At 74.4% G+C, this 40,687-nt stretch carries 41 protein-coding genes (1 of these 41 cut by a window edge); 8 read left to right on the top strand and 33 right to left on the bottom strand.

Annotated elements, in window-relative coordinates; translation table 11 throughout:
• Window positions 1-100: 100 nt before the first annotated feature.
• Window positions 101-718, bottom strand: a complete 618-nt coding sequence (locus tag AB0F68_RS23760; RefSeq protein WP_357341778.1) for a disulfide bond formation protein DsbA — start codon at window positions 716-718, stop codon at window positions 101-103.
• A gap of 235 nt (window positions 719-953) precedes the next feature.
• On the opposite strand from AB0F68_RS23760, the gene AB0F68_RS23755 reads away from it, so the two are divergent.
• A complete protein-coding gene (locus tag AB0F68_RS23755; RefSeq protein WP_357341776.1) occupies window positions 954-1,538 on the top strand; it encodes a histone H1 in 585 nt (194 codons plus the stop codon).
• A gap of 21 nt (window positions 1,539-1,559) precedes the next feature.
• On the top strand, window positions 1,560-1,979 hold the full coding sequence (locus tag AB0F68_RS23750) for a YchJ family protein (RefSeq protein WP_357341774.1): 420 nt from the start codon (window positions 1,560-1,562) through the stop codon (window positions 1,977-1,979).
• Window positions 1,980-1,986: 7 nt separating this feature from the next.
• Here AB0F68_RS23750 and AB0F68_RS23745 read toward each other — a convergent pair whose 3' ends face one another.
• From AB0F68_RS23745 to AB0F68_RS23710, 8 genes are all read right to left on the bottom strand, one after another.
• Complete coding sequence (locus tag AB0F68_RS23745) at window positions 1,987-2,532, bottom strand: gluconokinase (protein ID WP_357341772.1); 546 nt, start codon at window positions 2,530-2,532, stop codon at window positions 1,987-1,989.
• Window positions 2,522-3,751 (bottom strand): D-mannonate dehydratase ManD, encoded by a 1,230-nt coding sequence (gene manD, locus AB0F68_RS23740; protein ID WP_357341770.1) that lies wholly within the window; start codon window positions 3,749-3,751, stop codon window positions 2,522-2,524. Before manD ends, AB0F68_RS23745 begins: the two co-directional genes overlap by 11 nt.
• Before the next feature lie 24 nt (window positions 3,752-3,775).
• A complete protein-coding gene (locus AB0F68_RS23735) occupies window positions 3,776-4,726 on the bottom strand; it encodes a sugar kinase (protein WP_357341765.1) in 951 nt (316 codons plus the stop codon).
• Window positions 4,723-5,346 carry a bifunctional 4-hydroxy-2-oxoglutarate aldolase/2-dehydro-3-deoxy-phosphogluconate aldolase gene (locus AB0F68_RS23730; protein WP_357341763.1) on the bottom strand — a complete coding sequence of 208 codons (624 nt, stop codon included), beginning with the start codon at window positions 5,344-5,346 and terminating at the stop codon, window positions 4,723-4,725. Before AB0F68_RS23730 ends, AB0F68_RS23735 begins: the two co-directional genes overlap by 4 nt.
• Window positions 5,347-5,350: 4 nt before the next feature.
• Window positions 5,351-6,499, bottom strand: coding sequence for a galactonate dehydratase (gene dgoD, locus AB0F68_RS23725; protein ID WP_357341761.1), 1,149 nt, complete (start codon window positions 6,497-6,499; stop codon window positions 5,351-5,353).
• A gap of 5 nt (window positions 6,500-6,504) precedes the next feature.
• Complete coding sequence (locus tag AB0F68_RS23720; protein WP_357341759.1) at window positions 6,505-7,320, bottom strand: carbohydrate ABC transporter permease; 816 nt, start codon at window positions 7,318-7,320, stop codon at window positions 6,505-6,507.
• A complete protein-coding gene (locus AB0F68_RS23715) occupies window positions 7,317-8,264 on the bottom strand; it encodes a sugar ABC transporter permease (protein WP_357341757.1) in 948 nt (315 codons plus the stop codon). Before AB0F68_RS23715 ends, AB0F68_RS23720 begins: the two co-directional genes overlap by 4 nt.
• A 73-nt stretch (window positions 8,265-8,337) precedes the next feature.
• On the bottom strand, window positions 8,338-9,627 hold the full coding sequence (locus tag AB0F68_RS23710; protein WP_357341755.1) for a sugar ABC transporter substrate-binding protein: 1,290 nt from the start codon (window positions 9,625-9,627) through the stop codon (window positions 8,338-8,340).
• Between the two features lie 137 nt (window positions 9,628-9,764).
• Between AB0F68_RS23710 and AB0F68_RS23705 the strand changes: the two genes are divergently transcribed.
• On the top strand, window positions 9,765-10,505 hold the full coding sequence (locus tag AB0F68_RS23705) for a FadR/GntR family transcriptional regulator (protein ID WP_357341753.1): 741 nt from the start codon (window positions 9,765-9,767) through the stop codon (window positions 10,503-10,505).
• A 34-nt stretch (window positions 10,506-10,539) separates the two neighbouring features.
• Here the strand turns inward: AB0F68_RS23705 and AB0F68_RS23700 are convergent, their stop codons facing one another.
• A complete protein-coding gene (locus AB0F68_RS23700) occupies window positions 10,540-11,334 on the bottom strand; it encodes a maleylpyruvate isomerase family mycothiol-dependent enzyme (protein ID WP_357341751.1) in 795 nt (264 codons plus the stop codon).
• Between the two features lie 74 nt (window positions 11,335-11,408).
• Complete coding sequence (locus tag AB0F68_RS23695) at window positions 11,409-11,798, bottom strand: DUF2267 domain-containing protein (RefSeq protein ID WP_357341749.1); 390 nt, start codon at window positions 11,796-11,798, stop codon at window positions 11,409-11,411.
• A gap of 144 nt (window positions 11,799-11,942) precedes the next feature.
• Between AB0F68_RS23695 and ligD the strand changes: the two genes are divergently transcribed.
• The gene (ligD, locus tag AB0F68_RS23690) at window positions 11,943-12,896 is read left to right on the top strand and encodes a non-homologous end-joining DNA ligase (protein ID WP_357341786.1); all 954 of its coding nucleotides are present in this window, start codon (window positions 11,943-11,945) and stop codon (window positions 12,894-12,896) included.
• Window positions 12,897-12,929: 33 nt separating this feature from the next.
• On the opposite strand, the gene AB0F68_RS23685 is transcribed toward ligD, so the two are convergent.
• The 14 genes from AB0F68_RS23685 to AB0F68_RS23620 form a co-directional block, all read right to left on the bottom strand.
• A complete protein-coding gene (locus AB0F68_RS23685; RefSeq protein ID WP_357341784.1) occupies window positions 12,930-14,783 on the bottom strand; it encodes a transketolase in 1,854 nt (617 codons plus the stop codon).
• Between the two features lie 131 nt (window positions 14,784-14,914).
• A complete protein-coding gene (locus tag AB0F68_RS23680) occupies window positions 14,915-16,186 on the bottom strand; it encodes an MFS transporter (protein ID WP_357341747.1) in 1,272 nt (423 codons plus the stop codon).
• A 196-nt stretch (window positions 16,187-16,382) separates the two neighbouring features.
• Complete coding sequence (locus tag AB0F68_RS23675) at window positions 16,383-17,348, bottom strand: hypothetical protein (protein ID WP_357341745.1); 966 nt, start codon at window positions 17,346-17,348, stop codon at window positions 16,383-16,385.
• Window positions 17,349-17,662: 314 nt separating this feature from the next.
• On the bottom strand, window positions 17,663-18,163 hold the full coding sequence (locus AB0F68_RS23670; protein WP_357341743.1) for a hypothetical protein: 501 nt from the start codon (window positions 18,161-18,163) through the stop codon (window positions 17,663-17,665).
• A gap of 17 nt (window positions 18,164-18,180) precedes the next feature.
• Complete coding sequence (locus tag AB0F68_RS23665; RefSeq protein ID WP_357341741.1) at window positions 18,181-18,981, bottom strand: hypothetical protein; 801 nt, start codon at window positions 18,979-18,981, stop codon at window positions 18,181-18,183.
• Window positions 18,978-20,216 (bottom strand): MlaD family protein, encoded by a 1,239-nt coding sequence (locus AB0F68_RS23660; RefSeq protein WP_357341739.1) that lies wholly within the window; start codon window positions 20,214-20,216, stop codon window positions 18,978-18,980. Before AB0F68_RS23660 ends, AB0F68_RS23665 begins: the two co-directional genes overlap by 4 nt.
• On the bottom strand, window positions 20,213-21,643 hold the full coding sequence (locus tag AB0F68_RS23655) for an MCE family protein (protein ID WP_357341737.1): 1,431 nt from the start codon (window positions 21,641-21,643) through the stop codon (window positions 20,213-20,215). The genes AB0F68_RS23660 and AB0F68_RS23655 overlap by 4 nt, the downstream gene beginning before the upstream one ends.
• Complete coding sequence (locus AB0F68_RS23650) at window positions 21,640-22,884, bottom strand: MCE family protein (RefSeq protein ID WP_357341735.1); 1,245 nt, start codon at window positions 22,882-22,884, stop codon at window positions 21,640-21,642. The genes AB0F68_RS23655 and AB0F68_RS23650 overlap by 4 nt, the downstream gene beginning before the upstream one ends.
• A complete protein-coding gene (locus AB0F68_RS23645) occupies window positions 22,884-23,870 on the bottom strand; it encodes an MlaD family protein (protein WP_357341733.1) in 987 nt (328 codons plus the stop codon). The genes AB0F68_RS23650 and AB0F68_RS23645 overlap by 1 nt, the downstream gene beginning before the upstream one ends.
• Complete coding sequence (locus AB0F68_RS23640; protein ID WP_357341731.1) at window positions 23,867-24,901, bottom strand: MCE family protein; 1,035 nt, start codon at window positions 24,899-24,901, stop codon at window positions 23,867-23,869. The genes AB0F68_RS23645 and AB0F68_RS23640 overlap by 4 nt, the downstream gene beginning before the upstream one ends.
• On the bottom strand, window positions 24,898-26,187 hold the full coding sequence (locus AB0F68_RS23635) for an MCE family protein (protein WP_357341729.1): 1,290 nt from the start codon (window positions 26,185-26,187) through the stop codon (window positions 24,898-24,900). The genes AB0F68_RS23640 and AB0F68_RS23635 overlap by 4 nt, the downstream gene beginning before the upstream one ends.
• 2 nt (window positions 26,188-26,189) lie before the next feature.
• Window positions 26,190-26,993 carry an ABC transporter permease gene (locus AB0F68_RS23630; RefSeq protein ID WP_357341727.1) on the bottom strand — a complete coding sequence of 268 codons (804 nt, stop codon included), beginning with the start codon at window positions 26,991-26,993 and terminating at the stop codon, window positions 26,190-26,192.
• A gap of 1 nt (window position 26,994) precedes the next feature.
• Window positions 26,995-27,765 (bottom strand): ABC transporter permease, encoded by a 771-nt coding sequence (locus AB0F68_RS23625; RefSeq protein WP_357341725.1) that lies wholly within the window; start codon window positions 27,763-27,765, stop codon window positions 26,995-26,997.
• A complete protein-coding gene (locus AB0F68_RS23620; protein WP_357341723.1) occupies window positions 27,762-28,730 on the bottom strand; it encodes an ABC transporter ATP-binding protein in 969 nt (322 codons plus the stop codon). Before AB0F68_RS23620 ends, AB0F68_RS23625 begins: the two co-directional genes overlap by 4 nt.
• A 165-nt stretch (window positions 28,731-28,895) precedes the next feature.
• Between AB0F68_RS23620 and shbA the strand changes: the two genes are divergently transcribed.
• The 4 genes from shbA to AB0F68_RS23600 are packed head-to-tail and all read left to right on the top strand — an operon-like array spanning window position 28,896 to window position 32,000.
• Entirely contained in the window at window positions 28,896-29,474 is a 579-nt protein-coding gene (gene shbA / locus AB0F68_RS23615; RefSeq protein WP_357341721.1) for an RNA polymerase sigma factor ShbA, read from the top strand.
• Window positions 29,471-30,337, top strand: coding sequence for an anti-sigma-D factor RsdA (locus tag AB0F68_RS23610; protein ID WP_357341720.1), 867 nt, complete (start codon window positions 29,471-29,473; stop codon window positions 30,335-30,337). The genes shbA and AB0F68_RS23610 overlap by 4 nt, the downstream gene beginning before the upstream one ends.
• 52 nt (window positions 30,338-30,389) lie before the next feature.
• Window positions 30,390-31,286: a CHASE3 domain-containing protein gene (locus AB0F68_RS23605; protein WP_357341718.1), complete on the top strand. Its 897-nt coding sequence runs from the start codon at window positions 30,390-30,392 to the stop codon at window positions 31,284-31,286.
• A gap of 12 nt (window positions 31,287-31,298) precedes the next feature.
• Window positions 31,299-32,000, top strand: a complete 702-nt coding sequence (locus AB0F68_RS23600) for an ATP-binding protein (protein ID WP_357341716.1) — start codon at window positions 31,299-31,301, stop codon at window positions 31,998-32,000.
• A 22-nt stretch (window positions 32,001-32,022) separates the two neighbouring features.
• On the opposite strand, the gene AB0F68_RS23595 is transcribed toward AB0F68_RS23600, so the two are convergent.
• The 8 genes from AB0F68_RS23595 to AB0F68_RS23560 form a co-directional block, all read right to left on the bottom strand.
• Window positions 32,023-33,099: a hypothetical protein gene (locus tag AB0F68_RS23595; RefSeq protein WP_357341714.1), complete on the bottom strand. Its 1,077-nt coding sequence runs from the start codon at window positions 33,097-33,099 to the stop codon at window positions 32,023-32,025.
• Complete coding sequence (locus AB0F68_RS23590; RefSeq protein ID WP_357341712.1) at window positions 33,096-33,443, bottom strand: PadR family transcriptional regulator; 348 nt, start codon at window positions 33,441-33,443, stop codon at window positions 33,096-33,098. Before AB0F68_RS23590 ends, AB0F68_RS23595 begins: the two co-directional genes overlap by 4 nt.
• A gap of 42 nt (window positions 33,444-33,485) precedes the next feature.
• Entirely contained in the window at window positions 33,486-34,403 is a 918-nt protein-coding gene (locus tag AB0F68_RS23585; protein WP_357341710.1) for an SPFH domain-containing protein, read from the bottom strand.
• A gap of 201 nt (window positions 34,404-34,604) precedes the next feature.
• The gene (locus tag AB0F68_RS23580; protein WP_357341709.1) at window positions 34,605-36,389 is read right to left on the bottom strand and encodes a hypothetical protein; all 1,785 of its coding nucleotides are present in this window, start codon (window positions 36,387-36,389) and stop codon (window positions 34,605-34,607) included.
• Between the two features lie 107 nt (window positions 36,390-36,496).
• Complete coding sequence (locus AB0F68_RS23575) at window positions 36,497-37,318, bottom strand: aldolase/citrate lyase family protein (protein WP_357341708.1); 822 nt, start codon at window positions 37,316-37,318, stop codon at window positions 36,497-36,499.
• A complete protein-coding gene (locus AB0F68_RS23570; RefSeq protein ID WP_357341707.1) occupies window positions 37,318-38,505 on the bottom strand; it encodes a CoA transferase in 1,188 nt (395 codons plus the stop codon). Before AB0F68_RS23570 ends, AB0F68_RS23575 begins: the two co-directional genes overlap by 1 nt.
• Entirely contained in the window at window positions 38,505-40,448 is a 1,944-nt protein-coding gene (locus AB0F68_RS23565; protein ID WP_357341706.1) for an SUMF1/EgtB/PvdO family nonheme iron enzyme, read from the bottom strand. The genes AB0F68_RS23570 and AB0F68_RS23565 overlap by 1 nt, the downstream gene beginning before the upstream one ends.
• On the bottom strand, window positions 40,445-40,687 hold the 3' end of the coding sequence (locus AB0F68_RS23560) for a ribokinase (RefSeq protein WP_357341705.1). 714 nt of this gene lie beyond the right edge of the window; only the last 243 of its 957 coding nucleotides appear in the window; the start codon falls outside the window, past its right edge; the stop codon is at window positions 40,445-40,447. The genes AB0F68_RS23565 and AB0F68_RS23560 overlap by 4 nt, the downstream gene beginning before the upstream one ends.

Raw genomic sequence — 40,687 nt, 5'->3', positions numbered from 1 at the left:
GGGGGGGCCGGGGGGGGGGGGGGGCGGGGCCCCCCCCCCCCCCCCCGCCGCGGCCGGGTCAGGCGGATCCGGGCGCGGGGAGCAGACGACCGGACACGGCTCAGTGCTCGATCGGCCGGCGGGTACGCGCCCGCTTCAGCTCGAAGAACCCGTCGGTGCCGGAGACCAGCAGCACCCCGTCCCAGAGCCGGCCGGCCTCCTCGCCGCGCGGGATCGGGGCCAGCACCGGCCCGAAGAACGCGTGCACCCGCCCGTCGGCGTGGGTGACGTGGATGGTCGGCGTGCCGAGGTCCTCGCCGACCGGCGCCAGCCCGGCGTGGTGGCTGGCCCGCAGCGCCTCGTCGTGGTCGGTGGTGTCGGCGGCGTCGGCCAGTTCGGCGGGCAGGCCGACCTCGGTCAGCGCCGCCACGTACAACTTCCGGCCGATCGGGGCGCGCTCGTGGTGGATCCGCTCGCCGAGCGCCGTGTAGAGGTCGCGCAGCACTTCGGGGCCGTACTTCTGTTCGGCGGCCACACAGACCCGGACCGGGCCCAGGCCGGGCTTCAGCCACTCCCGGTACCACTCCTCCAGCCCCTCGCGCCCCTCATTGAGCAGGGACAGGCTCATCACGTGGAAGCGGATCGGCACGCTGCGCACCCGCTCCACCTCCAGCAGCCAGCGGGAGGCGTTCCAGGCCCACGGGCAGCGCGGGTCGAACCACATGTCGGCGGTGGGCATCGTCGTCTCGGTCCCTTCGGAGGTGTCGGTTGCCTTGTCGACGGTAGGCCGCCAAGTGGCCCATCAGCAGAGCCAATCCACGCGCCGATGACTGAGCCAATCGACGGATCGTCCGCGCCGGGTTTGACCACCCGGCGCGGTGGGAAGACACGCGCGCCGCGCGGGCCGGCCGGCCCGACGTCGCCGGACGCGCCCCACCACCCGTCCAGGCCGCGGCGGACCGCGAGGAGGAACGATGGCCCAGGCGGCCACCAGACCGAGCAGCGCCAGGAAAGCCACCGGGGCGCGCAAGGCCCCGATGCCGAACAAGGCCGCGGCGAAGAAGGTCGCCACCGCCACCAAGCGGGCGACCGGGACGACCGCGGCCAAGGCCCCCGGGCAGAAGCCGACGGCGACCACCGCGCGGGTGGCGCGGAAGAAGGACACCTCGGCCACCACCGCGACGCCCACCCGGCGGCCCACCGCGAAGGCGGTCGCCGCGAAGAAGACCACCACCGCGGCGAAGAAGGCCCCCGCCACGAAGGCCACGGCCAAGAAGGCTCCCGCCACGAAGGCCACGACGAAGAAGGCCACCGCCGCGAAGGCCCCCGCCAAGAGGGCGCCCGGCACCAGGTCGACGGTGAAGAAGGCCCCGGCCACGCGGACCACGGCCAAGCGGACCCCGGCCCCCAAGGGCACGGCCCACGCCGCCACCGTCAAGAAGGCCGCCGACCGCGCCGCCAAGGCCCGCCGGGTCGCCGAGACGCGTACGCCGGCGAAGAAGGCAACCACCATGGAGTCGTTCGGCACCCGGCGGACGGCCCGGACGGGCGCCCGGTGAGCCGTCGGCGAGAATGACCGGGTGGCGAAACGTGGTGCCCGCCGGAGCGCGGCCGACCCGACTGGCGGGCCCTGCCCGTGCGGCTCCGGCCTGCCGTACCCGGACTGCTGCGGCCCGATCCACCGGGGCGTCTCGGCGGCGGCCACCGCCGAGGCGCTGATGCGCTCCCGGTACAGCGCCTTCGCCGTGGGCGACACCGACCACCTGCTGCGCAGCTGGCACTCCCGCACCCGGCCGGCCCGCCTGCGGCCGGACCCGGCCACCCGGTGGACCCGGCTGGAGGTGCTCGACACCGACCGGGGCGGCCTGTTCGACGCCGAGGGCACCGTCCGGTTCCGCGCGCACTACCGGGAAGCCGGCCGGCCCGGCACGCTGGAGGAGCGGAGCCGGTTCGTCCGGGAGGACGGCCGCTGGGTCTACCTGGACGCCCTCCCGGACTGACCGCCCGTCAGCGGCCGGCGACCGCGGCGCGCAACGGCAGGCCCAGTCGCCCGACGGCCGCCCGGACCAGCTCGTCCGGCGGCGCCGCCACCTCCAGTACCACGCCGGACTCGTCCGGTCCCAGCGGCTCCAGGATCGCTCGCTGCGAGTCGAACAGGCTCGCCGGCATGTAGTGCCCGACCCGCCGATCCAACCGGTCCCGGATCAGCTCGGCCGCCCCGTCCAGGTGCAGGAACTCCACGACCGCCGGCCCCTGCCGCAGCACGTCCCGGTACGCCCGCTTCAGCGCCGAGCAGGTCAGCACGGTGGACACCCCCTCGGCGTGCCGGTCCGCCATCCACCCGGCCAGGGCGCGCAACCAGGGCCAGCGGTCCTCGTCGTCCAGCGGGACGCCGGCGCGCATCCGGGCCACGTTGGCCGCCGAGTGGAACTCGTCGGCCTCGGCGAAGCGCAGGCCGGTCAGCTCGCTGATCCCCCGGGCCACCGTCGTCTTGCCCGCCCCGGACACGCCCATCACCACGACGTGTCGGGTGGACGGCCGCTCACCAGTCATGGACGGTGCCGTCCTTGAGCCGGTTGAACGGCAGGTACGCCGGCTGGTACGGGTACCGGGCCGCCGCCTCCTCGTCCAGCTCCACGCCGAGGCCGGGCTGCTCGCCCGGGTGCAGGTAGCCGTCGGTGAAGGTGAACGACTGGCGGAACACCTCGTTGGTGAGCGGGCCGTGCTGCATGTACTCCTGGATGCCGAAGTTGTGGATGGCCAGGTCCAGGTGGAGCGCGGCGGCCATGCCGACCGGCGAGATGTCGGTCGGGCCGTGGATGCCGGACTTGATCTGGTACTGGGCGGCGTAGTCGAGCAGCTTGCGCATCGCGGTGATGCCCCCGGTGTGGGTGACGGCGGACCGGACGTAGTCGATCAGCTGTTCCCGGATCAACGTCTGGTAGTCCCACACGGTGTTGAAGACCTCGCCGATGGCCAGCGGGGTGGTGGTGTGCTGCCGGACCAGCCGCAACGCCTCCTGGTTCTCCGCCGGGGTGCAGTCCTCCAGCCAGAACAGGTCGTACGGTTCGAGCGCCTTGCCGAGCTTCGCGGCCTGGATCGGGGTCATCCGGTGGTGGCCGTCGTGCAGCAGCGGCAGCTCGGGGCCGAACTCGTTGCGGACCGCCTCGAACACGGCCGGCAGGTGGCGCAGGTACGCGCGGGTGTCCCAGTCCTCCTCGGCGGGCAGCGGGATGCGCTGGGCGGGCTCGTAGTCGTACCGCTTGCCGTCGATGCTGGGCTGGGCGGCGACGCCGTAGACGGCGTTGATGCCGGGCACCGCGGTCTGCACCCGGATCGACCGGTACCCCAGCTCGAGGTGGGCGCGGATGGAGTCGAACAGCTCGGGCAGGTCCCGTCCGGAGGCGTGCCCGTACGCCATGATCCCCGTCCGGGACGCGCCGCCGAGGAGCTGGTAGAGCGGCATCCCGGCGGCCTTGGCCTTGATGTCCCAGAGCGCGACGTCGACGGCGGCGATGGCCGCCATCGTGACCGGTCCGCGCCGCCAGTAGGCCGACCGGTACAGGAACTGCCAGGTGTCCTCGATGCCGTGCGGGTCCCGCCCGATCAGCAGGGGGACGACGTGGTCGGCCAGGTAGGACGCGACGGCCAGCTCCCGGCCGTTGAGGGTGGCGTCGCCCAGCCCGGTGAGCCCCTCATCAGTGGTGATCTTGAGGGTGACGAAGTTGCGGTCCGGGCTGGTGACGACGACGTCCGCTGCGACGATCTTCACGCGGGTGCCTTTCTTCGGGGTGGGTCAGCGAAGGGTGCTGCCGGGTTGCCGGTCGTCCAGGAGGGACAGCTCATCCCGGCGCGGCAGGGTCTCCCAGTCGCCGGATCCGGCGACGGCGAAGGCGCCGAGGGTGACCGCGCGGCGCAGCCGCCCGGCCAGGTCGAGGCCGTCCAGGTGGCCGGAGAGGTAGCCGGCCGTGAAGGCGTCCCCCGCGCCGACGGTGTCGACCGCCGTCACGGGCAGCGCCGCCGCGTCCCGGCGGCCCTCCCGGGTGTACGCGCGGGCCCCGTCGCCGCCGAGCTTCACCAGCACGGTCGACACGCCCCGGGCCAGCAGCCCGGCCACCAGCGTCTCCTCGTCGGCGCCGGCCGCGCCAACCAGGTCCAGCTCGTCGGCGGAGGCGACCACCACCGAGGCGTGCCCGGCGAGCGGGGTGAGCACGGCCCGCGCCGCGTCCCGGGACCAGAGCTTCGCCCGGTGGTTGACGTCGAGGCAGACCAGCGTGCCGGCCCGGGCGGCGGTCTCGGCCGCCCACGCGGTGGCCGCCCGGGCGGAGTCGGAGAGCGCCGGGGTGATCCCGGTCAGGTGCAGCACCCGGGCGCCGGCCGCCAGGGCAGGCTGCAGGTCGTCGACGCCCAGCGCCGACCCGGCCGAGCCGGCGCGCTGGTAGAGCACCCGGGTCAGGTCGGCGGTGCGCCGTTCCAGGAACATCAGCCCGGCGGGGCGCTCGGGGTCGCGGACCACGTGCGTCACGTCGACGCCCTCGGCGCGGAGCTGGCGCAGCAGGAAGCCGCCGAGCTCGTCGTCGCTGACCCGGCCGGCGAAGGCCGCCCGGTGGCCGAGCCGGGCCAGCCCGACGGCCACGTTGGACTCCGCCCCGGCCAGGTGCGGAGTGAGCGCGCCACCGGCCGTGAGCGGCCCGGCCGAGCGCAGCGAGACCAGCGCCTCGCCGAAGGTGAGCAGGTCGACGGTCATGCGACGGCGGCGACGTAGGCGCGGGCCCGGGCGCGCAGGGCGTCGAGGTCCCCGCCGGAGGCCGCGTCGCCGACCAGCGGCCCGCCGACGCCCACGGCGATCGCCCCGGCGGCGAGGTAGCCGGGCAGCTCGGCCAGCCCCACCCCACCGACGGCGACGAACGGGATGTCCGGGAACGGGTCGCGCAGCGCCTTCAGGTACGCGGGCCCGCCCAGCGAGGCCGGAAAGAGCTTCACGGCCGCGGCTCCCGCCCGGACCGCCGCGTACGCCTCGGTGGGGGTGAGCGCGCCGGCGGCCACCGGCAGCCCGCGGCGGGCCGCCTCCCCGATGGAGTCGACGACGGCCGGGGTGACGACGAACTGCGCGCCGGCCGCGGCCACGTCGGCGACGGCGGCCGGGGTGAGCACGGTGCCCGCGCCGACCAGGGAGCCGGGCGGGGCGGCGGCCCGGATCGCGGCGATGGCGTCGAGCGCGCCGGGCGTGGTCAGCGCCACCTCGATCACGCGGACGCCCTCGGCGAGCAGTGTGGTGCCGGTGGCGATGGCGGCGGCGGGGTCGGTGCCGCGGATGACCGCAAGCAGGCGGGTGGCGGTGAGTTCGGCGGTGAGGTCGAGGGTCATCTGGTCACCATTCCGCGTAGGAGCCGTCCCGGTGCCGCCACATGGGGCTGCGCCAGGCGTGGCCGCGCTTGTCGGCGGCGCGCACCGCCGCCTCGTCGATCTCGATGCCCAGGCCGGGCCCGGTGAGCCGCTCGACGTATCCGTCCACGAAGGTCAGCGGCGTCTTGTCGAGGCAGTAGTCGAGCACCTCGGCGCCGAGGTTGTAGTGGATGCCGATGCTCTGTTCCTGAATCAGGTAGTTCGGCGTGGCGAAGCCGACCTGGAGGCAGGCCGCGAGGGCGATCGGGCCGAGCGGGCAGTGCGGGGCGAGCTGGACGTCGTACACCTCGGCGAGCGCGGCGATCTTGCGGACCTCGGTGATGCCGCCGGCGTGCGAGAGGTCCGGCTGGGCGACCGCGATGCCGGCCTGGAGGACGGGCAGGAACTCCTGCCGGCTGTAGAGCCGCTCGCCCGTGGACACCGGCGTGGTGGTGGAGCGGACGAACTCGCCGATCAGGTGCGAGTTCTCCGGCACCACCGGCTCCTCAAGGAAGAACGGCCGGTAGGGCTCGAGCAGCGGGGCGACCCGGCGGGCGCTGGCCAGGCTGAACCGGCCGTGGAAGTCGACCGCCACGTCCCGGTGTTCACCGAGCACCTCGCGGGCGGCGGCCACCCGCTGGACCACCCCGTCGAGTTCGGCCACCGAGGCCACCGCGCTCATCCGGCCGGAGGCGTTCATCTTGACGGCGGTGAGGCCGGTCTCGACGGCGGCGCTGATCTGGTCGCGGACCTCGCCGGGCTCGTCGCCACCGACCCAGCCGTACACCCGGATCCGGTCCCGGACCGGGCCGCCGAGCAGCTGGTGCACGGGCGCGCCCCAGTGCTTGCCGGCGATGTCCCAGAGCGCCTGGTCGAGGCCGGCCACGGCGCTGGCCAGGATCGGCCCGCCCCGGTAGAACGACCCCTTGGTCAGCACCTGCCAGTGGTCCTCGATGCGCAACGCGTCCCGGCCGATCAGCATCTCGGCGAGCTGGTCGACCGCGGCGCGGACGGTCTCGGAGCGCCCCTCGCAGGTGGCCTCGCCCCAGCCGACGATGCCGGACTCGGTCTCCACCCGGACGAAGAGCCAGCGGGGCGCGACCAGGAAGGTCTCGATGCGCGCGATGGTGGTCACGGTGCTCAGCCCTTCGTCGCGCCGGCGGTGAGGCCGGAGACCACGTACTTCTGCACGAACAGGGCGATCACCATGATCGGCAGGGTGACCACGGTGGCCGCGGCCATCAGGCCGCCCCAGTCGATGCTGGCGTAGCCGACGAAGTCGAAGATCGCCACCGGCAGGGTCTTGGTGTCCGCGCCGGAGAGGACCAGGGCGAACATGAAGTTGTTCCAGGAGAAGATGAAGGACAGGATGCCGGCGGTGGCGATGCCCGGCACCGACAACGGCAGGGTGACCCGGCGGAACGCGCCGATGTGGGTGAGCCCGTCGACCAGCGCCGCCTCCTCCAGTTCCTCGGGAAGGCCGTCGAAGAAGCCCATCATGATGTAGACGATCAGCGGCAGCGAGACGAACATGTGGCTGAGGATCAGCACGGTGAAGCCGCCGACCAGCTGCAGGTTGGAGAAGACGTAGTACCAGGGCACCAGCAGCGAGACACCGGGGATGACCCGGGCCATCAGCACCACCAGGGCCGACTTCTTCATGTTGAAGCGGCTCATCGAGTAGGCGGCCGGCACGCCGAGGATCAGCGACAGCACGGTGGCGGCGAACGCCACCCACAGGCTGTTGCCGATGAACTGGACGTAGTGCGACTGCTTGAGCACGGTCGCGTAGTTGTCCAGGGTGGGCGAGAAGACCAGCGCCTTGCCGGTGTCGTAGATGTCGACGTTGGTCTTGAAGGACGCGGCGATCATCCACAGCAGCGGCGTGACCAGCGACAGCACCACGACGACGAGGGCCACCACCCGGAACACCCGGTACGCGGGACTGGCCTTCATCGCTTGGCCTCCTTGCGCCGGGCGGTCAGGGCCCACATCGACCCGATGATGATCAGGAAGAAGAGGATGAGGACGGTGGACGAGACGCCGTACTCGTTGTAGTCGAAGCTCAGCCCGTAGGCGTACACGTTGAGGGTCTCCACCTCGTGGAAGGAGCCGCCGCCGCGGCCCTTGGTGGCGTAGAGGATGTCGAAGGTCTTCAGCGCGTCGATGCCACGCAGCAGGATCGCGACGATCACCGTGGGCATCAGCAGCGGCAGGGTGACGTGGCGGAACCGCTGCCAGGTGCTGGCGCCGTCGATCCGCGCCGCCTCCTGGGGCTCCTCGGACAGCGAGCTCAACCCGGCGAGCAGGATCAGCACCACCATCGGCGTCCACTGCCACACGTCGATGAAGATCGTGGTGGGCAGGGCGGAGTGCTGGCCGGCGAGCCACGGCTGCGGGCCGATCCCGAACCAGCCGAGCACCTGGTTGGCCAGGCCGATGTTCGGGTCGAAGATGAGCCGCCACATCATGCCGACGGCCACCGGGGTGGCGACCAGCGGCATGAGGATGGCGACCCGGACCCACTTCTGGCCCTTGAACGGCCGCCACAGCAGCAGCGCGATGGCCATGCCGAGGACCACCTCGAACAGCAGCGCCACGAGGGTGAAGCCGGCGGTACGGCCGACCGCCGGCCAGAACCGGTCGGTGTCCGACAGCACGTCGAGGTAGTTCTGGAAGCCCACGAACTCGCTCTCGGCGCGGACGGACCCCTCGGCGTCGGTGAGGCTGAGCCAGGCGGTCCAGCCCAGCGGGATCACGATCAGGGCGCCGACGAAGGCCATCGCGGGCGCGGCGAAGAGCCACTTGCGGTGGTCGTTGGCCCAGCGCGCCCAGCCGGGCGTGTCGGGCATGACGCCGGCGCCGCCGGGCGCGCGGCTGGGGGTGGTGACGGTTGCCATGGGATCTCCGGGGTGGGCGGACCGACAGGGGTACGCGGGTGGCGGGGCGAACGCCCCACCACCCGCGCGCGTGTTACTTGGCCTCGTCGTCCAGGAACTTCTGGAAGGCGTCGTTGGCGGTGTCGGCCGCGGCCGCCGGGTCCTTGCCGGTGATCGCGTCGACGATCGGCTGGCCGACGAGCTCGCGGGCCTGGCCCACCTTCACCACGACGGGCCGGTCATGGGCGACGCCGCCCTTGGTGCTCGCGTTGATGGCCTCGACCAGGTCCTTCGGGTAGTTCGCGGTGCCCTCCGGGTTGGCCCAGACCGAGGTACGCGCGCTCGGCACGCCCGCCTTCTGCTGAGCGAGGGTCTGCTCCTTGCTCGTGGCCCACTCGACGAACTTCCAGGCGTTGCTCTTGTTCTTCGAGGCGTCGTTGATGCCCAGCGCCCACGACGGGATGTTGTACGGCTTGGAGCCGGCCGGGCCGGCCGGGAACGGCGCGAAGCCGACGGTGTCGGACACCTTGGACTTGGCCGGGTCGGTGGCGTTCTTGTAGAGCGAGTTGGCCTCGGTGTAGAAGGCGGCCTTGCCCTGGGTGAAGATGGCCATCGCCTCGGGCCAGCTCATGTCGGTGCTGACGTTGGCCGGGCCGGAGTCCTTGATCAGGCCGCCGTAGAAGGCGTACGCCTGCTTGGCGGCGTCGCTGTTGACGGTCGCCTTGCCGCTGCCGTCGACGAAGTCGCCGCCGAAGCTGTAGAGGAAGCTGGAGAACTGGGTGACCGCCGGCGACTTGCCGGTCCGGGCGACGAAGCCCGCGGTGCCCGGAACGCTGGCCTTGATCTTCGCGGCCGCGGTCTTCAGCTCGTCGAGGGTCTTCGGCGGGGCGCTCAGGCCGGCCTTGGCGAGCAGGTCCTTGCGGTAGTACAGGACCTCCTGCTCGGTGATGATCGGCACGCCCACCGGCTTGCCCTCGTAGCTGGTGGCCTCGACCGGGCCGGACTGGAAGTCGGAGTAGTCCCAGTCCTTGTTGGACTTCACGTGGTCGGAGAGGTCGGCCAGGTACTTGTTCTTGGCGAAGAGCTTCCCCTCCTGGAGGGGCCGGTACATCATCACGTCGAGGTCGGACGAGCCGGCGTTGAGCTTGACGTTGTACTGGTCGGAGAGCTGGTCCTCGCCGAGCTGGGTGATCTCGACCTTGAGCCCGGTCTGCTTCTCGAACTCGGGCAGGGCCGCCTTGATGTTCTCGGTCCAGACGTGGTTCGCGAGCGTCACCCGCACCGTCTTGGACGCGCCGCTGTCGTCACCGCCGCCGCCGCAGGCGGCCAGGCCCATGGCGACGACCACGGCCAGAGACGTACCGAATATCGATCGACGTCGCACGTCATCTCTCCTTTTCTCGTGGTCGCCGCCCCGGGGGAAGAGCGCCACAACGCTGTAACGTCCGCTTAACGACCGGATGCTAGGCCGAAAAAGCGGATTTATTCAAGGGTTGATTGCCAACTGATATGCTCCGACCCGTGGATCACTCCTCCTCCGGGGGCGAGACCGGGCTGCACGCCCGCGTACTCGACGAACTCGGCACGGCCGTCTGCGGCGGCGAACTGGCCGCCGGCTCGGTGCTCAACATCGACGAGCTCGTCGACCGGCACGCGGTCTCCCGGTCGGTGATCCGCGAGGTCCTCCGGGTGCTCGCGTCGATGGGCCTCATCGAGACGCGGCGCCGGGTCGGCGTCATGATCCGACCCGCCGAGGCGTGGAACGTCTTCGACCCGCAGCTCATCCGCTGGCGGCTCGCCTCCGCCGGGCGGATGGCGCAGCTCCGCTCGATCACCGAGCTGCGGACCGCGGTCGAGCCGCACGCCGCCTGGCTGGCCGCCGGCCGGATCTCCCCCGACGACGCCAGCGACCTGGTCGGGATCGCGGCGAAGATGTGGGCCGCCGGCCAGGCCGGTGACGAGGACCGGTTCCTCCGCCTCGACATCGAGTTCCACCGGCGGGTCCTGGCCGCCTCCGGCAACGAGATGTTCGGCAAGCTCCGGGAACTGGTCGCCGAGGTGCTCACCGGCCGCCACCACTACCACCTCATGCCGCACCACCCGGACCAGCAGGCGCTGCAGCTGCACGCCGACGTGGCCTCGGCGATCCAGCGCCGCGACGGCGAAGCGGCCCGCCGCGCCATGGTGCAGATCATGGAGCAGGCATTCGACGAGATGAAGTCGATGTGGGAGCAGACGACCGAACCGGACCCGGTGGGCTGACCACGCATCACCTCGCGCGGTCGGCGACGCCCGCTCAGCCGAACGCGACCGCCGCCAGCCAGCGGTCCAGCAGCGTCGCGTCGCCGAGGACCTCGACCACTTCGGTGTCGACCGGGCGCCGCCGGTAGATCATCAGCAGCAGCTCGGTCACCGGGCCGCGGACCGCCACGGTGGCCTTCTCGTGCGCCCGCCGCCAGGCGAGGGTGTCCCCGGTGAGGTCCACCAGCCACTCCGCGCCCAGCTCGGCGGGCACGTCGGTGGCGTGGAAGTGCAGGGTGCAGCCCGGGCCGAGCAGGTCGCGCCGGTGCGGATAGATGTCCAGCATCTGCGGCAGGGAGCCCAGCTCCATCCACTCGTCCAGCGCGTCGACCGCCACCGCCGGGTCGACGGCGAAGTCCACGCCCAGCGCGAGGGCGGCGTCGGCACGGTGCAGCAGCGTCTCGTTGGCGAACCGGCGCGCCCAGAACACCCCGGCGGCCGGCACCGGCAGCGGCGTCCAGGTGGCCACGTCGGGGCCGGCCTCGCCGAGCGCGTCGGCCAGGGCGGCGGCGCTCTCCACCAGCCAGGGGCCGACCACCGCCGCCTCCTCCCGGGCGTAGGGCGCCAGGTCGCGGAAGTGGGCGTCCGACGGCGGCCGCTCGGCCCGGCTGCGGACCACCCCGGCCGCCCAGCGCTGGCCGCCGCCGAGGTGCCGGGCCAGTTGGCCGACGTTCCACCCCGGGCAGGAGGCGACCGGCGTGGTCAGGTCGGCCCCGTCGAGGTGGGTGCGGAGCAGGTCGCTCTGGGCGACGATCTCGGCGCGGTGGCGGTCGAAGCTCAGGGCGGTCATCAGCCCAACCTAGCGGCCGACCGGACGCCCCACGGGGAGCCGCCGGCGGGCGTTTCGGCCATCCCGGCGGCCGGTCAGGGCGTGCGGGGCAACGGCTGGGCCAGCTCCCCGATCTCCCGCGGCAACTGCGCCAGCGCGTGCTCGAACTCCATGTGCCCGACCACCCGGTGCAGGGTCTGCAGCACGGCCCGCGCACCGCGCTCGGCCAGGTCCGGCGCCGTCCCGGCGCGGTCGGCCACCCGGCGCAGGAACTCGTCGTAGCCGAACGCCTCCGGCTCCTCCGGGCGGGCCCGGGCCAGCAGCGGGCGCAGTTCGTGCGCCACGTGGTCGGCCAGGTCCGCCGCCTCGCCGCCGCTGATCCGCTCGGCGAGGGTGCGCAGGGTGGCCTCGGTCAGGGATCGCGCGGTCTCCGCCGGCACGCCCGCCCGTGCGGCCACCTTCGCCACGAACTCCAGCTCCGCCATCGTCGGTCCTTCCGTCCCGGTGACCGCGTGGCTACCCACCGGCGACCCCCACAAACGACCGCGCTCCCCACTCGTCCGGGCAAAAGACCGGAAACGGGCGTCCGCCCGGACCGCGACGGCCATGATCGGGACGTGGCCGCCAGGATGCCGACGCTCGTGCCGCCGATGCTCGCCGGCGCCGGCGCGCTGCCCACCGGGCCCGGCTGGGGGTACGAGTTCAAGTGGGACGGGGTCCGCGCGGTGGCGTACGTCGACGGCGGGCTCCGGCTGCTCAGCCGCAACGACCGGGACGTCACCCGGGCGTACCCGGAGCTGGGCGAGCTGGCCGACCTGCTGGCCGGGCGGCGTGCGGTGCTCGACGGCGAGATCGTGGCGCTCGACGCCGGCGGCCGGCCCAGCTTCTCCGCGCTCCAGCGCCGGATGCACGTGCGGGCGCCGGCCGCCACGCTGGTCGCCTCGACTCCGGTCCGCTACTACCTGTTCGACCTGCTGCACCTCGACGGGCGGGACACCACGGTCCTGCCGTACACGGAACGCCGCGCGGCGCTGGAGGAGCTGGGGCTCAGCGGCGAAAGTGTCGAGACGCCGCCCTACTGGACCGGCGAGGCCGGTCGGGACCTGGCCACGGCGGCGGCCGAACTCGGCCTGGAAGGGGTGGTCGCCAAGCAGCTCCGCTCGCCGTACGAGCCGGGCCGCCGGGGCTCGGCGTGGGTCAAGGTGCCGCTGAACGAGACCGTCGAGGTGATCGTGGGCGGCTGGAAGCCGGGCGCCGGGCGCCGGGCCGGCACCATCGGATCCCTGCTGCTCGGCATGTACGACGAGCACGACCGGCTGCAGTACATCGGGCACGTGGGCACCGGCTTCACCCAGACCGTGCTGCGCGACCTGGCGGGCCGCCTGGAGCCGCTGACCCGGCCGGACCCGCCCTTCGCCGACCCGGTGCCGCGCGACCAGGCCCGCCACGCGGTCTGGGTCGACCCGGTGCTGGTCGGCGACGTCACCTTCCGGTCCTGGACCCCGGACCGCCGGCTCCGCCACCCCTCCTGGAAGGGGCTGCGCAGCGACCGGGATCCCGCGGAGATCCGGCTGCGGCGGTGACTCGGGCTCACCCGCCGGCTCGGCGGGTGGCCGTCAGGCCAGGGCGCGGGCCGCGCTGACGATCGCGTGGGCGCCGATGCCCGCCCGGTCCATCTGCTGGGTCGGGGTCCCGGAGCCGGGCAGCCCGCGTACCGCCAGGTGGCTCACCCGCACCGGCTCGGCCAGATCGGCCAGCGACTCCAGCACGGCGGAGCCGAGCCCGCCCTGCGGGTAGTGGTCCTCGACCACCACCAACCGGCCACCGGTGTCGCGCACGGCGTCGAGCAGCCGCTGCCGGTCGACCGGCTTGACCGAGTAGAGGTCGACGACCCGGGCGTCGATCCCCTCACGGGCCAGCTCGTCGGCGGCCGCCAGGCAGTTGTGCACGGTCACCCCGGCGGCGATGAGCGCGACGTCGCTCCCGTCGCGGAGCAGCTTGCTGCCGCCGATCGGGAAGTCGTCCCCGTTGTCGTAGAGCACCGGGTACTTGCCCCGGGTGGTGCGCAGGTAGCTGACGCCCTCGCAGTCGACCATGGCGGCGACCAGGGCCGCGCAGGAGACGGCGTCGCTGGGATAGAGCACGGTCGACCCGTGCACGGCGCGCAGGGCGGCGAGGTCCTCCAGCCCCATCTGCGAGGGGCCGTCCGGGCCGATCTCCACGCCGGCGTGCGAGCCGGCGAGGGCGATGTCGGCCCGGGAGATGCCGGCCATCCGGATGAAGTCGTAGGCGCGGGAGAGAAACGCGGCGAAGGTGGCGGCGAAGGGCCGGTAGCCGCGGACCCGGAGGCCCACCGCGGCGGCGACCAGTTGCTGCTCGGCGATGAACATCTCGAAGAACCGGTCCGGGTACGCCTCGCCGAACTTGTCCGCCCGCGTCGAGTCGCTGACCTCGCCGTCGAGGGCCACCACGTCGGGCCGGACGCCCAGCGCGAGCAGCGCGTCCCCGTACGCGTTGCGGGTGGCCACCTTCGCCCCCTTTTCGTATTGGGGCAGCTCCGGCGCCTTCCCGGCGGGGGTCGGTGCCGGCGGCGCGGCGGCGGGCCGCGGGCCGGCGACCCGGATCTGCCGCACGCCACCGAGGGCCTGGACGGCGCGCTCGGCCTGGTCCGGCTCGAGCGCCTTGCCGTGCCAGTCCGGCCGGTTCTCGATCTCCGGCACGCCCTTCCCCTTGACCGTCCGGGCGAGCACCACGGTCGGACCGCTCGCCTGCCGGGCCTGCCCGAACGCCTCGTCGATCGCCGCCAGGTCGTGCCCGTCGACGACCAGCGGGTGGCAGCCGAACGCCTCGACCCGCCGGCGGTAGGTGTCCAGGTCCCACTCCAGCTCGGTCGGTCCCCGCTGGCCGAACCGGTTCACGTCCACGATCGCGGTGAGGTTGCGCAGCCCGTAGTGCCCGGCCTTGTCCAACGCCTCCCAGATGGAGCCCTCGGCCGTCTCGCTGTCGCCGCAGAGCACCCAGACGTGGAACGGCAGCTTGTCCAGGTACTGCCCGGCCAGGGCGATGCCGACGCCGACCGGCAGCCCCTGGCCGAGCGAGCCGGTGGCGGTGTCGACCCAGGGCAGGGCCGGGGTGGGGTGGCCCTGGAGGCGGGAGTTCGCCTGGCGGTAGGTCTCCAGCAGTTCCTGCTCGCTGATCGCGCCGGTGGCCCGGAAGACCGAGTACAGCAGCGGCGAGGCGTGCCCCTTGGAGAAGATCAGGTGGTCGTTGGCCCGGTTGCCCGGGTACGACCAGTCGTAGCGCAGGTGGCGGGAGATGAGCACCGCGAGCAGGTCCGCGGCGGACAGGCTCGACGTGGGGTGCCCGGAGCCGGCCCGGGTGCTGCATCGGATCGAGTCGACCCGCAGTTGGGCGGCGAGGTCCGCCAGCCCGGTCAGCTCCTCCTCGCGCAGGGTGCGCTCTGCTTCCATCGTCACGCCGCGTCGCCTCCGTCCCGACCAGCACACCGCCGGCCGCCCCGGGCCCGCCCCGGGGGACGACCGGCGCCGGTCGCTTCCGCCCATACCGTAGTCAGAAAAGCGACGAATTGTCGGGCAACTACCTATTCGGCCGACGCGGTCCGGCGGGTGGCCAGCCGACCCGCCAGCAGCAGGTACGGCAGCACGGCCACCGCGAAGGCGACCGCGTTGCCGGCCGCGCCCGCGACGACGCCGTACCCGGCGTAGACCGCGATGATGGTCAGGTCGGTGGACATCCCCGCCAGCGAGGTGACGGTCGCCCGGTCCGGCCCGGTGATCCGGGCCTGGAGCCGGACGTCGGCCAGCACGGTGGCGAGCTGGAACGCGGCGAACGCGACGCCGACCAGGACGAACCCGGCCGGGTGCCGGAGCAGGGCGCCCGCGGCCAGGGCCAGCGCCGCGCCGGCCAGCAGGACGGCGAAGCCGCGATCGGTCAACCGCTCCCCCACCGGGGCCAGCAACCCGCCCACGGTGGAGCCGGCCCAGATCAGCAGGAGCAGCAACGGCACGGTGGCCGCCGGGACCCCGGTGTCCCGGGCCAGCAGCGGGGTGTACTCCTCAAGGCCGCCCCAGATCGCGGCGACCCCCGGCACCAGCAGCAGCGCCGCCCGCACCGCCCGGTCGGCGCGGGCCTCGGCCAGTCCGCCGCGCAGGCTGGCCAGCCAGCCGGGCTCGGCCGCAGCGGGCGGCTGGTCCGCGCCCGGATGGTCCGCGCCGGGTCGGTCCGCGCCAGGCCGGTCCGCGCCGGCCGGGTCGGGGCCCGCGGGCTCCGACCCGCGGTGCTCGGGGAACCGGGTGGCGACCGCCGTGGCGGCCAGGCACGCCGCCACGCTCGCCGCGCCGACGGCGGGATAGCCGCCGAGGGCCAGCACCGGGGCGGCCAGCGCCATCGCGCCGACCACCCCGAGCAGCTCGGCGGTCTTCGCCCGGCCGGCCAGCCAGGCGTACCGGCCGGCGGCGCCGAGCCGGTCGAGTTCCGTGAAGACGAGCGCCTCCAGGGCGCCGGAGCGCAGCGCGCCACCCGCGCCCCAGAGCAGGAAGCCGACCGCGAACGCCGGGTAGGACGGGACGAGCACCCAGAGCGCGAAGCCGGCGGCGGTCAGCAGCGGGGCGAGGCAGAGCAGCAGCCGCCGGGAGACCGCGTCGGCCCAGGCGCCCGAGGGCACCTCCAGCAGGATGCCGGCGGCCGACCAGAGCACGAAGAGCGAGGAGATCTGCCCGACCGACAGCCCGGTGTCGGCAAACAGCAGCGCGTACACCGGATAGAGCAGGACCAGGTCGGTGAGGAACGCGTAGGCGTAGAGCGTGGCGGCGAGCCGGCGCTCGGCGGGCACGCGCGCGGAGACGATGAGCATGAGGCCTTCCCACGGGGACGTGACGGACACCGGACGTGCGGTGTCCGCGGCGGCCCGCGGGCTCGACTCTCAGCAGGGCATCAATGTCGCCAGTGCACGCGCCGATGGTAGCCGGCACCCGGGCGGCGGCGCCGTCCCGCGCAGACGGACCGGGGTGGGACCCCGCAGGGCCCCACCCCGGTCGGCAGGCGGTCGGTCAGCGGCGGGACCGGTCGACGTCCGCCTGCGGAATGACCATCGTGGCCTCGTTGTCCGCGGCCTGCTCGGCCGTGGGCTGCCGCGGGGTGGTCGGCTGGGTGCGGTCCGGGTCGCCGTACGGCGGCACCGGCTGGGTCGGCTCCGCCGCGCCGTACGGGGCGACGGGCTGGGTCCGGTCCGCCTCGGCCTCGCCGGCCACCGGCTGGGGCAGCTCGGCCTCGGCGTAGGGGCTGGCCTGCCCGCCGAACCGCGCCTCGACGTCCCGCCGCCCGGCCTGGTACGCCCGGGCGTGCGTGGCGATGGTCCGCGACTCCTCCTCGGCCCGGGCCAGCCAGTTCTCCCACCGGCTCTGCATCGGACGGACCAGGCCGCCGCCCACCCCGACGATCAGGATGCCGCCGACGGTGGCGAGCACGGCGATCAGCACCGGGGTGGTGACCGTGGTGGCGACGCCGATCTGGTTCAGCGCGGCGATGACGCCGAGGCCGAGGATGAACACCGAGGCGATGTTGGCGAGCACCCGGCCGTAGGAGAGGCCGCCCAGGGCGCTGGAGATGATGTCCTTGACCGCCCGGGCGATGGCCGCGGCGACCACCACGATGACGATGGCGACGAACGCCCGGGGCAGCCAGGCGACGACGCCGGCGATCAGGTCCGAGATCGGGTTCGGGCCCCAGATGCCGAAGGCGAGCTGCAGGGTCACCAGCAGCACCGCGTAGTAGGCCAGCTTGGCGACGATGTCGCTGGCGTCGTACTTCGAGCGGGACAGCGCCGTCTTGATCCCGCCGCGCTCGACGGCCCGGTCGAAGTGGACCCGCTCCAGGACCTTGTCCACGATCTTCAGCACGGCCTTGGCGATCAGCCAGCCCACGATCAGGATGGCGATGAAGGCGACCGCCTTGGGCAGGAACAGCATCACCGAGCGGAACGCGTCGCCCACCGCGTCCCCGAAGTTGTCTCTCATCGAAGGGCCTCCACGCACAGGGTCAGGGTCGGTTCGTCTGGAGCTACCCGAACCCGGCGTCGCGGAAACCCGGTCAGCCCCCGGGGCAGCGGTAACGGACCTGCGTGCCGGCCTGCACCGGCGACGGCTCGACGATGTTGACGGTGGCGGTCCCGGTGGTCGCGCCGACGCCGCTGAACGTCCACTTGAGGGTGAGGGTGGCGGTCCGCTGGCCGCGGCCGACCCGCTCGGTGAGCAGGGCGCCCGGCGGCGCGTCCGAGCGGAACCACTGGTGGCGGATCGCCCCGCCGCGCAGACGCCGGCAAGCCCGCCGGTCAGATGGCGGTGGCCTGGGCGACCTTCCACTCGCCGTGCACGGGGACCAGGGTGAGCACCACCCGGTTCTGGTCCACCTTCTCCCCCGCCGTGGTCACGTTGCGCCGGTACTGGTTGAGGTAGAGCAGCAGCTCCACCCGGTCCGGCTCGGCGCTGACCACGCCGGTGGCGGAGACCTCGGCGAGCACCACGGCCTGCTGTTTCGTGGCGGTCGTCTTGAGCGCCGTGGTGGTCTGCGCGTACTCGTCGGCGAACGCGCCGGTGGCGAAGGTGCGGCCGTTGGCGACGCTGTCGTCGAAGGTGCGGTAGTCGTACGAGAAGAGGGCCTTGGCGGCTGCCGGCGCGGTGGCCAGGGCCTGGCGGACGGCCTGGTCGCGCTGGCCGGCACGGTGGTCGGCGGTCCAGCCGGCCACCGCCACGGCGACGGCCAGCAGCAGCGCGACGACGAGCAGCGGCACGGGCCGGAGCCGGGGTCGACGCAGGACGGTCGGTAGGCGCATCGGTCTCCTCCTGTCGGTCATCCGACGAACTGGAGCTTGGTCACGAGCCAGTCCCCCGAGTCCCGGTCCCGGACCAGGTCGAGCTGGATCCGGTAGTGCGACGGCCGCCCGTCGGGCGCCTTGACGTTTCGGACGGTGGCGTCGACCGCGACCAGCACCACGGCGTGCCGCCGGTCGCCGGAGACGAGCCCGGCGCGCAGCACGGTGCCCTGCGACTGGACCTTGTTCTCCACCACCGCGGCCCGGACCTGCGCCTGGCCGCGGGTGAACTCGTCCTTGAAGTCGCCCGTGGCGCCGGCGGTGATCCGGCTCAGGTCCCGGTCGACGCTGGCCGCGCTGACCGAGACGAAGTTGACGGCGGCCTGGCGGGCGGCGGCCACCGCCTCCCGGCGGGCCTGGTCGGTGGCCCGGTCGACGTACCAGCGGTGGCCCTGCACGCCCGCGCCGGCCAGGGCGGCGGCGAGCAGCACGACGAGCAGCGCGATGAGCGCCCGGGCCCGGCGGGGTGGGGCGGTGTCGTCCGGCTCGGCGGTGGCGTCCGGCTCGGCGGGCTCCGGATCGGGATCGGGATCGGGCAGGTCCTCGACCTCCGCCGGGTCGCCGACGACGGTGAGGTCGCCGCCCTCGATGGGGTCCTCGACCGGCTCCTGGTCGAGCCGTTCCAGCACCCGTTCGATCGGCTCGGCGGGGTCGGGCACCGCCCGGTTGACCAGGCGGCGGCGCGGCGGGGTCGGGCCGCCGGCCTTCGCCCCCTTGATGACCTTCAACGTGGTGTTCCTACGGCTGGGCACCGCCACCTCCTCGGGTTCGCCGGTCACGGGGTCACCCCGGCGAGCAAGAGCTGTTTCCAGGACTGGGCGCCGGCGGTGCGGTACTGGCCGCCGGTGCCGCCGAACTCCAACGGGCGGCCGTCCGCGCTGAGCACCAACCCGGTGGCCGGGTCGTACCCGGGGTCGCCGCCCGGGTCGGCCTGCGGCGGCGGTGCCGGGTCGGCGCCGCCGGGCCGCGGTGCGTTCCCGGCGCCGCGCACGCCGGCCCCGGCGGCCCGCTCGCCGGCGTCGCACCCGGTGCCGCCGCCGGAGTAGACGCAGGACGGCGGGTTTCCGGCGTTGACCACCAGGCCGAGGTGCGCGGTGCCGTCGCCGGGGGTGACGGTGAACCCGCCGGCCACCGCTATCGGGTACACCACCAGCAGTTGCTCGATGCCGGGCAGCCGCCGGGCGGCGATCCCGTTGACGGTGACCAGGTTGCCGAGCAGCAGCCCGACGTCGGGCTCCAGGCCGCGCAGCAGCGCCCGCAGCTCGACGCCGGCCGGCGGTCCCCCGGCCAGCAGGCGGCGCAGGTCGGGGTCGGCGGCGCGGACCGTCGCGGCGAGCTGCGCCAGCCCGGCCGACCAGCGGCGCAGGGCCTCGGTGGACTCGGCCTGGGTGGTCAGCACGGTCCGCGCGTCGCGGATCAGGGCGAGGGTTTCGGGCAGCCGCTGGTCCGCCTCGGCGAGCAGGGCGTCCCCGGCGTCGAGGAGCCGGGCCAGGGCCTGCTCGTTGCCCTCGAACGCGGTGCCCAGCTCGGTGACGAGCACGGTCAGGTCGTCCGGGTCGACCGAGCGGACCAGCGCGTCCAGATTGGTCAGCAGGGTCTCCGGGGCCAGCGGGAGGCCGGTGCGGTCGGCCGGGATCACCGCCCCGTCGCCCAGGTACGGCCCGTCGTCGCGTTCCGGCCGCAGGTCGAGGTACTGCTCGCCGACGGCGGACCGCTGGGCGACCACGGCGCGCAGCGCGTCGGGGACCCGGACGCCCCGGTTGATGCGCAGGTCGGCGCGGACCCCGTCGCCGTGCAGGGTGACCGCGGTGACCCGGCCGACCGGCACGCCGCGGTAGGTGACGGGGGCGTTGGCGAACAGCCCGCCGGCGCGGGCCAGGTCGACGTGGACGACGTAGCCGGCGTGGAGCAGCCGGTCGCCGAGGCCGACGTAGCGGATGCCGACGTAGCCGACGCCGAGGATGCTCACCAGCACGAAGGCGAGCACCTGGAGCTTCACGGTGCGTCCGATCACGGGATCAGCCCTCCCCCGAGCACGTCGGTCAGGTCGCCGATCTGGCCGGTGACGGCGCCGGTCAGCGGGAGCACGCACTCGGCGGTGAGCACGGTGCCGTCGGGCAGTTCGGTGCCGGCGGGAAGCGCGGTGCCGGGCGGCACCAGGCCCTTGGGCAGCAGCAGCCCGCCGAGCGGCACGGTGGAGCCCGGTTTGAGCAGCTTGCAGCCCTCCGGCAGCCCGCACTCCTCGGGCGGGGTGAAGATGGCCGGGAAGTTCTTCAGGTCCGGCAGGCACCGGATCAGCGGCAGGTCGGGAAGGATGCCGCCGCCGGGTTTGGCGCCGGGCTTGGCTCCGGGCCGCGCCGGAGCGCCGGTGGCGGGCCGTCGGGGCGCCGTCGGGACGGCCGGCCGGGACGTCCGCGGCGCCGGGGCGGGCGCGGCGGCCACCAGGTTGGCCAGGATGGTGGCGGCGTCCAGGTCGGCCGTGACCGAGAGGTTGACGAAGTCGCCGACGATCGCGCCGGTGACGTTCGGCGGGAACGGGTACGACAGCATGAAGTCCAGCGACTTCGGCAGGTCGTCGCCGGCCCGGGCGAGCTGTTCCAGGATCGGTTGCAGGGAGGTCACCGCGGCGACCGTGTCCTCCCGGCTGCGCTCCACCACCCGGGTGCCCACGGTGCCGAGCCGGCCGAGCGCGGTGAGCGCCTTGCTGAGCTGGGCGCGTTGCCGCGCCAGGACGGTCAGGCCCGGGGCGAGGGAGTCCAGCGCGTCGCCGACGACCTGGCGTTGCCGGGCCAGCCGGCCGGTGAGCCGGTCGAGGGCGTCGATGGCGCGGACGATGTCGGCCTTCTGCCGGTCGAGTCCGCCGAGGAAGGTGTCGAGCTGGGTGAGGGTGTCCCGCAGCGCCGGTTCACGACCGGCGAGGGCCCGGTTCAGCTCGGCGTTGATGGTGCGCAGCTGGGCCAGACCGCCGCCGTTGAGCAGCAGGCCCAGGGCGGCCAGCACCTCCTCCACCTCGGCGCCGCGGCTGGTGCGGGCCAGCGGGATGAGGTCGCCGTCGGCGAGGTCGCCGCGGGCCGGCTCGGCCGGTGGCGGGGCCACCGCCACGTACTTCTCGCCGAGCAGGCTGCTCTGCCGGACGGCGGCGGTCGCGTTCGCCGGCAGCCGCACCGCCCGGTCGATGCGCAGCCTGACCCGGGCGTGCCAGCCGTCCAGGGAGATCTTCTCGACGCTGCCGACGGTGACGTCGTCGACCTTCACCGCAGCGCGGGGCACCAGGTCCAGCACGTCGGCGAACTCCGCGGTGACCGTGTAGCCGGGGCCGGACGGCCGGCCGCCGGGCAGCGGCAGGTCGGCCACCTCGGGCAGTCCGCAGCCGGCGGGCAGCAGGACCGCGGCGAGCGCGCCAGCGAGCAACCGGGACAGCCGCAACGGCCGGGCGGTCATGCCGGGCCCCGCAGGATGCCGCCGAGCGTGGGGTCGCTCGGAATGGAGGAGCCGCCCGGCGCCTCGTCGACGGTAGGCGCACCGGGGGAGCTGATGGATCCCGGTGAGGACCCGCTTCCCGCCGGGGCGCCGGGCGGCAGCTTGAGCAGCTTGCGCAGCTGGTCGGTGAGGGGCAGCCCGCGCTGCCGCAGGGTCTGCGCGAGCTTGGTGCAGATCGCCGGCACCTCCGCGACGGGAAGCTGGGCGGCCATGAGGGAACAGGCGAAGCTGGCCGGGTCGTACGGGCCGAGCGGGTTGTCCCGGGTGTCCAGGGTGCCCGAACGGGGGTTGTAGGCCAGGTTGAGGTTGCCGATCGCGAGCGGGGCCACGTCGAGGATCTGGATGACCGCCCGCTGCTGGTTGACCAGGACCTTGGTGATGTCGGCCAGCGCGGTGACGTTCGAGGTCAGCGCGGTCCGGTTCTGTCGGACGAAGGTGGTCACGTCGGCGAGCGCGGCGGCCAGGTTGCGCAGCGCCCGGGCCAGCTCCTCCTTCTCCCCGGCGAGCTGCTCGGCGACGTCGGCGAGCTGCTGCTGGAAGCGGCGTACCTCCTGGTCGCTGCGGGCCAGGGTGGTGGTGAAGCGTTGCAGGTTGACCACCGTGCCGAAGAGGTCGCCGCGCCCGTCCGACAGCGTGGTCAGCGCGCGGGAGAGCCCGTCGAGGGTGGCGTGCAGGTCGGCGCCGTTGCCCTCCAGGTTGGCCCGGCCGGTGGCGACCAGGTCGGACAGGGCCCCGTCGGCGTTGGCGCCCTGCGGGCCGAGCGTCCGGTTGAACTCGTCGAGCGCGGCGTAGATGTCGTCGATCTCCATGGGCGCGGCCGTCCGGTCGACCGGGATCTGCGCCCCGTCGTCGAGCGCCGCGCCGCCGGTGTACGCCGGGGTGAGCTGCACGTACCGGTCGCTGACCACGCTGGGCGGGACGATGAGCGCCTGCGCGCCGGCCGGCACCCGCAGCTCCGGGTCGTAGCGCATCTCGACGCGGACCACCCGCCCCTGCGGGACCACCTTCTCGACCTCGCCGACCCGGACGCCGAGGATCCGCACGTCGGAGCCGGCGTAGACGCCGACCGCGCGGGTGAAGTACGCGACCACCCGCCGCTCGGGCGGTTGGTGGCGCCACACCGCCGCCCCGACGGCGACGGCGGTGAGCAGCACGGTGGCCGCGGCGAGCGGGCGCCGCCAGCGCTGGATCCGACCGGGCATCAGCGACCTCCGGTGGCAGCGGGCAGGTACGGCTGGAGCAGGCCGTCCACGTACGAGTCGAACCAGCGGCCGTTGCCGACCACGTTGGCGAACGCGGTGACGAACGGCCCCATCCGGCGGATGGTCTGCTCCAGGTCGTCGCGGTTGCGTTGCAGGACGGCCACCACGTCGCGCAGCTTGCGCAGCGCCGGTTGCAGCCGGGTGCGGTTGTCGGCGACCAGCCCGGAGAGCTGGGTGGCGAGCTGGTCGGTGCCGACCAGGAGCTGGTGGATGGCGTCCCGCCGCCGGCTGACCTCGGTGAGCAGCTTCTCCCCGTCGGTGACCAGCTTGCGGAACTCCTCGTCCCGCTCGGCGAGCACGCCGGTGACGCCGCGGGCCCGGGACAGCAGGGTGCGCAGCTCCGCGTCGCGGGAGGAGACGGTGCGGGACAGCCGGGACAGTCCGGTCAGCGAGGTGCTCACGCTGGGCGGGGTGTCGGCGAAGGTCTCCGACAGGGTGGTGAACGCCCGGGCGAGCTGCTCGGTGTCGACCTTGTCGAGGGTGTCGGCGAGGCCGGTCACGGCCTCCACCACGTCGAACGGGGCGGCCGTGCGGTCCAGCGGGATCTGTCCGCGCTCGGGCAGCTTCCCCGGGCCGGCCGGGGCGAGGGCCAGGTACTTCTGCCCGAGCACCGTCTTGATCCGGATGGTCGCGCCGGTGTCCCGGCCGAGGCGTACGCCGTCGTCGTCGACGCGGAACCGCACCCGCACGTACGGCTGCGGCCCCCGGGCGAGTTCCACGTCGGTGACCGCGCCGACCCGTACCCCGGCCACCCGGACCTCGTTGCCGGTGGCCAGGCCGCTGGCGTCGTGGAACGCGGCGGCGTAGGTCCGGCCGGTGAGCGCGGCGATCCGGTCGAGCTGGAACGCGCCGAGCAGGGCGGCGATGAGCACGGTCAGCCCGACCGCGCCGACGATCACCGGGTTGCGTTCGCGGAACGGTTTCACCGGGCACCTCCGGTGGCGCAACGGGCGGCGGTGGCGTCGACGCCGGGCACGGTGAGCGGCGCCCGGCCGTCGACCGCGAGCCGGCCGTCGAAGTCGCAGAGGTAGAAGTTGAACCAGGAGCCGTACGAGGCGACCCGGGTCAGCGACTCGTACCGCTGCGGCAGCCGGCCCAGGGTGGCGTCGATGACGGCGGAGTTGCGGTTCAGCGTGCCGGCCAGGTCGTCGAGGGCGCGAACGTCGGCGGCGAGCGGCGGCCGGGTCTGGCGCAGCAGCCCGGCGGTGGTGTCGGTCAGCTCGCCGAGGCTGACGAGCGCCTCGCCGATGGCGGTGCGGTCGGCGGAGAGCCCGGAGACGAACTGCTGGAGCTGGGTGATGCTCTGGTCCAGTTCCCGGTCGTGCGCGGCCAGGGTGCCCAGCACCTGGTTGAGGTTGGTCACCACCCGGCCGATCACCGCGTCCCGGTCGGCCAGGGTGCTGGTCAGCGAGGCGGTGCGCCGCAGCAGGCTGGCCACCGTGCCGCCCTCACCCTGGAGCACCTGGACGATCTCGTACGCCAGCTTGTTGACCTCGGTGGGGTCGAGGGCGGTGAACAGCGGCCGGAAGCCGTTGAACAGCACGGTCAGGTCGAGCGCCGGCTTGGTCTGGGTGAGCGGGATGAGACCGTCGGGGCGCAGCGGGCGGGGGTCGCCGGGGCCCTCGGTCAGCGCCAGGTAGCGCTGACCGACCAGGTTGCGGTAGCGGACGGCGGCGCGCACGCCCACGGCCAGCGGCACGTCCCGGTCGACGGTGAAGGCCACCTCGGCCAGCGTGTCGTCGACCACCCGGATGCCGGCCACCTTGCCCACCCGCACCCCGGCGATCCGCACGTCGTCGCCGGCGAGCAGACCGGTCACGTCGGTGAACCGGGCCCGGTAGGTGGTGCCGGCGGGCGGGAAGGCGCCGAGGGTCTGCGCGAGCAGCGCGGTGGCCAGCAGGGTGACCACAGCGAACAGCACCAGCTTCACCAGCGCGGGGGTCGTCTTCCCGGTCATCGGGCGCTCACCACCGCACCGCGCAGCAGCGGGCCCCACAGCAGCACCGCGAAGTCGGGCACCTCGGCGGGCGGTGTCCCGGTGAGCCCGCCGACGAGCGGTTTCACCAGGTCGCGCTCCTCGGCGGTGCCGGCCCGGCCCATCGCCGGGGAGGCCGGCGCCGCGGGCGCGCCGCCGGCCGGCACCCCGACCGGCAGGGGCGCCGGGGTACGGGTGCCGCCGTAGTCGTAGCCGTCGGCGACGGCGACCTGCGGGGCGGGCACCCGCGGGTGCGGCAGCCCCCGGCAGTCCGGGCCGTCGTGGGCGCCGTAGACCGGCTCGTCCCGGCCCCGCTCGTAGGGGCCGCCGTCGCGGGTCACCTCCAGGGTGATGTGCATCCGGCCGCCGGCGAAGACCTCCTCGACCCGGGGTTGCAGGGTGACCAGCCCGTGCACCAGGCACGGGTACTCGGGCGCGTAGGCGGCGAGCAGTTCCAGCACCGGGCGGCTGACCTCGCCGAGCCGGATCAGCTGGTCGCCGTGCCGGTCCAGGAAACCGCGCGCGGTGTCGGCCGTGTCGGTGGTGTCGGCGAGGAACGCGGCCAGCTGGTCGCGCTGGTCGTCGATGGTGCCGGCGGTGACGGTGACGTCGCGCAGCAGCGCGAGCAGGTCGGGCAGCGCCGCGTCGTAGCTGTCCAGCACGGCGGCGAGCTGGCGGAGGTCCTCGGTGATCGTCGGCAGCTCGGGGTTGACCTGCCGCAGGTACGCGCCGAGCTGGGCGAGATTGGCGCCGAGCCGGTCACCGCGCCCCTCGAGGGCGGTGGCGATCGCGCCGAGGGTGGTGGCGAGCTGGTCGGGGTGGATGGACTGGAGCAGCGGCAGCGCCTCGTCGAGCACCCGTTCCAGCTCGACGGCGGTGCGGCTGCGGTCCTGGGTGATCACCGCGCCGTCGCGGATCGGCCCGGCGGTGCTGCCCGGCGGCGGGACGAGTTCGACGTACCGCTCGCCGAAGAGGGTCTTGGGCAGCAGCCGGGCGGTCACGTCGGCGGGGATCCGGCCGGTGGTGGCGGGGTCGAGGGCCAGCCCGACCTCCGCCCCGTGGCCGTCGCTGCGCACCGAGCGGACGGCGCCGACCACCACCCCGCGTACCTTCACGTCGGCCCCCTCCAGCAGGTGCAGGCCGGCGCGGTCGGCGCGCAGGGTGACCCGGTCGACCGGGGTGAACGCCCCGCGGTACTGGAGCACGGCGGCGGTCAGCGCCGCGGTGAGCAGGGCGACGAAGACGAGGCCGAGGAGACGGTGTCGCATGGTCACCCCGCGATCCGGACGGTGGTGGTGGCGCCCCAGATGGCCAGGGACAGGAAGAAGTCGACGACGTTGACCGCGACGATCGCGGTCCGCACGGCCCGTCCGACGGCGACGCCGACTCCGGCCGGGCCGCCCTGGGCGTTGTAGCCGTACCAGCAGTGCACCAGCACCACGATCACGCTGAACACCAGCACCTTGCCGAAGGACCAGAGCACGTCCTCGGGCGGCAGGAACAGGTGGAAGTAGTAGTCGTAGGTGCCGGCGGACTGTCCGAAGTAGCCCACCACGATGGTGCGGGTGGCCAGGTAGCTGGCGAGCAGGCCGACCACGTACAGCGGGATGACGGCGATGAAGCCGGCGATCATGCGGGTGGTGACCAGGAACGGCAGCGAGGGCACGCCCATCACCTCCAGCGCGTCGACCTCCTCGGAGATCCGCATCGCGCCGAGCTGGGCGGTGAAGCCGCAGCCGACGGTCGCCGACAGCGCCAGCGCGGCGACCAGCGGCGAGATCTCCCGGGTGTTGAAGTACGCCGAGACGAAGCCGGTGAACGCGCTGCTGCCGATCTGGTCGAGCGCCTGGTAGCCCTGGAGCCCGACCTCGGTGCCGGTGAAGAAGGTGAGGAAGCAGATCACCCCGACGGTGCCGCCGAGCACGGCGAGCGCCCCGGTTCCGAAGCTCACCTCGGCCAGCAGCCGGATCACCTCGCGCCGGTAGCGGCGCAGGGTGCGCGGCGCCCAGGCCAGGGCGCGCAGGTGGAAGGCGAGCTGCCCGCCGAGGTCGTCGAGATAGCGCAGGACCGCCACGTCAGCTCCCCTTCTGCGGGACGACCTGGAAGTACACGGCCGTGACCACGAAGTTCAGCGCGAACAGCAGCATGAAGGTGATCACCACGCTGCGGTTGACCGCGTCACCGACGCCCTTCGGCCCGCCCTTCGCGGTCATCCCCTGGTGACTGGCGACCAGCGCGGCGGCGGCCCCGAACAGCAGCGCCTTCACCTCGCCGACCAGCAGGTCGGGCAGCTGCCCGAGGGCCTGGAAGCTGGCCAGGTACGCCCCGGGCGTGCCGCCCTGGAGCACCACGTTGAAGGCGTAGCCGCCGGTCACGCCGACCACGCTGACAAGGCCGTTGAGCAGCACCGCGACCAGCATCGAGGCGAGCACCCGGGGCACCACGAGGCGATGGATCGGGTCGATGCCGAGCACCTGCATGGCGTCCAGCTCCTCGCGGATCTTCCGGGAGCCGAGGTCGGCGCAGATGGCCGAGCCGCCGGCGCCGGCGATGATCAGCGCGGTGACGATCGGGCCGGCCTCGCGGACCACGGCGAGCACGGAGGCGGCGCCGGTGAACGACTGCGCGCCGAGCTGCCGGACCAGCGAGCCGAGCTGGAGCGCGATGACCGCGCCGAACGGGATGGACACCAGCGCGGCGGGCAGGATGGACACCGAGCTGATGAACCAGGCCTGCTGGACGAACTCGCGGACCTGCACCGGCCGGCGGCCCAGCCCGCGCAGGGTGTCCAGGCAGAACGCGAAGAACTCGCCGGTGTGGCGGACGGCGGCGACCGGAGCGCTCATACCGTCACCTCGTTCCGCTCGGCGTCCCAGCGGCCCTCGAACGAGTCGGGCGGCGGGGTGACGCCGTGCTCGCGGCACCACTGCCCCGGCGGGCGTTCGGCGCGCCGCGGCCGCCCGTCGGACGGGGGCAGTTGCAGCGGGATCGGCGGCAGCGGCGGCAGCTCCACCCCGGCCTGCGCCTCGGCCGCGAGCTCCTCGGCGTCCTTCTCCTCGGCCATCCCGATCGGGCCGATCCGTTGCGCGTTGAGGAACTGCCGGACCACCGGCTCGGTGCTGGACAGCAGCATCTCGCGTGGCCCGAACATGGCCAGGTGGCCGTGGTAGATGAGGCCGATGTTGTCCGGCACGGTCCGGGCGGTGTTGATGTCGTGGGTGACGATCAGGAAGGTCGCCTCGGTGCGCTGGTTGAGGTCGACGATGAGCTGGTTGAGGTAGGCGGTGCGCACCGGGTCCAGCCCGGAGTCCGGCTCGTCGAAGAGGATGATCTGCGGGTCGAGGACGAGCGCGCGGGCCAGCCCGGCCCGCTTGCGCATCCCACCGGAGATCTCGCCGGGCAGCTTGTGCTCGGCCCCGACCAGGCCGACCATGTCCAGCTTCTCGGTGACCACGGCCCGGATCTCCGACTCGGACTTGCGGGTGTGCTCGCGCAGCGGGAACGCGACGTTGTCGTAGATGGTCATCGAGCCGAACAGCGCGCCGTCCTGGAACAGCACACCGAACAGCTTGCGCACCTCGTACAGCTCGCGCTCGGAGAGCTTCGGCAGGTCCCGGCCCTCGATGAGGACGGAGCCCCGGTCGGGCCGGAGCAGGCCGACGAGCGTCTTGAGGAACACCGACTTGCCCGTGCCGGAGGGTCCCAACAGGACGGAGATCTCCCCGGCGGGCAGGGTCAGGGTGAGGTCCGACCAGACCGGGTGCCCGCCGAAGGACTTGGTCAGTCCGCGTACCGCGACCTCGACGCCCATCGTTTCCCTCCCTTCGGGTCTCACCTGGGACATCGGGCGGCGCCGGCCGGGCGCAACAACTACTTTGCGTCACCCGTCGGAGACGGCAGGCAAGCTATGCAAAACCCCGGAGGTGTCGATAACGTGCCGGAAACCGGCCGGCGATGAGGATGTTCCACGAACGCCATGACGACAGTGATCGAGTCCGAGCTCGTTCGTCGGGCCGCCGCGGGCGACCCGGCGGCGGTCGAGGCGTTGCTGGTCGGCGTGCGTCCGGGACTGGTCCGTTACTGCCGGGCCCGGTTGGGCCGGGTCGGCGGGGCGTACACCACCGCCGACGACGTCGCCCAGGAGGTCTGCGTGGCCGTGCTGCGCGCCCTCCCCCGTTACCGCGAGCAGGGCGTCCCCTTCGCCGCGTTCGTCTACGGCATCGCCGCGCACAAGGTGGCCGACGCCCAGCGCTCCGCCGTCCGGGACGCCGCGGTCACCCCCACCGACACCCCGGTGGAACGGCCGGACGCCGCGCCGGGACCCGAGCAGCAGGCGGTGGCGACCGACCTGGCCCGGCGGCTCTCCGCCCTGCTCGGCCGGCTCCCCGACGTGCAGCGGGAGATCATCCTCCTGCGGGTCGCGGTGGGACTCTCCGCCGAGGAGGTGGGGGACGTGGTCGGCATGTCGGCGGCCGCGGTCCGGATGGCCCAGTCCCGTGCCCTGGCCCGCCTCCGTACCCTGGCCGGGGGCTCACTGGACGAGGTGGCGGCATGACCGGGCGGACGCCGGGCGACGGCGACGGCGACGAGGCGATGGACCTGGGGACCATCGCCCTCGACGACGTGCTGCTCGACGCCCTCGGCCGGGGCGAGGCCGCGCCCGAGGGCGACGCCCTCGCCGGGCTCCTCGCCGCCTGGCGGTCCGACCTCGTCGAGGAGCCGGCAACCGGGGTACGCCCCGCCGCGCCGGCCCCCACCGTCGAGGCGCCGCCGCGACCGGCCGCCCGCCGTCCCCGCCCCTGGACGCTGCGGCTGGCGGCCGCCGCCGTGGCGCTGCTGGCCCTGGTCTCCGGGCTGGGCATCGGCAGCCGCGACGCCGGGCCGGGCAGCCCGCTCTGGTCGCTGACCCGGCTGCTGTATCCGCAGCAGGCCGAGGTGCGCGGCATCGAGGACACCATCGGCCGGGCCCGCGCGGCCCTAGACGCCGGCCGGCTCGACGACGCCGAGGCGCTGATCGCGCGGGGTCGCCAGGACCTGGCCCGCGTCGAGGACCCGGCGGCCGTCGCCCGGCTGGGCGCCGCGCTCGACGTACTGGCCCGCGACCTGGCGGCGGCCCGGGCGGCGACCGCCCCGCCGAGCACCGCGCCGCCGGGCACCGCGGCGGCCGGCACCACCCCGGCCACCCCCGCGCCCACCGCCGTACCGAGCCCCGCCGTCACCGGTACCCCCCGGCCGGCCCCCGCCACCTCGGGCGGCAAGCCGAGGCCCGGGTCGAGCACGGCGCCGGCCCCCGCCGACAGCCCGCTGCTGCCGCTGCCCCGGCTGCCGCTGCCGCTGCCATCGGTGTCGGTGTCCGTGTCCGGGCTGCCAGCGCTGCCCGGGCTGCCGCTCCCCACCGGGGGCGGGCTGCTCGACTGAGCGCCGCGACGCATCCGCGCGACGCACCCGGAGACTCCGTTACTGTGCTGCCGTGAACAGCGCACCAGCGGCGGATGGGATCGTCACCGAGGGGCGCCGGGCGCGGATGACCACGAGCCGGCGGCTGAGTGTCATGATGCTCGCGATGACCGTGCTGGTGCTCACCGGCGGCGGGGTCGGCGCGGCGGCGCTGTCCCACACCGCCGCCGTCTCCAACCGGCTGGCCGACCAGATCTCCCCGGCCCGCACCGCGGTGAGCCGGCTGGAGAGCGGGCTGCTGGAGCAGGTGGCGGCGGTCCGCGGGTACGTCGTCACCGGCGACCCGGAGCTGCTGCGCCCGTACGAGGAGGGGGTCGCCGCCGAGCGCGCGACCGCGCGGCGGGCCCGCGACCTCCTCGCCGACGAGCCCGAGGCGCGCCGTGAGCTGGACGCGGCGCTGGCCCTCGCGGACGGCTGGCGAGCCGAGTACCCGGCCCGGCTGATCGCCGCCCGGCGGGCCGGCACGAGCGCGGCGGAGCTGGCGCCGGTGGTGCGGCGGAGCGGGCTCGCGTTCGACGCCGCGCAGGCCGCGCTGACCAGCCTGGAGGCCCGGCTGGACCGGGTACAGGCGGCCGGCCGGGCCGACCTGGACCCGGCCCGCGCGCTGCGCGACTTCCTCTTCGTGGCGATCCTGGCCACCCTGCTGCTGTCCAGCATCGTCATCTCGGTGCTGGTCCGCACCACGGTGCTGCGCCCGCTGGACCGCCTGGGCGTCTCGGTGCGGCAGGTGGCCGGCGGCGACTTCGAGCACCGCCTCGCCCCGGAGGGGCCGGCCGACATCGCGCGGCTCACCGCCGACGTGGAGACCATGCGGCAGCGGGTGGTCGACGCGCTGAACACCAGCCGCCGGCACCGGGACGCCCTCGAACAGCAGGCCGCCGAGCTGCGTCGGTCCAACGAGGACCTGTAGCAGTTCGCCTACGTGGCCTCGCACGACCTGCAGGAGCCGCTGCGCAAGGTGGCGTCGTTCTGCCAGATGCTGCAACGCCGCTACGCCGACCAGCTCGACGACCGGGCCCGGCAGTACATCGGGTACGCGGTGGACGGGGCGACCCGGATGCAGAACCTGATCAACGACCTGCTGGCGTTCTCCCGGATCGGCCGGGTCTACCGCGACGACCGGGAGGTGGACCTGGCCGCGACGCTCGCCCAGGCCGAGTCGAACCTCTCCGAACCGATCGCCGAGGCGGGCGCCGAGATCGTGGCGGACCCGTTGCCCGTGGTGCACGGCGATCCGACCCTGCTCACCATGCTCTGGCAGAACCTGCTCGGCAACGCGGTGAAGTTCCGCAGCCCCGACCGGGCGCCCCGGGTCCGGGTGACGGTCGGCGAGGACGCGGCCGGCTGGGAGTTCACCGTGACCGACAACGGCATCGGCATCGACCCCCGGTACGCCGACAAGATCTTCCTGATCTTCCAGCGGCTGCACCCCCGGGGCACCTACGACGGCACCGGCATCGGGCTGGCCATCTGCAAGAAGATCGTCGAGTACCACGGCGGCACGCTCCGGCTGGACGACGGATACGCCGAGGGCGCCCGGTTCGTCTTCACCCTGCCGAAGCCGGCCGCGACGGCGACCGTGCCGGAGCAGGCGGGCGAGCGGGCGCCGGTGGCCCCGGCCTGAGCCCGGAGCCACCGGCGGCGGCTCATCCGGCGCGGTGTTCCCGGTCGGCGGCCCGGCCCAGCGCCACCATCCGCAGCGTCTCCTCGCGCCGGCGCACCAGCAGCACCCCGGCCAGGAAGGTGACCGGCGGAACCAGCACCAGCATGAGCCACTGTGCCGGGACCAGTGCGATGGCGTGTCCCATGTGCATGGTGGAGACCGACCAGCCGGCGAGCGCGGTGTCGATGAGCAGGGCCAGCGCGGCGACCGGAGCCAGCAGCACGGCGATCCGCCGGCGCACCGGAGCGGCGAGCGTGGCCACGGCGACGACCACGGCCAGGGCCGCGGCGGCGAGCCCGGCCACGTAGAGCCAGATCACCAGCTCGCTGCGGGCTTCCAGGTCGTAGAGGACGTAGACGGGGTAGCCACTTGCGGACTCCTGGAAGGGCGGCCGGGCGCGCTGGCTGACCGTCAAAATCGACACCACAGCGAGGCAGGCCGCCACCAGCACCGCCAGCCGGCGAACGCCGAGGACCGCGACGGCCCGGCGGGCCGTGGCGGGCGCGGTGAGCGCGGCGGCCGCCACCAGGGCGAGGGCGAACTGGGGCAGGGTGTCGACCACGTACGTCGGCTGGTCGCCCACTCCCGGCCCGACCAGCACGAGCCACCCGCCGACCCCGGTCCAGGCCAGTCCGGCGGCCACCCACCGCAGCCCGACCAGCGCCGTGACGGCGACGGTCGCCCAGCCGGCCACCCGCAGCCAGTCCACCGGATCCGGCCCGACCGGCCGTACCGATGGCGGCAGGGACGGGTCTGCCACCAACTGGTCGAGCACGCTCCTGCCGGCGGCGGCGCAGAGCACCAGCGCCACCAGGACGCCGGTGACCGCGGCGGCGTCGGACCAGGCCGGGTCGGTGAACCCCCGTGCGCCCACCCGCAACCGGGCCCGCAGGCCGGCGCCGACCAGGTCGACCGTGTCCCGGAGCCCGGGGCGGGTCTGCCCGGGCCGCGCGTCGGCCAGGAGGACGGCGACCATCTCCTCCTCGTACGTCCGGCGGTGTTCCCAGGGGTGGACGGCGAGCAGCCGGCGGTAGCGGCGCTCCAGTTCGGCGGCGCTCACGCCACGCCTCCCTCGGGCAGCAGGCCGGCGGCGCGCAGCCGGCGGCCGGCGGTGTCGGCGTTGCGGCGCAGCCGGGCCACCTCGTCGGCGAGCCGGGTGGCACCCAGCGCGGTGAGCCGGTAGTAGCGGCGCAGCCGGGACTGCACCACCTCCTCCCGGTCGACCTCGATGAGGCCGTCGGCGCGCAGCCGGTCGAGGACGGCGTAGAGGGTGCCGGCGCGGAGCCGGACCCGGCCGTCGGAGATGCGCAGCACGTCCTCGATGACCGCGTAGCCGTGCCGGGGTGTCTCGGCCAGCGCGGTGAGGACCAGGAACGTGGGTTCCCGCAGAGGGCTGTCTGCCATGCCGGCGAGCATATACCGGCTATCGGTATATACGCGTCCCCGTCATGCCGCGGGCGGCCGCCCGTCCCCGTCGGCGGCGGCCGCGGCGACGTTCTCGGTGACCGGGCCGAGCGCCGGTCCGGCCGGGGTGGCCGGTTCCGTCGGGCCGGCCCGCTCGTCCGCGCCCGGCCCGCCTACGGCCGGGGCCTGCTCGCCGCCCCCGGCGAGCCGGTCGAAGAAGCGCAGCAGCTCGACCGGGAACGGCATGACCAGGGTGCTGTTCTTCTCCGCCGCCACGTCCACCACCGTCTGGAGCAGCCGCAACTGGTACGCCCCCGGCGTGTTCGCCATCGCCCGGGACGCGTCGGCGAGCCGGCGGGACGCCTGGTACTCGCCGTCCGCGGCGATCACCCGGGCCCGGCGTTCCCGCTCCGCCTCGGCCTGCCGCGACATCGACCGCTTCATCCCCTCCGGCAGCGACACGTCCTTGACCTCGACCCGCTCGATGAGCAGGCCCCAGGGCTTCTCGGTGGGCGCGTCGATGACCGCCTTCAGCTCCGCGTTGATCCGGTCCCGGTCGCGCAGCAGGGTGTCCAGGTCGGCCTTGCCGATCACCGAGCGCAGCGCGGTCTGCGCGACCTGGAGGACCGCCGACGGGTAGTCGCGGACGTTGACCAGCACCTTCACCGGGTCGACCACCCGGTAGTAGACGACCGCGTCGACGGTGAGCGTGACGTTGTCCCGGGTGATCACACCCTGCGCGGGCACCCCGATCACCGTGGTCTGCATGCTCACCCGCACCATCCGGTCCGCGACCGGGACGATCAGCTGGAAGCCGGGCTGCCGGATGCGCTCCAGCACCCGGCCGAAGCGGAACACCACGCCGCACTGGTACTGCTGCACCAGCCGGATGCTCAGCGAGGCCACGAGCACCACGAGCGCGACGACGATGACCAGCACGACGACGGCGGCGGCTGCCATTGGTCCCCTCGATCCCGGAGGCGCCCGCCTCCTGGCCGCGCGCCTACCCGCTTCCCCGCACTTCACGCCTGCCTGCTTCGGTGGGGCGCCGATAGTGCGGATCTTGGCGAGTTGCCGTCACCAGCGAACGGAAACTCTCCAAGATCCGTAGGCGATCCCGCCGCCGGAGTTCAGTGGCCCAGGTCGTCGCGACGTCGGAGGTCAGAAGCGGCGGGCCGGCGGGATGCCGCGCGGTGGAGGCTGGCGCAGCAGCCAGACCGGGTTGCCGGCCCCGATGATCACGCCGTCCCGCGCCCGGACCTGGGTCCGCAGGTAGGCGCCCTCGCCCGGCGTGACCGGCAGGTCGTGCCAGCCCTGGCGGAGCTGCCGCCAGGGGACCTGTCCGATCGTGATCGCCGGGGTCGGGTCGGCTGCGCCGGCCAGGTCGACCCGGCCGGTGACCACCTCGAGGGTCGCGCCGGCCGGCAGGTCGGTGGCGCGCAGCCGCACGGTCAGGTCGGTGGCGTCGGTGGCCAGGACGGCGCCCATCGCGCTGCGGCCGCCGATCTCCAGATCGAGGGCGCCCCGGTAGCGGGCCAGGTCGGTGAACCAGGCCTGCCCGGCGCGCAGCGCCGCCACCAGGTCGTCGCGGCCGGTGGAGGCCGCCCAGACGTAGGTGACGTGCCGGTCCCGCCCGGCCCGCCAGTCGGTGCCGTTGTGGTCGTCGGTCACCCCGACCGCGGTGACGGGCACCGCGTTGCGCGCCGCCACGTCGTACGCCCAGAGGTGGTCGTCGACCGGGTTGCGACCGATCTCGATCAGGTCGACGCCGAGCGCGTGTCGCTCGACCAGCAGCCGCGCCAGCGACTCGCGCCGTTCCACGTCGAGCGGGTGGTTCCAGCAGACCACTCCGCCGTGGCCGTGCAGGAACTCGACCATCCGCTCGGTCGCCCCGACGTCGTTGTCCCGGTACGGCGGGGACGGGAAGCGCGGCAGCGTCTGGTCGCCGCCGAACCAGTTGAGGTGCCGGACCATCGACACCTCGTAGGCGCGGTGGTGGGTGACGCCCGGGTACGCCCCGGCGTAGCCGCGCAGCACCTCGGCGCGCAACTCCTCACCGGCCTGCCCGGCGCGCCGGGCCCGGTCGAAGACCAGGCGGTCGACCACGAAGGCGCCCCGGGCCTCGGCCGCGACCTGTACCCCGAGGCGCAGCCCGCGCAGCGAGTTGTCCCCGGCGACCAGGTCGGGCCAGAGCCGCCGGACGTCGGCGAGCAGGTCGAGGGTGTGCCGCCGCCAGGCGCCGGTCGGGGCGGGCAGGTCTACGGTGCCGTGCCGGCCGTCGGTGCGGTGCCGCGTCGCGGTCGCCGGGCCGAGGCGGTAGCGGAGCACGAGCTGGCCGGCGGGGCGGCCGGCGGCGGCCGGGTGGTGGGACAGGGCGATCTCGACGATCAGCGCGGCGTCCGGGCCGGCGGACTCGGGCAGCACGTCGAGGTGCAGGGTCGTGTCGGAGATGTTCCCGGTGTGCGTCCAGTTCCACGCCTTGCCGGCGTACCAGAGGGTGCCGGCCCCGGCGGCGGTGAGCCGCAACGCGCGACCGGGGTCGTCGGCGGCGGGCGGGGCGGGCACGAAGTCGGCGGCGGAGGCGGTGAGCCGGCCCTCGGTGGACGCCTGCCAGGTCCAGACGAGCCCGCCCTCGGGTTCCTCGGGGCCGTCGAAGTGGACCACGCGGCGGTGGTCGTGGGCGGCGACGCGGAAGTCGTGGTCGGTCCACCAGAGGACGTCGACGGCGTTGCGGCGGGCCTGGTCGAGGTGGGCGGCGTAGCTGGCGATCCCCTCGCTGAACGAGGCGTGCAGGTGCATGGCCATGCTGATCGGCCGCCGTCCGCGCGCCGGCGGCGGGGCGTCGCCGGTGGCGGCCAGGCCGACCGGCACGCCGATCCCGGCGACCGCGAGACCGCCGGCGGCGGCGAGCAGGCTCCGCCGGTCCAGCCGTGCCCGATCCCCCATGCCGCTCCCCCGCTCCCGTGCCGGCCCGGGCCAGCGTACGGGCGGTTGCGCCGGCCGGGGATCCGGCGATCGTGCCGGGCCGGCGGCGGACGGTGGAGGACGCCGGGTCAGGCGGCGTAGCGGGCGGCCAGGTCGACGACCCGGCGGGCGGCGGCCACCATGGCCCGGTCGGCGAACCGCCCGTCGGGCAGCACCACGGTGCCGGAGTCGCGGGCCTGCGCGTCGGCGACGGCGGCGAGCAGTTCCCGGGCCCGGTCCACCTCCCGGTCGCCGGGGCGGAACGCGTCGGCGATCACCGGCAGCTGGCGCGGGTGGATGGCGGCCCGCCCGAGGAAGCCGAGCCGCCGCCCGGCCGCGCAGGAGGCGGCCAGGCCGTCGAGGTCGGCGACGTCGGCGTACACCGACATGGCCGGCGGTGGCAGGCTGGCCGCGCGGGCCGCGACCACGACCCGGCCGCGGGCCCAGAGCAGGCCGTCGTCGTCGGCGACGCCCAGGTCGGAGCGGAGGTCGGCCTCGCCGAGCCCGAGCGAGGCCACCGCCGGGTGGGCGGCCGCGATCGCGTACGCGGACTCCAGCCCGACGGCCGACTCGACCAGCGGGTGCAGCGGGGTGTCGACCCGGGCCGCCACGTCGGCCACGGTCGCCGGGGACTCCACCTTGGGCAGTCGCAGCCCGGCCAGTCCCGGCCGGCCGGCGACGGCGGCCAGGTCGGCGGTGACGTCCGGGCCGGTCAGCTCGTTGACCCGGACCTGCACGGGCAGCGGCTGCGGGTCGGCGAGGAAGTCCGCGGCCGCCGCCCGGGCGTACGCCTTGCGGCCGGCGACGACGGCGTCCTCCAGGTCGAGGATGACCGCGTCGGCGCCGGCGGCGACCGCCTTGGCGAACCGGTCGGGCCGGTCGCCGGGCACGTAGAGCCAGGTGAGCAGCATCAGATCACCCCGCGCTCGCGCAGCGCGGCCAGCTCGTCGCCGGTCAGGCCGAGCGCGCCGAACACCGCGTCGGTGTCCTGACCGTGGCGGCGGCCGGCGTGCCGGATCTCCCCGGGGCTGTCCGACATCCGGAACGGCACGTTCTGCATCCGCACCTCCCCCAGTTCCTCGTCGGGGACGGTGACCACGGTGCCGAGCGCCGCGTACTGCGGGTCGGCGAGGATGTCCCGCACGTCGTAGACGGGGGCGACGGCGGCCTGGGCCGCCTCGAACGCGGCCACCACCTCGTCCCGGTCCCGCTTCGCCACCCAGGCGCCGACCGCCGCGTCGAGTTCGTCGGCGTGCGCGGCCCGCCCGCTGCCGGTGGCGAACCACGGCTCGTCGACCAGTTCCGGGCGGCCGACGAGCCGGACGACCCGCTCGGCGATGCTCTGCGCGCTGGTGGACACGGCCACCCACCGCCCGTCGGCGCAGCGGTAGGTGTTGCGGGGCGCGTTGTTGTTGGACCGGTTACCCAGCCGCGGCTGCACGTAGCCGAGCTGGTCGTACCAGGTGATCTGCGGGCCGAGCATCGCCATGATCGGTTCGATGATGGCCAGGTCGACGACCTGGCCGCGGCCGGTCAGGTCCCGGCCGCGCAGGGCCAGCATGACCGCGTACGCGGCGGCCAGCGCGGTGACCGAGTCGGCCAGGCCGAACGGGGGCAGCGTCGGTGGCCCGTCGGGTTCCCCGGTGGCCGCGGCGAAGCCGCTCATCGCCTCGGCGAGGGTGCCGAACCCGGGCCGGGGCGCGTACGGGCCGACCTGCCCGAAGCCGCTGATCCGGGCGATCACCAGCCGCGGGTTGACCGCGTGCAGCTCGTCCGGGCCGAGGCCCCAGCGTTCCAGGGTGCCGGGGCGGAAGTTCTCCACCAACACGTCGGCGTCGGCGAGGAGCCGGCGCAGCAGGTCCGCGCCCGCCGGGTCGGAGAGGTTGAGCGTGACGGTCCGCTTGTTGCGGCCGAGCACCTTCCACCACAGGCCGACGCCGTCCTTGGCGGGGCCGTGCCCCCGGGACGGGTCGGGCTTGGCCGGGTGCTCCACCTTGACCACGTCGGCGCCGAAGTCGCCGAGGAACGCGGCGGCCAGCGGGCCGGCGAACAGGGTGGCCAGGTCGACGACCTTGACGCCGTGCAGCGGTGCGGTCATCACACCGCTCCCGGCAGGTCGGCCGCGCAGCGGAACCCGAGCGAGGTGGAGCGGGTGAGGCCGGCGCCGGTGAGCAGCAGCTTCACCGACACGTCGGGCGGCTGCGGGCCGCCGTCGAGGTACCAGTCGGAGCCCTCCGCCCGGTACGCGCAGCCGCCCTTGAGGATGACGAAGCGGGTCCGCCCGTCGGAGTGCTCGCTCTCGGTCAGGTTCCACACCAGCGGCTCCCGCCGGACCAGCAGGCCCGCCTCGGCGGCCACCTGCCACTCGTCCTCGGTGGGCAGGCGCAGCCCGGCCCAGTCGGCGTACGCCCGCGCGTCGGCGAGGTCGACCCCGGTGACCGGGGCGTCGGCGGGACCCTGTCCGGCGGTGAACCGTTCCGGCCGGACCGGCCGATAGCCGGTGGCGGCGAGGAAACGGGCGTACTCGCCGTGGGTGACCTCGTGGGTGTCGATGGCGAAGCGGCCGAGCCGGACCTGCCGGCGCAGCGTGCCGGTGTGGTGCAGGCGGGGCGGCAGCGGCTTCCACTCGTCGACGTACGGGGTCTCGCCGTAGAGGCCGGTCTCCCGGACCCGGTGGTGGACGGTCAGCTCGTGCCGGCCGCCCTCGACGGTGACCATGCCGTCGGGCAGGGCGGCGAGGGGCGACCACGGGGTGCGGGCGCGCACGGCGACGCGGGCCGGGAAGGACGGGTCGCCGGTGGGCGGCTCGTGCCGGGGCACCGGGGTGTCGGTGGCGACCACCGCGGCGATCGCTCCGGCGGGCAGCGGCCCGCCGACGGCCACCCGGCCGTCCTCCAGTTCGCTGACGGTCAGCTCGGCGCCGGTGACCAGGTCGACGAAGCGCCCGGGCCGGTGATCGGTGAGCAGCCATGGGCCGTCGTGGTCGGTCCCGCGGTTGACCACCGTCCACAGCGGCTCGTCGTCGTGGGTCCAGCGGGACGCGTACACCTGGCCGACGCCGGGGTGGTCGGCCAGTGGGACCCAGTCCTCGGCGCGCAACCAGGCGGCGTGACTGGCCTGCACCCGGCGCATGGCCCGCAGCACGGCCTTGTCCCGCTCGTTCCAGCCGACCCAGACGCCGAAGACGCTCTCCCAGACCAGCACGCCACAGCCGTTGAGCCAGGCGGAGTGCAGCTCGTCGAGGTGGTCGCGGTGCCAGCGGCGGGTGTGGTGCAGGACGTGCCGGCGCTCGAACCACTTGGCCCGCAGCACGCCGGGCGTGTCCGAGTCGGCGAACCACTGCGCCCAGGACATGGCGTGGTCTTCGATCCGGGCCAGCGGCACCCGGCTCTCCCCCTCCAGGACCAGGCCGGGACGCACCGCGTCGAGGGCCTTGCGCAGCTCGCCGGCGCCCTCCTTGAGGGTGTCCAGGAAGACGCCGTCGACGCCGAGGGTGGCGGCCAGCGCGGCGACCTCCTCGGCGTCGACGCCGGGCTCCCGCCTGGTGCCGGTGTCCCACGGGTTGTAGTCGACGAACACCCGGACCCCGGCGGCCTGGAAGGCACGGACCACCTCGGGCAGCTCGGGCACGTCGCGGTACCAGTCGAACTGGTTGCGCTCGTCCAGCCCGATCACGGGGTACGCGTGCCAGAGCACCACCCCGTCGAAGCCGCCGAAGTCACGCCGGGCGGCGTCGAGGAACGCCTCGACGGTGAACTCGCCGCGGTCGTGGTCGTACAGCGTCTCGTCCCAGAGCCAGGCGAGGCAGACGGTGAAGCAGTCCCCGGCGATCTCGTCGTAGTGCGCGCCGGTGTAGCCCAGGCGGGCGCGGGCGTCGGCCCGCCACCGGGTGAGCTGCTCCCGCCACGCCGGCCAGTCGGCGGGGTCGTCGGGGGCGGCGAAGATCTTTGCCTCGTCCAGCGTCGACAGGTCGGCGTGCCCGCCGAGCGGCACCTCGGTGGGCCGGTCGATCGGCCGCGGCACGTACGGGTTGAAGGTCATGCCGGCACCCCATAGGTCGCCTCGTTCAGGGCATCGATCTCGACCCGATCGGGCAGGGCGGTGGAGGCACCGGGCCGCTGTGCACAGGCCGCACCGGCGGCGCACGCCCAGCGCAGCACCGCGGTCACCTCGTCGGCGGAGTCCGGCCCGCGCCGTTCCGCCCAGGCCACGGCCAGCGCACCGGTGAACGCGTCCCCGGCCGCGGTGGTGTCCACCGCGTCGACCCGGGGTGCCGGGAC

The organism is Micromonospora sp. NPDC023966 (genome assembly GCF_040639095.1).
Lineage (GTDB): Bacteria > Actinomycetota > Actinomycetes > Mycobacteriales > Micromonosporaceae > Micromonospora.
Note: the sequence above shows the minus strand (reverse complement) of the source record. Positions and strands in the feature narration are given on the sequence as shown.

What these genes read in the sequence shown, in the direction of transcription:
- AB0F68_RS23760 (WP_357341778.1), bottom strand. Translation starts at nt 718, where the DNA reads ATGCCCACCGCCGACATGTGGTTCGACCCGCGCTGCCCGTGGGCCTGG.
- AB0F68_RS23755 (WP_357341776.1), top strand. Translation starts at nt 954, where the DNA reads ATGGCCCAGGCGGCCACCAGACCGAGCAGCGCCAGGAAAGCCACCGGG.
- AB0F68_RS23745 (WP_357341772.1), bottom strand. Translation starts at nt 2,532, where the DNA reads ATGACTGGTGAGCGGCCGTCCACCCGACACGTCGTGGTGATGGGCGTG.
- AB0F68_RS23735 (WP_357341765.1), bottom strand. Translation starts at nt 4,726, where the DNA reads ATGACCGTCGACCTGCTCACCTTCGGCGAGGCGCTGGTCTCGCTGCGC.
- AB0F68_RS23730 (WP_357341763.1), bottom strand. Translation starts at nt 5,346, where the DNA reads ATGACCCTCGACCTCACCGCCGAACTCACCGCCACCCGCCTGCTTGCG.
- AB0F68_RS23720 (WP_357341759.1), bottom strand. Translation starts at nt 7,320, where the DNA reads ATGAAGGCCAGTCCCGCGTACCGGGTGTTCCGGGTGGTGGCCCTCGTC.
- AB0F68_RS23715 (WP_357341757.1), bottom strand. Translation starts at nt 8,264, where the DNA reads ATGGCAACCGTCACCACCCCCAGCCGCGCGCCCGGCGGCGCCGGCGTC.
- AB0F68_RS23700 (WP_357341751.1), bottom strand. Translation starts at nt 11,334, where the DNA reads ATGACCGCCCTGAGCTTCGACCGCCACCGCGCCGAGATCGTCGCCCAG.
- AB0F68_RS23695 (WP_357341749.1), bottom strand. Translation starts at nt 11,798, where the DNA reads ATGGCGGAGCTGGAGTTCGTGGCGAAGGTGGCCGCACGGGCGGGCGTG.
- ligD (WP_357341786.1), top strand. Translation starts at nt 11,943, where the DNA reads ATGCCGACGCTCGTGCCGCCGATGCTCGCCGGCGCCGGCGCGCTGCCC.
- AB0F68_RS23685 (WP_357341784.1), bottom strand. Translation starts at nt 14,783, where the DNA reads ATGGAAGCAGAGCGCACCCTGCGCGAGGAGGAGCTGACCGGGCTGGCG.
- AB0F68_RS23680 (WP_357341747.1), bottom strand. Translation starts at nt 16,186, where the DNA reads ATGCTCATCGTCTCCGCGCGCGTGCCCGCCGAGCGCCGGCTCGCCGCC.
- AB0F68_RS23675 (WP_357341745.1), bottom strand. Translation starts at nt 17,348, where the DNA reads ATGAGAGACAACTTCGGGGACGCGGTGGGCGACGCGTTCCGCTCGGTG.
- AB0F68_RS23670 (WP_357341743.1), bottom strand. Translation starts at nt 18,163, where the DNA reads ATGCGCCTACCGACCGTCCTGCGTCGACCCCGGCTCCGGCCCGTGCCG.
- AB0F68_RS23655 (WP_357341737.1), bottom strand. Translation starts at nt 21,643, where the DNA reads ATGACCGCCCGGCCGTTGCGGCTGTCCCGGTTGCTCGCTGGCGCGCTC.
- AB0F68_RS23650 (WP_357341735.1), bottom strand. Translation starts at nt 22,884, where the DNA reads ATGCCCGGTCGGATCCAGCGCTGGCGGCGCCCGCTCGCCGCGGCCACC.
- AB0F68_RS23640 (WP_357341731.1), bottom strand. Translation starts at nt 24,901, where the DNA reads ATGACCGGGAAGACGACCCCCGCGCTGGTGAAGCTGGTGCTGTTCGCT.
- AB0F68_RS23635 (WP_357341729.1), bottom strand. Translation starts at nt 26,187, where the DNA reads ATGCGACACCGTCTCCTCGGCCTCGTCTTCGTCGCCCTGCTCACCGCG.
- AB0F68_RS23625 (WP_357341725.1), bottom strand. Translation starts at nt 27,765, where the DNA reads ATGAGCGCTCCGGTCGCCGCCGTCCGCCACACCGGCGAGTTCTTCGCG.
- AB0F68_RS23620 (WP_357341723.1), bottom strand. Translation starts at nt 28,730, where the DNA reads ATGGGCGTCGAGGTCGCGGTACGCGGACTGACCAAGTCCTTCGGCGGG.
- shbA (WP_357341721.1), top strand. Translation starts at nt 28,896, where the DNA reads ATGACGACAGTGATCGAGTCCGAGCTCGTTCGTCGGGCCGCCGCGGGC.
- AB0F68_RS23610 (WP_357341720.1), top strand. Translation starts at nt 29,471, where the DNA reads ATGACCGGGCGGACGCCGGGCGACGGCGACGGCGACGAGGCGATGGAC.
- AB0F68_RS23590 (WP_357341712.1), bottom strand. Translation starts at nt 33,443, where the DNA reads ATGGCAGACAGCCCTCTGCGGGAACCCACGTTCCTGGTCCTCACCGCG.
- AB0F68_RS23585 (WP_357341710.1), bottom strand. Translation starts at nt 34,403, where the DNA reads ATGGCAGCCGCCGCCGTCGTCGTGCTGGTCATCGTCGTCGCGCTCGTG.
- AB0F68_RS23580 (WP_357341709.1), bottom strand. Translation starts at nt 36,389, where the DNA reads ATGGGGGATCGGGCACGGCTGGACCGGCGGAGCCTGCTCGCCGCCGCC.
- AB0F68_RS23575 (WP_357341708.1), bottom strand. Translation starts at nt 37,318, where the DNA reads ATGCTGCTCACCTGGCTCTACGTGCCCGGCGACCGGCCCGACCGGTTC.
- AB0F68_RS23570 (WP_357341707.1), bottom strand. Translation starts at nt 38,505, where the DNA reads ATGACCGCACCGCTGCACGGCGTCAAGGTCGTCGACCTGGCCACCCTG.
- AB0F68_RS23565 (WP_357341706.1), bottom strand. Translation starts at nt 40,448, where the DNA reads ATGACCTTCAACCCGTACGTGCCGCGGCCGATCGACCGGCCCACCGAG.